General features: G+C 65.0%; 46 protein-coding genes (1 of these 46 only partly in view). 23 read left to right on the top strand and 23 right to left on the bottom strand.

Translation table 11 applies throughout. The features are described 5' to 3' along the window. The 4 genes in view from ACZ6YI_RS10785 to ACZ6YI_RS10770 are tightly spaced (at most 1 nt apart) and all read right to left on the bottom strand, a layout consistent with a single transcriptional unit that may run on beyond the window. Positions 1–1,241, bottom strand: partial view of a class I SAM-dependent methyltransferase gene (locus ACZ6YI_RS10785; RefSeq protein WP_465778637.1) — the 5' portion only. 37 nt of this gene lie to the left of the window's left edge; 1,241 of the gene's 1,278 nt are visible here — the first part of the coding sequence; it begins with the start codon at positions 1,239–1,241; the stop codon falls past the left edge of the window. Next, positions 1,238–2,044 carry a DUF1365 domain-containing protein gene (locus ACZ6YI_RS10780; RefSeq protein ID WP_465778636.1) on the bottom strand — a complete coding sequence of 269 codons (807 nt, stop codon included), beginning with the start codon at positions 2,042–2,044 and terminating at the stop codon, positions 1,238–1,240. The genes ACZ6YI_RS10785 and ACZ6YI_RS10780 overlap by 4 nt, the downstream gene beginning before the upstream one ends. Then, the gene (locus tag ACZ6YI_RS10775; protein WP_465778635.1) at positions 2,041–3,324 is read right to left on the bottom strand and encodes an NAD(P)/FAD-dependent oxidoreductase; all 1,284 of its coding nucleotides are present in this window, start codon (positions 3,322–3,324) and stop codon (positions 2,041–2,043) included. Before ACZ6YI_RS10775 ends, ACZ6YI_RS10780 begins: the two co-directional genes overlap by 4 nt. A 1-nt stretch (position 3,325) precedes the next feature. Next, a complete protein-coding gene (locus ACZ6YI_RS10770) occupies positions 3,326–4,282 on the bottom strand; it encodes an acyl-CoA desaturase (protein WP_465778634.1) in 957 nt (318 codons plus the stop codon). Positions 4,283–4,573: 291 nt separating this feature from the next. Between ACZ6YI_RS10770 and ACZ6YI_RS10765 the strand changes: the two genes are divergently transcribed. Further along, the gene (locus ACZ6YI_RS10765) at positions 4,574–5,668 is read left to right on the top strand and encodes a DUF6351 family protein (RefSeq protein WP_465778633.1); all 1,095 of its coding nucleotides are present in this window, start codon (positions 4,574–4,576) and stop codon (positions 5,666–5,668) included. Positions 5,669–5,922: 254 nt separating this feature from the next. Further along, entirely contained in the window at positions 5,923–6,141 is a 219-nt protein-coding gene (locus tag ACZ6YI_RS10760) for a hypothetical protein (protein ID WP_465778632.1), read from the top strand. Positions 6,142–6,233: 92 nt separating this feature from the next. Here the strand turns inward: ACZ6YI_RS10760 and ACZ6YI_RS10755 are convergent, their stop codons facing one another. Next, on the bottom strand, positions 6,234–9,050 hold the full coding sequence (locus ACZ6YI_RS10755; RefSeq protein WP_465778631.1) for a TonB-dependent receptor plug domain-containing protein: 2,817 nt from the start codon (positions 9,048–9,050) through the stop codon (positions 6,234–6,236). A 501-nt stretch (positions 9,051–9,551) separates the two neighbouring features. Here ACZ6YI_RS10755 and ACZ6YI_RS10750 point away from each other — a divergent pair. Continuing rightward, a complete protein-coding gene (locus tag ACZ6YI_RS10750) occupies positions 9,552–10,280 on the top strand; it encodes a response regulator transcription factor (protein WP_465778630.1) in 729 nt (242 codons plus the stop codon). Here ACZ6YI_RS10750 and ACZ6YI_RS10745 read toward each other — a convergent pair. Further along, positions 10,262–12,040 (bottom strand): sensor histidine kinase, encoded by a 1,779-nt coding sequence (locus tag ACZ6YI_RS10745; protein ID WP_465778629.1) that lies wholly within the window; start codon positions 12,038–12,040, stop codon positions 10,262–10,264. The genes ACZ6YI_RS10750 and ACZ6YI_RS10745 overlap by 19 nt on opposite strands. A gap of 287 nt (positions 12,041–12,327) precedes the next feature. Here ACZ6YI_RS10745 and ACZ6YI_RS10740 point away from each other — a divergent pair, with 287 nt between their 5' ends. The 4 genes from ACZ6YI_RS10740 (at position 12,328) to ACZ6YI_RS10725 (ending at position 18,611) form a co-directional block, all read left to right on the top strand. Continuing rightward, entirely contained in the window at positions 12,328–14,214 is a 1,887-nt protein-coding gene (locus ACZ6YI_RS10740) for a S8 family peptidase (protein ID WP_465778628.1), read from the top strand. A 20-nt stretch (positions 14,215–14,234) separates the two neighbouring features. Then, the gene (locus ACZ6YI_RS10735) at positions 14,235–16,559 is read left to right on the top strand and encodes a YadA family autotransporter adhesin (protein ID WP_465778627.1); all 2,325 of its coding nucleotides are present in this window, start codon (positions 14,235–14,237) and stop codon (positions 16,557–16,559) included. Between the two features lie 157 nt (positions 16,560–16,716). After that, positions 16,717–18,153, top strand: coding sequence for a S41 family peptidase (locus ACZ6YI_RS10730; protein WP_465778626.1), 1,437 nt, complete (start codon positions 16,717–16,719; stop codon positions 18,151–18,153). A gap of 296 nt (positions 18,154–18,449) precedes the next feature. Then, entirely contained in the window at positions 18,450–18,611 is a 162-nt protein-coding gene (locus tag ACZ6YI_RS10725; protein WP_440328603.1) for a hypothetical protein, read from the top strand. Between the two features lie 45 nt (positions 18,612–18,656). Here the strand turns inward: ACZ6YI_RS10725 and ACZ6YI_RS10720 are convergent, their stop codons facing one another. The 5 genes from ACZ6YI_RS10720 to pdxR form a co-directional block, all read right to left on the bottom strand. Then, a complete protein-coding gene (locus tag ACZ6YI_RS10720) occupies positions 18,657–19,625 on the bottom strand; it encodes an MASE1 domain-containing protein (RefSeq protein ID WP_465778625.1) in 969 nt (322 codons plus the stop codon). A gap of 103 nt (positions 19,626–19,728) precedes the next feature. Continuing rightward, positions 19,729–20,481: a hypothetical protein gene (locus ACZ6YI_RS10715; RefSeq protein ID WP_465778624.1), complete on the bottom strand. Its 753-nt coding sequence runs from the start codon at positions 20,479–20,481 to the stop codon at positions 19,729–19,731. A gap of 238 nt (positions 20,482–20,719) precedes the next feature. Next, complete coding sequence (locus ACZ6YI_RS10710; protein ID WP_465778623.1) at positions 20,720–23,875, bottom strand: efflux RND transporter permease subunit; 3,156 nt, start codon at positions 23,873–23,875, stop codon at positions 20,720–20,722. A 2-nt stretch (positions 23,876–23,877) separates the two neighbouring features. After that, complete coding sequence (locus ACZ6YI_RS10705; protein ID WP_465778622.1) at positions 23,878–25,002, bottom strand: efflux RND transporter periplasmic adaptor subunit; 1,125 nt, start codon at positions 25,000–25,002, stop codon at positions 23,878–23,880. 105 nt (positions 25,003–25,107) lie between these two features. Further along, on the bottom strand, positions 25,108–26,550 hold the full coding sequence (gene pdxR, locus ACZ6YI_RS10700; RefSeq protein ID WP_465778621.1) for a MocR-like pyridoxine biosynthesis transcription factor PdxR: 1,443 nt from the start codon (positions 26,548–26,550) through the stop codon (positions 25,108–25,110). A 73-nt stretch (positions 26,551–26,623) separates the two neighbouring features. Here pdxR and ACZ6YI_RS10695 point away from each other — a divergent pair, with 73 nt between their 5' ends. From ACZ6YI_RS10695 to ACZ6YI_RS10675, 5 genes are all read left to right on the top strand, one after another. Continuing rightward, a complete protein-coding gene (locus tag ACZ6YI_RS10695; protein ID WP_465778620.1) occupies positions 26,624–27,055 on the top strand; it encodes a GNAT family N-acetyltransferase in 432 nt (143 codons plus the stop codon). A 17-nt stretch (positions 27,056–27,072) separates the two neighbouring features. After that, positions 27,073–27,690 carry an FMN-dependent NADH-azoreductase gene (locus ACZ6YI_RS10690; protein WP_465778619.1) on the top strand — a complete coding sequence of 206 codons (618 nt, stop codon included), beginning with the start codon at positions 27,073–27,075 and terminating at the stop codon, positions 27,688–27,690. 84 nt (positions 27,691–27,774) lie between these two features. Further along, positions 27,775–28,347 carry a cytochrome b gene (locus tag ACZ6YI_RS10685; protein ID WP_465778618.1) on the top strand — a complete coding sequence of 191 codons (573 nt, stop codon included), beginning with the start codon at positions 27,775–27,777 and terminating at the stop codon, positions 28,345–28,347. A gap of 79 nt (positions 28,348–28,426) precedes the next feature. Beyond that, positions 28,427–28,954 (top strand): sigma-70 family RNA polymerase sigma factor, encoded by a 528-nt coding sequence (locus ACZ6YI_RS10680; RefSeq protein ID WP_465778617.1) that lies wholly within the window; start codon positions 28,427–28,429, stop codon positions 28,952–28,954. After that, on the top strand, positions 28,944–29,720 hold the full coding sequence (locus ACZ6YI_RS10675; protein ID WP_465778616.1) for an anti-sigma factor family protein: 777 nt from the start codon (positions 28,944–28,946) through the stop codon (positions 29,718–29,720). The genes ACZ6YI_RS10680 and ACZ6YI_RS10675 overlap by 11 nt, the downstream gene beginning before the upstream one ends. Positions 29,721–29,733: 13 nt before the next feature. On the opposite strand, the gene ACZ6YI_RS10670 is transcribed toward ACZ6YI_RS10675, so the two are convergent. Next, the gene (locus tag ACZ6YI_RS10670) at positions 29,734–29,976 is read right to left on the bottom strand and encodes a hypothetical protein (RefSeq protein WP_465778615.1); all 243 of its coding nucleotides are present in this window, start codon (positions 29,974–29,976) and stop codon (positions 29,734–29,736) included. A gap of 228 nt (positions 29,977–30,204) precedes the next feature. Between ACZ6YI_RS10670 and ACZ6YI_RS10665 the strand changes: the two genes are divergently transcribed. Then, positions 30,205–30,606: a PAS domain-containing protein gene (locus tag ACZ6YI_RS10665; protein ID WP_465778614.1), complete on the top strand. Its 402-nt coding sequence runs from the start codon at positions 30,205–30,207 to the stop codon at positions 30,604–30,606. 21 nt (positions 30,607–30,627) lie between these two features. Here ACZ6YI_RS10665 and ACZ6YI_RS10660 read toward each other — a convergent pair whose 3' ends face one another. Next, positions 30,628–31,545, bottom strand: a complete 918-nt coding sequence (locus tag ACZ6YI_RS10660) for a JmjC domain-containing protein (RefSeq protein WP_465778613.1) — start codon at positions 31,543–31,545, stop codon at positions 30,628–30,630. Positions 31,546–31,997: 452 nt separating this feature from the next. Then, positions 31,998–33,884: a glycoside hydrolase family 76 protein gene (locus ACZ6YI_RS10655; protein ID WP_465778612.1), complete on the bottom strand. Its 1,887-nt coding sequence runs from the start codon at positions 33,882–33,884 to the stop codon at positions 31,998–32,000. A gap of 499 nt (positions 33,885–34,383) precedes the next feature. Here ACZ6YI_RS10655 and ACZ6YI_RS10650 point away from each other — a divergent pair, with 499 nt between their 5' ends. From ACZ6YI_RS10650 to ACZ6YI_RS10640, 3 genes are all read left to right on the top strand, one after another. Continuing rightward, a complete protein-coding gene (locus ACZ6YI_RS10650; RefSeq protein WP_465778611.1) occupies positions 34,384–36,570 on the top strand; it encodes a TonB-dependent siderophore receptor in 2,187 nt (728 codons plus the stop codon). Between the two features lie 170 nt (positions 36,571–36,740). Beyond that, positions 36,741–37,769: a YihY/virulence factor BrkB family protein gene (locus ACZ6YI_RS10645; protein WP_465778610.1), complete on the top strand. Its 1,029-nt coding sequence runs from the start codon at positions 36,741–36,743 to the stop codon at positions 37,767–37,769. A gap of 98 nt (positions 37,770–37,867) precedes the next feature. Then, positions 37,868–39,949: a catalase gene (locus tag ACZ6YI_RS10640; protein WP_465778609.1), complete on the top strand. Its 2,082-nt coding sequence runs from the start codon at positions 37,868–37,870 to the stop codon at positions 39,947–39,949. A gap of 27 nt (positions 39,950–39,976) precedes the next feature. Here the strand turns inward: ACZ6YI_RS10640 and ACZ6YI_RS10635 are convergent, their stop codons facing one another. After that, entirely contained in the window at positions 39,977–40,567 is a 591-nt protein-coding gene (locus ACZ6YI_RS10635) for a TetR/AcrR family transcriptional regulator (RefSeq protein ID WP_440326856.1), read from the bottom strand. A gap of 197 nt (positions 40,568–40,764) precedes the next feature. Here ACZ6YI_RS10635 and ACZ6YI_RS10630 point away from each other — a divergent pair, with 197 nt between their 5' ends. Beyond that, positions 40,765–41,319, top strand: a complete 555-nt coding sequence (locus ACZ6YI_RS10630) for a hypothetical protein (protein WP_440326855.1) — start codon at positions 40,765–40,767, stop codon at positions 41,317–41,319. 7 nt (positions 41,320–41,326) lie between these two features. Here the strand turns inward: ACZ6YI_RS10630 and yidA are convergent, their stop codons facing one another. Beyond that, complete coding sequence (yidA, locus tag ACZ6YI_RS10625) at positions 41,327–42,157, bottom strand: sugar-phosphatase (protein WP_465778608.1); 831 nt, start codon at positions 42,155–42,157, stop codon at positions 41,327–41,329. A 102-nt stretch (positions 42,158–42,259) separates the two neighbouring features. Here yidA and ACZ6YI_RS10620 point away from each other — a divergent pair, with 102 nt between their 5' ends. Both ACZ6YI_RS10620 and ACZ6YI_RS10615 read left to right on the top strand, forming a co-directional pair. After that, positions 42,260–42,892 carry a nucleoside/nucleotide kinase family protein gene (locus ACZ6YI_RS10620; protein ID WP_465778607.1) on the top strand — a complete coding sequence of 211 codons (633 nt, stop codon included), beginning with the start codon at positions 42,260–42,262 and terminating at the stop codon, positions 42,890–42,892. Next, positions 42,889–44,313 (top strand): sugar porter family MFS transporter, encoded by a 1,425-nt coding sequence (locus ACZ6YI_RS10615; RefSeq protein WP_465778606.1) that lies wholly within the window; start codon positions 42,889–42,891, stop codon positions 44,311–44,313. Before ACZ6YI_RS10620 ends, ACZ6YI_RS10615 begins: the two co-directional genes overlap by 4 nt. 55 nt (positions 44,314–44,368) lie before the next feature. On the opposite strand, the gene ACZ6YI_RS10610 is transcribed toward ACZ6YI_RS10615, so the two are convergent. The 5 genes from ACZ6YI_RS10610 to ACZ6YI_RS10590 all read right to left on the bottom strand — a co-directional run bounded on the left by ACZ6YI_RS10610 (position 44,369) and on the right by ACZ6YI_RS10590 (position 50,922). After that, complete coding sequence (locus tag ACZ6YI_RS10610; protein ID WP_465778785.1) at positions 44,369–45,280, bottom strand: alpha/beta fold hydrolase; 912 nt, start codon at positions 45,278–45,280, stop codon at positions 44,369–44,371. 167 nt (positions 45,281–45,447) lie between these two features. Then, positions 45,448–46,692, bottom strand: coding sequence for a histidine-type phosphatase (locus ACZ6YI_RS10605; protein WP_465778605.1), 1,245 nt, complete (start codon positions 46,690–46,692; stop codon positions 45,448–45,450). A gap of 11 nt (positions 46,693–46,703) precedes the next feature. Continuing rightward, positions 46,704–49,193: a TonB-dependent receptor gene (locus tag ACZ6YI_RS10600; RefSeq protein ID WP_465778604.1), complete on the bottom strand. Its 2,490-nt coding sequence runs from the start codon at positions 49,191–49,193 to the stop codon at positions 46,704–46,706. Positions 49,194–49,292: 99 nt separating this feature from the next. Beyond that, entirely contained in the window at positions 49,293–50,423 is a 1,131-nt protein-coding gene (locus ACZ6YI_RS10595; RefSeq protein ID WP_465778603.1) for a FecR family protein, read from the bottom strand. After that, complete coding sequence (locus ACZ6YI_RS10590) at positions 50,416–50,922, bottom strand: RNA polymerase sigma factor (RefSeq protein WP_465778602.1); 507 nt, start codon at positions 50,920–50,922, stop codon at positions 50,416–50,418. The genes ACZ6YI_RS10595 and ACZ6YI_RS10590 overlap by 8 nt, the downstream gene beginning before the upstream one ends. A 500-nt stretch (positions 50,923–51,422) precedes the next feature. Between ACZ6YI_RS10590 and ACZ6YI_RS10585 the strand changes: the two genes are divergently transcribed. Next, a complete protein-coding gene (locus ACZ6YI_RS10585; protein ID WP_465778601.1) occupies positions 51,423–52,052 on the top strand; it encodes a hypothetical protein in 630 nt (209 codons plus the stop codon). Here the strand turns inward: ACZ6YI_RS10585 and ACZ6YI_RS10580 are convergent. Both ACZ6YI_RS10580 and ACZ6YI_RS10575 read right to left on the bottom strand, forming a co-directional pair. Then, positions 51,993–52,748 carry a class I SAM-dependent methyltransferase gene (locus ACZ6YI_RS10580; protein ID WP_465778600.1) on the bottom strand — a complete coding sequence of 252 codons (756 nt, stop codon included), beginning with the start codon at positions 52,746–52,748 and terminating at the stop codon, positions 51,993–51,995. The genes ACZ6YI_RS10585 and ACZ6YI_RS10580 overlap by 60 nt on opposite strands. Positions 52,749–52,794: 46 nt before the next feature. After that, positions 52,795–53,400 (bottom strand): phosphatase PAP2 family protein, encoded by a 606-nt coding sequence (locus ACZ6YI_RS10575; protein ID WP_465778599.1) that lies wholly within the window; start codon positions 53,398–53,400, stop codon positions 52,795–52,797. A gap of 487 nt (positions 53,401–53,887) precedes the next feature. Here ACZ6YI_RS10575 and ACZ6YI_RS10570 point away from each other — a divergent pair, with 487 nt between their 5' ends. Genes ACZ6YI_RS10570 through ACZ6YI_RS10560 form a run of 3 tightly spaced genes read left to right on the top strand, consistent with a single transcriptional unit; the run spans position 53,888 to position 57,515 of the window. Continuing rightward, positions 53,888–54,463 carry a YjbF family lipoprotein gene (locus ACZ6YI_RS10570; protein ID WP_465778598.1) on the top strand — a complete coding sequence of 192 codons (576 nt, stop codon included), beginning with the start codon at positions 53,888–53,890 and terminating at the stop codon, positions 54,461–54,463. Further along, positions 54,460–55,251, top strand: coding sequence for a capsule biosynthesis GfcC family protein (locus ACZ6YI_RS10565; RefSeq protein WP_465778597.1), 792 nt, complete (start codon positions 54,460–54,462; stop codon positions 55,249–55,251). Before ACZ6YI_RS10570 ends, ACZ6YI_RS10565 begins: the two co-directional genes overlap by 4 nt. Then, positions 55,248–57,515: a YjbH domain-containing protein gene (locus ACZ6YI_RS10560; protein ID WP_465778596.1), complete on the top strand. Its 2,268-nt coding sequence runs from the start codon at positions 55,248–55,250 to the stop codon at positions 57,513–57,515. The genes ACZ6YI_RS10565 and ACZ6YI_RS10560 overlap by 4 nt, the downstream gene beginning before the upstream one ends. Positions 57,516–57,671 lie beyond the last annotated feature (156 nt).

Here is a 57,671-nt window from a genome sequence, read left to right as displayed (position 1 = left end):
GGGCGCGCCAGGAGCAGGTGGGAGACGCCGATGGAGCGCTCGAGGAAGCCGCCCTCGCAGTAAGCGAGGTAGAACTCCCAAAGCCGGATGAAGCGGTCATCGAAGCCTTGGTGGCGGACCTCGTCGAGCCGGGCGATGAATCGCTGGCGCCACGCATGTAGCGTGCGCGCGTAAGACAGGCCGAAGTCTTCCTGATGTACCAGGGCGAGGTCGCTGGCCCGGGTCTTGGCGACGAGCATGGCGTGGACCGAAGGAATGAAGCTACCCGGGAAGACATGGCGCTTGATGAAATCCACCGAGGCGAGGGCTTGCTCGTAACGGTGGTCCTCGATCGTGATCGCCTGCACGAGGGCCATGCCCTGCGGCGTCAGGAGCTCGCCGATCTTCGCGAAGTAGGTCTCCATGTATTTCGCGCCGATGGCTTCGATCATCTCGATGGACACCACGCGATCGAAGGAGCCGCTGAGGTCGCGATAATCCCGCTGGAGCACGGTGACGAGGTCGCCGAGGCCGACCTGGGCCACGCGTTCCCGGGCCAGCCGGTATTGCTCCGCGGAGATCGTCGTCGTGGTGACGTGGCAGCCGTAGCGGGACGCGGCGTGGATCGCGAACCCACCCCAACCGCTGCCTATCTCTACGACGCGCATCCCGGGCTGCAAGCCGAGCTTCTGGCAGATGACGTCGAGTTTCCGCGTGGAGGCGGCATCGAGCGTGTCGTCTTCTCCCTGCCACATGGCGGACGAGTACATCAGGTCGTCCGAGAGGAACAGGCCGAAGAAGTCGTTCCCTAGGTCGTAGTGCGCGGCGATATTGCGGCGGCTTCCCGCGCGGGTGTTCTCGCGCAGCGCATGCCACGCGCGCATCGCCATGCCACCCCAGCGGGCCAGGCCGGTCTCCATGCCGTCGAGTAGGTCACGATTACGGACGAGCAGGCGAACGAGGCCGACGAGGTCACTGCACTGCCAGTGCCCTTCGATGAAGGCCTGGGCGGCGCCGACGCTGCCGTGGGTCGCCAGTAGCCGGTAGAAGCGCAGGTCCGAGATAGCGATGTGGATGGGCGGCAGGTCGTCACTCGCCGACGCTTTGCCCAGTTCCTCGGTGCCCAAGGCATCCCGGACCACGAGGCGGCCGTGTTCGAGCGCGCCGAGTGTGCCGAGCAATTGACGGCGCAGGAATCGATCGAGGCTGGATGCCCTCGATGTCTGGGTGTCGAGGCTGACGTTCTTGGCGAGTTCGTTCATGGCGCCTCTCCGGGCACGTGTGCGTGTTGGGCATCGACACGCGAGCGCTTGCCGGGATGGTCGTGCACGGGGTTTCGCTTGAGCCACAGGCGTAGCGCCTGCCAGTGAATGGCGGTCATGACCTGAGCGGTCATCAAGGGATAGCGCCACAGCACGCGGGCCAGGGAAGCCGCGCCCAGCGGATGGCGGACGAGTGCGAGCGTGGCGTCGAATTCGCACTCCTCGCCACGGTGCACCTTCATGTGCACGCGCAGGTCATCGTCGGGCGTGGTGAGGCGCCAGTCGTAGCGTCGCTCCATGCCCATGAAAGGAGAGACATGGAAGTCCTTGTCGAACGCCCACGCCATCGCGCGGCCATGATGCGTTGCGCTCGCAACCGGCAGTACGTACGCATGCCGCTCACGCCATGGCGTGTTGGTGATCTCCGCCAGGATGCTCTCGAGCGTGGTGCCGTCTTCCGCATAGCAGTAGTAGAACGTGACGGGGTTGAAGACGAATCCGGCATAGCGCAGGTGTGCGAGCATGCGGATGGGGCCGGTGGGGCGGTATCCCGTGTGCGACTGCACGCGATCACGGACCGCGTCCGACAACGGTGTATCGGGCGAACCGAGATAGTCGTTGCGTCGCCATTCGGCAAGGTTCCGGCGGTTTACCGACCAGAGCCAGCGGCCCTGGAACACCTGGTCGAGCTCGTCCAGATCCAGGTACAACTGGGCCATGCGGTAGGTGAACGCGTGGGGATGCGGCAGGTGGCGGCGGTGCGTGACGCTGCCTTCGTAGATGGCGCTGTTGAGCGTTGTCATGCGACCACGCTCCGGACAGTGGGGGCCGCCGACGCGCTCTCCGCAGTGTGTTGAAGTCCCGCGACGACTTCCACCGCACTTCGCATGCCGTCTTCGTGGAACCCCCAGCCCCAGTATGCCCCGGCGAACCATGTGCGCCGCTTGCCCTGGATCTCGGCCTTGCGCGACTGGGCGCGCACCGTCGCTTCCGTGTAGACCGGGTGCGCGTAGCTCATGCGGCGCAGGATATGCGCTGGGTCGATGCTGGCCGTCTGGTTGAGGCTGACGATGAAGGGACGCGGCGAGTCGATGCCCTGGAGCAGGTTCGTGCAGTAGCTGACCGTGCAGTGCTCGCCGGGAGTCGCGGGAAGGAGGGCATTCCACGCGGCCCATGCCTTCCGTTGTTTCGGCAGCACGCTCGCATCCGTGTGCAGCACCGTGTCGTTGACCTGGTACGGGATCGAGCCGAGGATGTCGCGCTCGGCGTCGTCTGCGTCGCCGAGCAGGGCAAGCGCCTGGTCGCTGTGGCAGGCAAGAATCACCTGGTCGAAGGTTTCCTCGCCGTGCAACGAGCGCACCCGTACGCCGTCGGCTTCGCGTGTGACGGCGTAGACCGGGCAGGAGAGACGCTCGGAGACGCGCCAGCGCTTCCGCATCGCTTCGATGTACGTCCGCGAGCCACCCTGGACCACCTGCCACTCAGGGCGGGCATCGACCTGCAGCATCTGGTGGTTGGCCATGAAGCGCACCAGGTACTGCACCGGGAACTTAAGGATGGCTTCGGCCGGTGACGACCACAGGGCCGAGGCCATGGGCACGAGATGCTCATCGCGGAACGCCGTGCCGTAGCGATGTTCCGCGAGGTACTCACCGAGGCTTGGGCCGGGCGAGGGGCCCGCAAGCACCGCCGGGGCTTCCTTGTAGAACCGCAGCAGGTCGCGCACCATGCCAAGGAAGCGGGGAGAGACGATGTTGCGGCGCTGGCAGAACAGCGTATCCAGCGTCGTGGCGTTGTACTCGAGCCCGGACGCGGCGTTCCGAACGGAGAAGCTCATCGTCGTCGGCTGGGAGGCGACACCCAGCTTGTCGAACAGCTCGTGCAACAGCGGGTAATGCGCGGGGTTGTGCACGATGAAGCCCGTATCCACCCGGTAACGGGTGTTGTCGAGTTCGATATCGTGGGTATGGGTGTGGCCGCCGAGATAATCCTGGGCTTCGAACAGGACAACCTCATGCGCCTGCCTGAGATACCAGGCGCAGGCCAGGCCGGAGATGCCGGAGCCGATGATGGCAATGCGCACGCTATTTCCTCGCCTTGGCGCGGACCCACGCGGGCACGGGTTTGAGGTCCCACACCAGGCCCATCGCCTGCATCAGCTTGAGCCCGTACCAGGTCAGGTCGACTTCCCACCACATGAAGCCCTGCCGGGCCGAGCCCGGGAAGAAATGATGGTTGTTGTGCCAGCCTTCGCCGAACGTCAGCAGCGCGAGCCAGGGATTGTTGCGGCTGTTGTCATGGGTCCGGAACCGCTGGGATCCGAACCGATGGGCGAGGGAGTTGATCGTCACCGTCGCGTGGAACAGCACGATGGTCGAGATGAAGAAGCCCCACACCAGCATCTGCGGGCCCGTGGTACCCCAGCCGGGCAGCCATGCCTCCAGCGCGGCGCCCAGGCCGTAGAGCGCCGCGGCGAGAGCCACCGGCACGGCGAGGTCGTAGCGGTCCAGCCAGCGCAGTTCCGGGTAGTTGCGGAAGTCGGGCAGCCGTTCGAGTCGGGTGGCGAACGCCGCGGGCGTCAGGAACCAGCCGGCGTGGCTCCACAGGAACCCATGCACGCTTGGCGAATGGGGATCCTCCGGGGTGTCGGCATGGATGTGGTGATGGCGATGGTGCGCAGCCCACCAGAGCGGACCGCGTTGCACGCACGCCGCCCCGACCATGGCAAAGAAGAACTGGACGGCGCGGGAGGTCCGGAAGGCGCGGTGGGAGAAGTAGCGGTGGTAGAAGCCCGTCAGCGCGAACATGCGGACCGCGTAGAGCAGGACGGCAACGGCGATCGCGACGCGCGACACGCCGACCCAGATCACTCCGAGGCAGGCGACGTGCATCGCCAGGAACGGCAGCGCACGCACCCAATCGATCCGGTGGTCATCATCCGCGATCGGCGTGGCCTGGCCATCGAACCACAGCCGCAGGCTGGCCAGGCGATGCGCGCGCGCAGGCACGTCGGCGGAAGACGGTGGTGCGATGGGGTTCATCGGGAGGTTCCATGCCAGTCCTTGAAACACTTACGTGGAATTCGGCCGATTGGATGCATGCCGCCGGATAACCGGGATACCGACGACGGCCGTGATGCGAAGCCATGGACATGCCCGGCGGGCCGGTCGCGGCGACTCTACCGGCACGCCGGCCCTCGCGCCTAACGCTGGCCGAATTTGAGTGGTCGCGGGCGGCACGTCGTGGGGGCCGTCCCCACTCGACGCTTGTGCGCTCTGCTGGCTAAGATCGCGAAACCCTGCGGCCCCGCGGGGCGCTTTGGAAGGCGACGCATGAAAAGAAAGGCACCGCGCATCACCGGATTATTCCTCGCTGTGGCCATGTGGAGCGCCACCGCTGCATTCGCTGCCGAAGCCGCGAAGCCCAGCGCTGGGGCCTATACCGGGACGCTGCAAAAGGCGCTTTATCGCATCGACATCCCCGCTGACTGGAACGGCGACCTGGTCATGCTGGTGCACGGCTACCAGCCGGTCGGAGCCCAGATTGCGACGCCCATGGCGCCCGCAGACTCGACGCCTGTATTCCTCAAGAAGGGATACGCCGTCGCCCAGAGCCAGTACGCATCGCAGGGCTTTGCGGTGAGCGATGCCATCGCCGACACCGAACGGCTTCGTCAACACTTCGTTCACACATACGGCCAGCCGGGCCACACCTACGTGTATGGGTTTTCGCTTGGCGGGATGGCTGTGGCCGCCAGCATTGAACGTTTCCCGCACGCCTATACCGGCGCGATGATCACGTGCGGGCTGACGATGTCCACTCCGGACTTCCTGTCCCGGGGCGTCGTGACACCGCTCGTCGCGTTCGATGCGCTGATTCCCGGCGTAATTCCTGACCTTGCCGCGACCGACGCTCCGCCGGCCATTTCGCCTGATGACCTGGCCAAGGCGCTGGAAGCCCATCCGAAAGAGGCCGCCGTGCTGGCGAAGCGCCTTGAGGAAAGGCCGGAAACACTGGCACCGGCATTAGGGCTGTATTACATGGCGTTCCGCGAGATCGAGAAGCGTGCAGGGGGCATGCCTGTCGATAACCGGAAGGAGGTTTACGCAGGTTTCGGTGATGACGCCGCGTTCAACCAGAAGGTCCACCGCTACAGCGCTTCGCCGACAGCCCTTGCATACGCCAGGCAGAACGTCACCCTGACTGGTCACATCGATGTGCCGCTGGTGATGCAATGGAACGCGTTCGACCCGACGATTCCCACGCGATTCCATGCCGCGTACCCGGACCAGATCAAGGCGGCGGGGAAGGAGAAATGGTTGACCGTGCTCGCGCCTGCCGGTGACGGCCACTGCGAGTTCACGGATGAGCAGACGGCTGCGGCGTTCGATACGCTGGTGGATAAGGCCGGCGCTGGCAAGCGGTAATTCGCTTCGGTTGCCCGAGCAATGGCCCGAATCGGCAGATTGCTTTCATTCCCGGTACTGGCTCACAAAACAGTGATCGCCACGCTGCCACCTTGTACTCGTCCCATGGCTCCTCACCCCAGCCATGGCGGCCGGCCGCCCCAGTATCCTCGGCTGGGGCGGCTACTCTTCCATCGTCAATGTGCGTTTGGGTCGTGTCCTTGCCATCAGGCCAGGCATGCTCCCGTCGCGTAATGAACCGCCGGAGAGATGCCATGCAGATGCTGGTCCATATCACCGATGAGCGCGGCCGCCGGCATCGCGCCAAGGTGAGCTACGACGCCTTCGACCACAAGGTGTCCTGGGTCGCCGAGATCGACGACGACTCGAGCGCCGTACCGCTATGCGGAACGGCTGCCGATGAAGATGGTGTCGGGCCGGCAGTGCAGGTCGCCGCGTTGCGGTGGGGGATTGGGACTTCCCGCAAAGATTAGGTGGCCGGAATCCCCGCAGCAGGGTGAAACTACCAGATGGTTGAGGGACATCCCTGTCCCTCCGATCCAGAACACGCTCTACTTCATGGAACTCAGAACTTGTAGTTCGCTTCCACGTACATCGTGCGGCCGTAGATGTTGTAGTTCAGCTCATTCCACGGGCTCGCTTCGGTGCCGAGGTAGGAGTGATCCTTGGGCGGCATCTTGTTGAACACGTTGTTCATGAGGAACGACAGCTCGAGGTTCTTGAAGCCCTTGTAGCTCACCGACGCGTTGTAGGTGACCCACGGCTTCAGCCTGCCAGCGCCTTCGGTCGTGTAATCCCCTGACTGCGTGGCCGCCCAGTTCGGGGTGGAACCGTAACGGTTGAAGTACACCGTGCCGCCCCACACGTCGTTCGGGCTGATCCACGAGATCGAGCCGTTGACCTTGGTCTTGAAGTCCGTCGACCAGTCCGGGGCACGCAGGTAATCGATGTATTCGTCACCCGGCAGCGGCTGGTACTCGTGCTTCAGCGTGTTGCTGTAGCTCGTGTCGAACATGAACGTACCGAAATGCGCGGTCGGCAGCATGTAGCTGAATTCGGCGTTGATCGCGTTTACCGTCTCGTTCGAGACGTTGACCTTCGGCGTGCTGATCGTATCGATCGTGCCCAGGAGGCCCGGGATCGTCGGCGGATTACGGGTGATCTTCGAGAAGGCGTTGAGGCAGGTCGGGCTGGTCGGATCGTAGTCACCGTTGTAGCAGTGGTACTCATCCCGCGACAGCTTGTCCGCGTCTTCCTGGGCGACTTCGTTGGAGATGTTCCAGTGCAGGTAGTCGACCGAGAGCTTCATGCGCGAGACCGGCGACCAGACCACGCCGTAGCTCCACACCTTGGCGGTGATGGGCTGCAGCGCCGGGTTGCCCGACTGCTTGCCGCTGAACTGGGCATCCTCGTAAGCGCGGTCGCACTTGTCCGCATGCGCCGGATCGAAGCCGAGGCGGGCGCAGTTCGCGTAGTCGGTTACGCCGCTGTAGTAGCCCGATTCACCCATGAACTGGTCGGAGATGTTCGGGGCCTTGAACGCCGTGCCGTACTTGCCGCGGAGCAGCAGGGTATCGATAGGGCGAATCTCGAAACCGAAGTTGTAGGTGCCGTGGGCGATGGTCTGCTCAGCCACCTTGTAGCCGTCGTAACGACCCGAGACATCGAGGGTCAGCCACGACGTGACCGGCGCGCGGAACTCCGAGGTCAGCGCGTAGCGGCTGCGGTGACCCGCACCCTGCACGTCGGAGGAGCCCCAGACCTTGCCGTTCAGCATGTTGTCCGACGGGACGTAGGCCCAACCCTGGTTACCACCCTCGGCGACCATGGCGATACCCGCATCGCCGCCCGGCAGTGCGAACAGTTCGCCGTTCGTCACCTGGAAGCGGAGCATGTTGTCCCAGGTCTTCGCCTTGGTGTGATCGCGGGTGGTGAAGCTGGCGAAATCGGCCTGCGTGATCGGGCGGTAGAACTGGTCGTAATCGACAGCGTACGACGGATAGTCCGGATCAAGGCCCAGCTCGGGACCCAGCGCCTTGTTGATGAAGAAGTTGTCCATCGGATCCGCGAGGCGGTTCACGGTCGACGTATTCAGGTGGTCTTCGCTGTGCGTGAAGCCGAGGTCCCAGTTCCACTTCTGGTCCCAGACGCCATTGGCGCCCAGGGTAGCCATCAGGCTGTTTTCCTTCTGCTTGTTCATGATGTTCTTGTAGCCACCGACTTCCTCGTCGGTGAAGCCACGTTGGAGCGCGATGTAATCGTCCAGGTTCGGGTCGTAAATCGGGCCGAGGTCGTTCTGCGAACCCCACCACATGTAGCTCGGACCCGAAGTCCACTGCTGTTCGCCGTGGTGGAACAGGAAATCGCCGTACAGCTGCGTGTCCGGCGTGGCGTCGAACGTCGCATGCGTGTAGAAGTCGGCGTTCTTCGACTTGTTCTGCATGGTGCGGAAGCCGGGGCTGTTGAACGAACCGCAGTACGGCTCGGCCTGGCTGGCACGCTGCTGCTTGCCTTCACCGCCATGCATCAGGCCAACCGTGTTGGCGCAGTCGTTGGGGTCGGCGAAGATGTAGCTGTTCTTGCTACGGGTCAGCGAGTTGACCAGGAAGTCACGGCCGGCGACCGCCGGGCTGTCCGGGTTGCCGGTGAAGTACTGCTTGGACAGGTTGCGCTGCGAAGCCCAGATCGGGTCGACCTTTTCGACCTGCGCGCCGACCAGCACATTCAGCTTGTCCCACTGGAAGCTATCGGCGAACGAGAGGCGATGCGACTGGCCACCGCCGTCCGACGTCCAGCCGTAGCGATAGTCGATGGTCGGGTGATCCACCTTCTTCTTGAGCACGATGTTGATGACGCCGGCGATGGCGTCCGAACCGTACAGCGACGACTGGCCGCCGGGCAGGATGTCGATGTGGTCGACGAGATCCGCCGGAATGCCGGAGATCGAGTTGAACGAGTCGCTGCCGTTGTAGAGGGCAGGGAAGTTGCCCATCGGGCGGCCGTCGATCAGGTACTTGGTGAAGCCGACCGGCAGGCCGAACATCGAAAGCGACTGCGCGCCGGGCGTAAAGCCCTGGGTGAACTGCGCACCCTGCACCGAGCCCGTCGCGAACGACGAGGACTGCAGCACTTCGGCGATCGTCGAGAAACCCTTCGCCTTGATCTGCTCCGCGGTGATCGTGATCGTCGGCGTCGCCGTTTCGATCTGCGAAATCGGAATGAGGGAGCCGGTGACGGTCACGGCTTCCAGCTTCTGCGCGCTCTTACCATCGGTATTGGCAGCGGTGGACGTGGTGTCCTGCGCGAACGCGCCGAAGCTTACGAGCGACGATGCGATGGCGACGCCCAGAACCGAGCGACGGAGATTCTTCGAGATATTCAACATGCTTTCCTTGTGCAGAAATTACTTTGTTCAGGACAAGGGAAGCCCCTCCAGGCTAGCTGGCGACTATGGATATACATGTCAGGTCCCCCCTGAATTTTTGAGCCTGCCCGGGGCTCCCTAAGCACCCGGACAGCATCGCGTCGGCGGAGCTTGTCGCGCCGAGCGGGGGACAGCATAACAACTTGCGTAATGAAAGATAAACAGGGTCGTAATCAGCATGACAAATTTGTCATGTTGGCCGACAATCTGGCCGTCGGCTGCTTAATTACGCATCTAGATCAGATGGTTATGTGATTGCTTTGAATCGGGCATAGGGCCGGGGAGCTGGTTGTCGGCGCTCGCAAGATCTCGGCTCCGGCACCGCGCGGCCTCATTTGCCTACGAATGGTTCGATGAATCGGGCCGTGACCGGACAAGCCGCTGTGAGAGACCATCGATGGCGAAATCGGCAAAAGCCTGATAAGAAATGCGAACTTTCTTACGTTGTGATGAGGCGCCATGGCGAATCGTCAGACGCCCTGGGGGCAGGGGGCTTCACCGGATACGTTGCTCGATCCCCATGTCGTGGTGGTCGAGGATGATGCGTTGTACCGCGACACGATCGTGGTGCCCGCGCTTAGCGACTTTGGCTTTCGCGTGACGGCGGTCGGTTCGGCCGAGCAGATGGAGCGCGTGCTTGACTCGGACACTCCCGACATCGTCGTACTCGATGTGGGCCTGCCGGATGGCGATGGTTTCGCGATCACGGAGCGTCTCTGCCAACGCTCGACGGTCGGCATCGTGATCCTCTCTGGCCGGGACACCCAGCATGATCGCTTGCGTGGCCTCACCAACGGCGCGGATGCTTACCTATCGAAGCCCGTGGTCATGCACGAGCTGGCGACCACGTTGCGCAACCTCATGCGCAGGCTGCGGCCCGGGCATGGCAGCCCGGTGCCGACCCCCAGTTGGCGCCTGGATAGCCAGGGCTGGTGCCTGTACGCGCCCAACGGTGCTTCGGTGGCGCTAAAGGCTTACGAGCGCAGCATCCTCCGCGCACTGTTCGAGGTGCCGGGCGAGCCGGTACCGCGGGAGAGCCTTATCACTGCGCTGGGCGGGGATGAATTGTTCGATCCCCACCGTATCGAAGTGCTGGTGTACCGGCTGCGCAGCAAGGTCGCGAAGGAGGCCGGGCTGGTCTTGCCACTCAACGCGGTGCGCGGCAGCGGCTACGTCTTCGCCATCTGACGGCGTGCCACCGCCGCTGGACCATCGAGCGCGCGCACGGCCTCGGCGACCAGCGCATCAGGCGAGCAGGGTTTGTGGAGGATGGCGACATCCCTCACCTCGCTCACTGCCCGGGGGAAGTGCGATGAAACGGCCAGGATGGGTACGTCGGGCAGGAGATCGCGAAGTTCGCCCACCCAGGTTGCCGGATCGTTATCACCCAGCCGCAGGTCGCTGATCACGAGGTTGAGCGAATGGCCCAGTTCGAGGGCCAGCTGGCGGGCCGTCGCGGCATGCCCGGCTTCGACCACCAGGAAGCCGTCGGCTTCCAGGCGCCTGCGCCACATCTCGCGCAAGACGTCTTCATCCTCGATGAGCAGGGTATGGATGATCGGCATGGCGCGTCCTTCGGCCCCACCGGCCGCCACTGCCGCCGGTAGTTCGAGGAGGATGGTCGTACCCGCGCCTTCGTCGCTCTCGATACGGACGACGCCGCCGGAAGCCTGGATCAGGTCGCCGACCACGGCCAGCCCGAGTCCGCTGCCCGCGTGCGCCGGCTTCGTGGTGAAGAAGGGCTCCAGCGCGGACTCGCGCACGGCTTCGCTCATGCCATGGCCGTTGTCGCGGAACGCAAGGCACACCATGCCTGACGCTGTGCGTGACACCCGTATGTCGAAGGTCCCGTGGGGCGGCATGGCGTCGCGCGCGTTCGCGGCGATATTGAGGATGATGAGCTCAAGCTGCTCGGGATCGAAGTGGATGAAGCGTGCTTCCTCCGCCACTTCGACTGCCAGGATGGTCGAGTGGCTGAAGAGCTGCCGGAGCACATGCTTCACGTCACGCAGGTGGCGCTTCAGGTCGATCACCTCGACCCTCGCCGTATCCTTGCGGCCAAAGCTGAGCAGCTTGCGGGTGACACCCGCCCCGCGGCGTGCGGCCGCGGCTACCCCGTACAGCGCGGAGCGCAGCGCCGCCGGATCGTCGGTGTCTTCCCGCGCCTCGGCGTACCCTTCGATGACGCTGAGGATGTTGTTGAAGTCGTGGGCCACGCCTCCCGCGAGCCGCCCGACGGCCTCGACCTTCTGGGCATGGATGAGTTGTTCGCGCGAGCGCTGGTGCGCCCTGATCTCCTCTTCCAGTGCCTGGTTGATCTGGGCCAGCCGCTGGCCGTGCTCCTCGGCATGCATGACACTGCCGCGCAGTGCCGAAACGCATTGATCGAGCACCAGGGTGATCGCGAGGTAGCTGAGGGCGAGCGGCAACACATTCACGGCGCCCATGATCGGGTGGGCAGCGCCACGCGCGGCCATACGCATTACATCGACGGCACCGCCGGCAGCGAACAGGGCGATCAGCGTGGCGTAAAGCCACCAAAGCGCGACGCGGCCAAGGATCAGCCCGCCCAAGACGATGGAAAGCACGACATAGGTCTGGTCGAGCATCGAGCTGATCAGCCCCCGCTCTATGTAGCCGGCGGCCAGCGAAAGCAGCATCGTGACCACGAACAGCCGGGTCGCGCGCTCGACATGGCCACGGCGGATCGACGCCACGCCTAGCCATGCGGAAAGTGTGACGAGGGTATCAGTCGCCAGGTCGATCCAGTCGGCCTGGTTCATCGGATTGGTGAGCGCCGCGATGCGGTAGGGCCAGATGAGCGGAAGGGTGATGCCCACCATCAACAGGACCAGCTGCACGCCCACCGCGTTGCCCTGCGTCGTGGCGTTGCCACCCGGGATGTTGCGCAGCCATGCGATCACGGGCCGGAAAAAGCGTGTTGTCACGAACCACTCCCTTTTGGACGTCTGGATGGCGGTTATAGAGAAGGTCGTGGGACAAATCACGCACGAAAACTGTCAGGGCGCGTGGTGAGCTTTCGACAGTTTTCGAGAGTGTCGGTGCGTGATCATGACATCGGATTGTCATACCGTCGACGCTCGCCTGCAGTGCAAGCCGCACTCGGGCGAAGACGCGCCGCAGGGCCGGTTGGGGGATCGGCCATGGGGACTACGGGCAGGTAGGACCGCGTCGGCGCACCGCCAACACATCCATTCGGGGAGCCCACTGGATCATGCATCGCACACGCCTGCGCCTGCTCGGCGCACTTGCCCTTGCCGCGAGTCTGCCCACTTTCGCCGCACACCCATCACTGCATCCGCTTCGCCTGGTCGGCGCATCGACCGCGGCGGAGCCTTCGTTCGATCGCTTCATCGTCACGTACCGCGATGGCGCCAGTGCGGGTGCCACCGCACAAGCCGCCGCCCAGGCTGCCAACGCCGCGCTCGGAAGGATGAGCTTCACGAGCGCGAGTGGCGCGCGTGCCGCGGCGCCGACGGCGTCGCACCTGCGCCGGTTAGCGGTGGGCGGCCGCGTGCTGAAACTCTCACGCAAGCTCAACGCCAGTGAAACCGCCGCATTCCTGGCGCGGATGGCGGCCGATCCCGCCGTCAAATCCATCGTCCCCGATCGCATGCGTCATGCGGTCGAAGACCTGCGTGCCGCTGACCCGGTCGTGCCGGATGACACCTGGTACCTCAAGGACCAGTGGCACCTGCGCGCGCCGGACGGTGCACCCGAGGGCGATGATGCCGTGCTGAACTTCGCCGGCGCGAACGTGCCGGGCGCGTGGTCGCTGGCCGACGGCACGGGCATCACGGTCGCCGTCGTGGATACGGGTATCACGCAACATCCCGATCTCGATACGTCGCTCGCCGATGCAGGCTACGACTTCATTTCCGATCACTTCATCTCCGGTCGCACCGATGATGGGCGTGCGCCGGGCGGCTGGGATACCGGTGACTGGACCACCGAGGAACCGTGGGCGGACGAGTGCCAGATGGAGCCCAGCTCATGGCATGGCACGCACGTGGCCGGCACGGTGGCCGAGCTGACCAACAACAACCTTGGCATGGCCGGCGTGGCGCATAACGCCAAGGTGCTCCCGGTCCGTGTACTCGGGCATTGCGGTGGCTATGACAGCGACATCGCCGACGGCATCGTCTGGGCCGCCGGCGGCCATGTGGATGGCGTCCCGGACAACACGCATCCCGCGCAGGTCATCAACATGAGCCTGGGCGGGTCGGGACAGTGCCTGCCCGATGATCCAATGGCGCAGGCCATCGCCGCTGCCAACTCGCGTGGGGCGGTGGTCGTCGTGGCGGCCGGCAACTCGGGTGACGATGCAGGCTACTACTCGCCCGCGAGTTGCCCAGGCGCCATCACTGTTGCCTCGGTGGGCATCAGCAGCCGCCTGGCCTTCTATTCGAACTTCGGTAAGGTGGTGACCCTCGCCGCGCCGGGTGGCGGTGTGTATGCCGGGGACGGAACCACGGGCGATCCTGTCCAGACGGGCTTCGTGTATTCGGCGATCAACGGCGGCGACACGGTACCGGCGGAGCCGACCTATGGCGGCTACGCCGGTACGTCCCAGGCGACGCCGCATGTCGCAGGCACCGTGGCGTTGATGCAGAGTGCGCGCCTTGCCCTTGGCCAGCCGCTCATGGCGCCGCAGCAGGTAGCAGCTGCGCTGAAGCAGACGGCGCACCGGCCGAAGGTACCGTTCCCGCTCATGACACCGGCGGGCGCTGGCATCGTGGATGCCACGGCTGCGGTACAACTTGCGATCCTGGGCGACAACTACACCCAGGCGCTGGGCAACGGGGAACTACTCACGGGCATGGTGAGTTATGCGGGGACCAGCAGTTTCTACCAGCTGGAAGTGCCGGCGGCTGCGCGCAGCCTGGTGATACGCACGTTTGGTGGATCAGGCGATGTGACGTTGCAGGTAAAGGTCGGCGCAAGGCCTTCCGATGCGGGTTACGACTATGTCTCGGCGCACGCGGGCAACGCGGAATCGATCGTGCTGGCCCGACCTGTGGCGGGTACGTACTTCATCCGCGTCCTCGGTGTGAAAGACGCCCAGAACCTGAGCATCCAGGCCAGCTTCATCGCCCCCTGACCCATTGATCGGAGCTTTCCATGAACCAGAATTCTGTATCGCGCCACCCGCGCGGCGCCAGCGTGCGCCGTTCACTCGCCACGGCCGTGGCGCTCGCGCTTGCCTGCGGCATGGCCCATGCGTCCGCACCACTCGCGACCGCACCCCGGATCGACGCCGCACATCGCGTGCTGAGCGCACAGGACATCACCTCGGGCGGGTACTTCGCGGCGAACGGTGCCAGCGATGGCAGTGACGACGCCTACGCGGACGGCTACCACAGCGTCGCAGTCGGTGCCGGCGCGCTCGCCAGCAGCGACAACGCCACCGCACTGGGTGCGGGTGCCGTCGCCTTCGACACCGGTTCGACGGCTATAGGCACCAGCGCTATCGCATTGGGCAGCGGTAGCCTCGCCATGGGCCAGCTCGCCAATACGGCGGGTGATTACGCGATGGCGGTGGGCTACGGTGCCGCAGCGTCGGGTACCAATGCGATGGCGATGGGTACGGGTGCAACCGCGGGTAACGCGGGCGCCATCGCGTTCGGCGGTACCGCGGTGGATAGCGGTGGCACGGCCTTGTCGGACCAGGTGACCACGGCCAGCGGCAGTCTCGCGATGGCAATCGGCGGCAGCGCACAAGCACAGGGCGAAGAAGCGATGGCCATCGGCTCGCTTGCCGCCGGTTACGGGGCAGGCACCGTGGCGATTGGCAATGAGGCGATGTCGACCGCGGATTACGCCACGAGCATCGGCACCGCGGCCAGCGCGAGTGGCGAGAGTTCGACCGCTATCGGCGGTGCCTCCCAGGTCTTCCCGGGTGTATACGACCTCACCACCGCGACCGGGTTTGAATCCACCGCCATCGGAGCCGCGGCCATGGCCTTGAACGACGGCGCCACTGCGATCGGTGGGCACGCGCGCGCCGAGGGGGCCTACAGCATCGCCCTCGGCAACAACGCGTATGCGCAGGAAGGTAACAATACGGCGATCGGTTACAACGCGGCGGCGACGGGCATCAATTCCATTGCGATCGGTGGTGACAACCGCTCTTCGACCTGGGCCTATGGCGAGAACAGCGTGGCGATCGGTGACCTTGCCTATGCCAAAGGCGATGAATCCGTGTCGCTCGGCCATTTTGCGTCGGTTGCCCCCGACGCAACGAACAGCGTTGCGCTGGGCCACAACTCGGCGACCGATGAAGCAAACGTGGTTTCGATCGGCAGCGACGGAACGTTGACCAATCGCTACGGTGAACACATTCCGGAGTTCCAGCGCCGGATCACGAACATGGCCGCTGGCGTGAACGCAACAGATGGCGTGAACGTGCAGCAGTTGCAGGCGGCGATCGGGCAGGTGAGCGTCGGGGACTCCGCGATCAACGCAGCATTTGCGGATGCCTTCGGTGGTGGCGCGTCGATGGGGCTTAGCGGCTTCGTTCCGCCGACCTATGCGATACAGGGTTCGGCTTACGGCAACGTCGGCGATGCGTTCTCCGCCGTAGACGGGGTGCTATCGAGTGCGCTCCAGGGAATCGCCGACCTGCGCAACCAGATCGGGAACCTGCCCGGCGGCACGCCAGGCGGTGGCACGAACGTCCCGATGGGTGATGGCAACGGCCTCGCGGTGGGCGGCGGCAGTGTGGCTAAGGATCCGCGCGATACGGCGGTGGGCGACCATGCGACCATTGCGGCTGATGGCAGCGTCGCCGTGGGTAGCAACGCCACCGTGGGTGCAGCGGCGACGAATGCCGTGGCGGTCGGTGCGGATACCTCGGTGACAGCGGCCTCGGCCACGGCCGTGGGGCAGGGTGCTTCCGCGACGGCGCAGAACAGCGTTGCCCTGGGTGCGGGCTCGGTGGCGGACCAGGCCAATACCGTATCCGTGGGTACGGCCGCGGCCCAGCGGCGCGTCGTGAACGTTGCGGCGGGCGTCGCCCCGACCGATGCCGCGAACGTCAGCCAGGTGGACCAGGCGCTGGCCACGGCGAAGTCATACGCCGACGACGGTGACCAGCAGACGCTGGCAAAAGCCAATGCCTACACCGACAGCAAGATGAACAACGGCGTCAGCCGTTCCGACTTCGACATGTTCCGCAGCCATGTCGACGACCAGTTCCACAAGGTCAACCAGCGCCTCGATCGGGTCGGTGCCATGGGCACGGCACTCTCCCAGATGAGTATGAATACGTCGGGCCTGTCAGGCGAAAATCGCGTGGGCGTTGGCGCGGGTAACTATGGCGGCCAGTCGGCGGTGGCAGTCGGCTACCAGCGTGCCTTCAGCCAGAACCGGGCAAGCGTCTCCATCGGCGCCTCTTCGTCCGGTTCGGAAAGCACGGTGGGCGTCGGCGCGGGTATCAGCTGGTGATGTAACCGATCCTGGGAAGTGACCGCATGAACAGCCCGCGGAGGGAGCCGCGGGCTCGGGTTACGTCCATCGATGGAAACAAGTGCACTGCCATCTGGCCCTTGACGGGCGGGTGCCCGACTTTCGAGGATGGCGCATCACCACCAAGGGAACTGGTATGAGGTACCTGCTCGCGGCATCGCTCCTTCTCAGCCTCCCTGTCGCTTCGGCGCAGGACTGGGCTGCCAGCCTGCGCATCGATGCGAAAGCGATGCATGACGATATCGCGCGTAATCATCCGGGGCCTGTCGATCCCGAGAACCCTGGCTTCGCCGCGAAGAACGACCACGGACTGGCACTGGCGCTCGAACGAGCCGGCCACACGACGAACTACGCCGGCTACTTCTACGGAATGGCCGCCTATGCCGCGAGCTTCAACGACGGACACCTCGGCGTGTTTCCGCCACAGGGCGCCAGGGTGCCGCATCTCGATGCTCGCTGGCCCGGATTCCTTACTTCGTTCAATGCAAAGGATGAGCAGACGGTGGTGGTGCGTAGTGACGATGCGCCCGTGCCGATCGGCGCTCGGCTCGTCTCATGTGATGGCAAGGACGCGCAGAGCCTCGCCGCTGCCAACGTCGGTTCCGTGAGCGGCCGGTGGACCCTGCACGCCTCACGGATCGTGCGTGGTCGCCGCTTGTTTACGGATTATGGTAATCCCTGGATCCGGCGGCCGGCGCGATGCATCTTCGACGTCGATGGCACGCAACGTGAAGTGGTCCTCGCGTGGAAGCTGATCGACCAGGATGAGCTCGCGCGGCGTCTCGACCAGGCGTACCGCCGCAAGGCCGAGCCGATCGGCCTTCGCACGTTACCCGATGGGACGGTCTGGATTGCCCTCAGCGACTTCGATGGCAACCTTGACCACGTACCGGCGAAGGCGCTTGAGCCGCTGATCAGGGAGGTGGAAGCGAAGCGCGGCGACATTCTCTCGGCACCACGCGTCGTACTGGACCTGCGTGGCAACAACGGGGGTGACTCACGCTGGGGGAGTGAACTGGCCGCCGCGCTCTGGGGGAAGAAGGCAGCCGACTCGGTGAACCTGGAGCCGAAGAGCGTCGACTGGCGCGCCTCGCGGGACAACATCGCAAAGATCGCGGAGTATCGCGATATGTGGAAGGCTCACGCCGGGGAGTCCGGGAACGTCGCTTGGGCGGAAAAAACGATGGCAGGCATGCAAGGTGCCATGCAGGCAGGGCAGGCGTTTTATGTCGAATCTCCCGAACCCCAGCCACCCTCGCCGACGCCGCCGGTCACCAGGGCACGTATCTACATGGTGACGGACAGTGGATGTGCGTCGGCATGCCTGGACGCGGCCGATCTGTTCCTCGCCCTTGGAGCGATCCACGTGGGCGAGGAGACGAGCGCGGACACCGCATACATGGACGTCCGGCAGACGACACTCCCCAGTGGATATACAGCGCTGGCTATCGCCATGAAGGTCTATCGAGGACGGCCGCGGGGAAGCAACGTGCCCTTGGTGCCTCGCTATGCCTACTCCGGCGACCTGGCCGACACGGCGGCGCTGGAGCGCTGGATCAAGTCGCTGCACTGATAGAACGGCCGCCCGAGCGGGCAATAAAAAGCCCGCGGAGGGGGCCGCGGGCTCGGGGTACGTCCATCGATGCAGGGGCAGCAGGGGAACTGCCCGGATTGCGTGGGACCGGTGCCTCTCGGCTACCTTGGGAATAACTATACCGCCGGGTACATGAATGGACTGTTAAGCGCCCCGGTCGAGCCCGGCTTAGCCCGAAACTGCACATCTCCGGCCAATTCCCCGCTTGTCAAGGTCATGTGTCTCAGGCCTCGGCTACGCTGTCGACTCCTATCACACCAAGCAAGGAGTTCGTCATGCGCACGATCTATCAGACCGTCCTCGTTGGTTTCCTGTTCGCCGTCGCTTGTGGTTCGGCTGTGGCGGCGTCCGCGCCGGTGGCCGGCTCGGCCCAGCCGAAGACCCAGCCGCAGAGCCTTGATCTGCCCTGCAACCCGCTGGTTTGCTCGGTCAAGTAAGCCGAAGTCGCTTTCGGGGGTGGCCTTGCGCCACCCCCGGGAGCATCAGATTCGCCTGGCGGAAGCGGCAACGGGTGCCCGGGCCCGGGCATGGCTTATGAGCAGGCTCCCGGAGATGACCAGGGCGAGCACGGCCTCGACGCGTAGGGTCCCGGCCTCGGCGAGCAGCCCGGGCGAAACCACCGAGGCCACGATGGCGAGCGCGATGCTGGCCGCCATGCCGCCGATAGCCGTCCCGTGCCACCCGTGCCGCCAGCCCATGCCGAGCACCGGCAGGACAAGCGCGAAGCTGGCCGTCTCATGGAGCGGACTAGCTGCCGGTGCGGTGGCGGCCACCCAGGCGAGCAGCGACAGCGTCGGAACCAGCCAGGCCATGGCATCCCGGAACAACGGGCTTTGCCACACCGCATCAAGGCTAAGCGAATGGCCAGGGAGACGGCGGAAGCGCTCGCGCAGGGCAAGGATCGTCGGGGTGAGTGTCAGCGCGCCAAGATAGGCACCCAACATGTATGCGAGGAAGTAGCCCGCTGGACCCGTATCCGGATCCGGCCAGGCGCCGGTCGGTGACTGCAGGATCGCCGATAGCGCCGTAAGCAGGGTGGCGACCGAGGTCACGACGGCAGTCCCCAGGGCCGCCGCAAGAATCAGCGGCATCCGCAGGTCGCCCCGCTCGTCATAAAGCGACCAGCGCGCCCGCAGGGGCTTCAGGACCGCCAGCCAGAGCGCCGCCATCGGGACCGAAGCCGACATGGCCCAGGGAATGCCCAGGTCGGCGACGTTGAGCGCCGCGGTTTCCAGCAGGGGCAGGCCTTCGCCCAGGACGAGGGCAGGCCAGTAGCGGGTGGGAAGGAGAAGCAGGGCGGCAAGGCGAAGCCCGGAGGTCAGCATCCACTGGGGGAAGGAGAGGTGGTGGGCGATTTCGTAGCACGCGCCGTAGGCAGCCGCGATCGCGAGGTGCTGCCCCCATCGCCATGGCGTGTTCCGAGTACGCCCGCCCCCCGCGCGCCGCTCCACCGATGCCAACTCCTAACGCCGTAGTCGTGGTCCGTCTGGGGGTGATGATGCCACGTTTTTTGGCCGCCGGCGGGCGAGGGAAGCCCCCGCCCCCCTGTACCCCCTACGACCCACCCAGGGCATGTACGACATCGGCAGTCTCACTATGGCCCTTAGCGCGCAACACGACCTCGAGCACGCCGAAACCCGCCAACAACACCGTTCCAAGGAATGCTGCGAGTAGCGCCGTCAACTTCGCCGTCGTGGGTATTGTTTTGACGGTGTCGCCCAAAGCGACCAGTTTCACGTCGAAGGCATCGAACCTTCCGTTCAGCACCTCCACCTTGGCATCAATGGTGATCTTTAGGGCCTCGATCTTCCCATCGACGCTGGCGCTTAGTGCCTCGATCTTCCCATCGACGCTGGTGCTTAGTGCCTCGATCTTCCCATCGACGCTGGCGCTTAGGGCCTGCATCTTCCCATCGACGCTGGCGCTCAGGGCCTCGATCTTCCCATCGACGCTGGCGCTTAGTGCCTCGATCTTCCCATCGACGCTGGCGCTTAGTGCCTCGATCTTCCCATCGACGCTGGCGCTTAGTGCCTGGATCTTCCCATCGACACTGGCGCTCAGGGCCTCGATCTTCCCATCGAAGCCTTCACGGAGCCCATCCAGCTTCCCGTCGATCGCTACATTCTGCCCTTCGAGCTTGCCGTCAACTGCGGCCAGGATGCCGTCCAGCTTTCCATCGATCCTGGCGACCGTGCATTCGAGCCGGACGACGCTGCCTTTGATTTCGTGTACATCTTCATGGAGGTCGTCCACGCGGCGCCGCAGGTCGACAACATTCTCTTCTAGTTTACTGACTCGGTTTTCCATGCGCGCATCTTTAGAGGGAGCGCGCGCTGGTGCAACTTCCGCGCTCCCCGAGTCATGCGGTGTCAGGTAATTCGCCTCCTGATATGCGGCTGCCATTTGTCCTCCGAACGCTACCTTCGACGTGTGATGTCGATGGTACGCGGGCCCTGACGAGGAGGTGCCCGCGTCGTTCTGTAGTCTTTCTCTTACACAGCCCGCCGAACGGCTTGTGCAAGACAATTCGTAGACAAACATCGCATCAGTGCTGTTCCAATTCTCCCCAGATCGCGGGTTTCGCGCCGAACGCTTTTCGTAGCGCGACATAAAACACCGGCGTCAGGAACAAGCCAAACAGTGTGACGCCCAGCATGCCGGCGAAAACCGTGACACCCGTTGCCGAACGCACTTCGCTACCCGCGCCATGGCCCAGCAGCAGTGGCACGGAGCCGGCGATGAACGCGATCGAGGTCATGACGATCGGGCGCAGGCGCAACTTGCACGCCTCGAGCGCCGCATCGACCGTGCTGGCGCCGTGGATCTCCAGTTCGCGGGCGAACTCAACGATCAGGATGGCGTTCTTGCATGCCAGGCCCATGAGCACGACCAGACCGACCTGGACGAACACGTTGTTGTCCCCACCAGTCAGCCAGACGCCGAACAAGGCGGCGCACAGGCACACGGGGACGATAAGGATTACCGCCAGCGGTAGCGTCCAGCTCTCGTAAAGCGACGCGAGTACAAGGAACACCAGCAGGATCGATACGGGGAAGACGACGGCCGCGGCATGGCCCTGGGTCACCTGCTGGTAACTGAGGTCCGTCCATTCGAGGGTAATCCCACGGGGCAGGACCTTCGCCGCAATCTGCTGCAACTTCGCGATGGCCTGGCCCGAGGACAACACGCGCGGATCGGTGTCGCCGATGATGTCGGCGGCCGGATAGCCGTTGTAGCGGATGACCGGGTCGGGACCGTAAGCCGGCGTGACCGTGACCATGGAGCTCACCGGCACCATGCCGCCATCGCGATTGCGCGTGTACAGGTTGCCGATGTCGGCGGTCTGCTGGCGGAACCCCGCATCGGCCTGGGCCATCACGCGGTAAACGCGGCCGTATAGGTTGAAGTCGTTGATGTAGACGGAACCCAGGTAGACCTGCAGCGTGCTGAACAGGTCGGTCAACGCGACGCCCTGGGCCTTTGCCTTCTGCCGGTCGACCTTCACTTCGAGCTGGGGAATGTTGGCCTGGTAGCTCGTGACCGGGAAGGTCATGCCCGGTGTCTTCGCGACTTCGGCCTGGAAGGCGTTCACGGCATCCTGCAGCGCGCCGTAACCCAGGCCACCGCGGTCTTCGAGGTAAAGCGAGTAGCCGGATCCGTTGCCGAGGCCCTGGATCGGCGGTGGCTGCAAGGCGTAAGCGAACCCGTCCTTGATCGCCGCGAGCTTGCCGGCGAGCTCGGCGGAGATCGCCGCGGCAGATCGGCTGCGCTCATCGAACGGTTTGAGGATCACGTACGACGCCGTCTGGTTGGGCGTGTTCGTCGACTGCAGCGCGTTGAGCCCGGCGTAGCCGTTGGTCAGCTCCACGCCATCGACCGTACTGGCCACCTTCGCGATGGTCTCGGTGACATCCGAGGTCCGTGCCAGCGACGCGCCTTCCGGAAGCTTTGCGCCGGCGAAGAGGTAGAGCTTGTCCTGGGTGGGGATGAAGCCACCGGGTACGACGTTGAACAACAGGGCAGCGGCGACCAGCAGTGCCGCATATACCCCGAAGATCACGCCGCGCCGGCCGAGCGTACGCCCGACGACCGAGTGATACCCATCCGACGATCGTGCGAAGAACCGGTTGAAGCCACGGAAGAACCAGCCGAAGGCGCGATCCATGCCACGGGTCAGCGCGTCTTTGGGTGCATCGTGGCCGCGCAGGAGCTTCGCCGCGAGGGCGGGCGAGAGCGTCAGGGAGTTGATCGCCGAGATGACCGTCGAGATGGCGATGGTGACCGCGAACTGCTTGTAGAACTCACCGGTCACGCCCGACAGGAAGGCCATGGGTACGAACACGGCGCACAGCACCAGCGCAATGGCGATGATGGGGCCGGAGACCTCGCGCATGGCCTGGTGCGCGGCGTCCCGCGCGGACAGCCCCTGCTCGATATAGCGCTCGACGTTCTCCACCACGACGATCGCATCGTCGACCACGATGCCGATCGCCAGGACCAGCCCGAACAGGGTCAGGGTGTTGATGGAATAGCCCAGGAGCAGCAGCCACGCGAACGTGCCGACAATCGATACCGGCACCGCCACCAGCGGAATGATCGAAGCGCGCCAGCTCTGGAGGAAAAGGATCACGACCAGCACGACGAGCAGGACGGCCTCGAGCAGCGTATGGCCCACGGCGCTGATGGACTCGCGGACGAACACCGTGGGGTCCCAGACCGGCTTCCACGTGACCCCGGGTGGGAAGGATTTGGAGAGTTCGTCGAACTTCGCGTAGACCGCGCTGGCGACTTCCAGCGAGTTCGCCCCGGGCGTGAGGAAGATGCCGACGCTCGTGCTCTCATGGCCGTCGACGGAGGTGCGCGTGGTGTAATCGCTGGAACCGAGTTCGACGCGCGCCACGTCGCTGACACGCACCACGCGGCCCTGCTCGTCGTTCTTCAGGACGATGTCGCCGAATTCCTCGGGGCTGCGCAGGCGGCCGCGCACGTTGATCGAGACCAGGAAGTCGCTCTTCTTCGGCGAGGGCTCGGCGCCGAGCTGGCCCGCCGACACCTGGACATTCTGCTCGCGGACGGCGTCGACGACTTCGTTGGCGGTCAGGCCGCGGGCGGCCAGCTTGTGCGGATCGAGCCACAGGCGCATCGCGTAGTCGCCGGCACCATACAGGGCTACGTCGCCGATGCCGGGCAAGCGGGAAAGCTCGTCCTTGACGTGCAGCGTGAGGTAGTTGCGCAGGTACAGGCGGTCGAAGCGGTGGTCGCTGGATTCGACGCTGACGTACATCAGCGGCGTCGGCGATTGCTTCTGCGTCGTCACACCGAACAGACGCACGTCGTCGGGCAGGCGGCTTTGCGCCTGGGAGACACGGTTCTGCACGCGGACCGCCGCCGTGTCGCCATCGACGCCGGGGGTGAAAGTCACGGTCAGCTGCAGGCTGCCATCCGAACCGGCGACCGACTTCATGTACATGATGCCTTCGACGCCGTTGATGGCTTCTTCCAGCGGGACCGCCACGGAGTCCGCGATTTCCTTGGGATTTGCGCCGGGGTAGGTGGCGCGGACCACGACACTGGTGGGCACGACCTCGGGGTACTCACCGACGGGCAGCAGGGGAATGGCGATAAGACCGGCGGCGAAAATGATCACCGAGAGCACGATCGCGAAGATCGGCCGGTCGATGAAGAACTTCGAGAAGTCCATGCTCAGTGGCCCCCGATCGCGGCGACGGCGTTGGTCGCGACGGGCGTGGCTGGCACGGCACGCACCGGCATGCCGGAGAAGTAGATCTTCTGCGCGCCGCTGACCACGACCTTGTCGGTCGCTTCCAGGCCGGTTAGCACGACCCGCATGCCACCGATATCCCGGCCGAGCGTGACGTCCTTGCGCACCGCATTGCCCTTGCTATCGACGATGTAGACATAGCGCCGGTCCTGGTCGGTGAGGATGGCTTTTTCATCGATGAGCCGCGTCTCGACAAGTGCGCCGCTTTCGAAACGCACGCGTGCGAACAGGCCGGGTGTGAGCTTGTGATCCGGGTTCGGGACGACGGCGCGGGCGCGTAGCGTGCCGGTCGCCGGGTCGAGGCGGTTATCGAGGAAGTCGACCTTCGCCTCGCGCGGGAAGCCGTCTTCATCCGCTAGTGCCACGCGCGCGGTCGCGGTGTGGTCGGCACCGTTGCCGTAGCGCAGGTAGCTGTGTTCATCGCAATCGAAGTACACGTACATCTCATCCTGCGAGACGACCGTGGTGAGCAGGCTGTCATCGATGCTGGCCAGGTTGCCGAGCGTGAGCAGGGCCCGCCCCGCACGACCGGCCACCGGTGCGCGGACCTGGGTAAAGGCCAGGTTGAGCGAGGCGGTGGCCACGGCCGCCTCCGCGGCGTGCACGTCGGCGCCGGTCTGGTCGACACCCGCCTTGCTGGTATCGAAGTCTTCCTTCGAGATGTAGTGGGTCTCGACCAGTTTGCTGGCGCGAGCGAACCGGCTCTGTGCCAGCTTCGACGCCGCGCGTGCACTCTCCAGCTGCGCCTGTGCGGTATTCAGCGCATCGCGGTAGGGCCGCGGGTCGATGACGAACAGCAGGTCGCCGGCCTTGACCTCGGCCCCTTCGGTATACGCGATGCGATCGATGTAGCCGCTGACGCGGGGCCGGATATCGACCGACTGGATCGCTTCGACCCGGCCGTTGAATTCATCGACGGAACGAATGGGCTTGCTGACCAGCGCGGCGACGCCGACTTCGGGCGGCGGTGCCGCTGCGGCTTCGGGAGTGGATTTGTGGCACGCCGTGAGCAGCAGCAGGGCTGCGAGGGATACATGCTTGACCATGGGGTGAGGCCAGGAGGAGGGAGTCAAGCAGGATGGGCACGGCGCTTGCGCGAAAAAAGCACCAAAAACGTGTGTTCTGGCTGTACCAAGTTGCCGCGTGGTGTATCAGCCGCCGCGCCAGGTCGCGTCCAGCCGCTGTACCGCAGCCATTGCATCCGCTTCGCTCGTGAAGTTGGCGAAGCCGAGCAACAGGCCGCCGTGCGATGCCTTGCGCAGGCGCCAGTCGCTCAATGCGTGGATCGCCAGGCCGTTGGCGCTCGCAGCCGATGCCAGCGCGCGGTCGTTACGGCGCGCCTTGAGGTGGGCGAGGATGTGGATGCCACCGGCCTGGGGCTGGACGAAGAGGCGATCGCCCAACATATCGTTCAGCGCATCGACGACGTAACCGCGGCGCGCCGCATAGAGCGGGCGCATCTTGCGCAGGTGCCGGGCGAACAGCCCCTGGCCCATGAAGTCGGCGATCATGGCCTGCGGCACGATCGAGCCGGGGCCGGGCAGGTGCGCCACTTCGTCGCGGAACGTGCCGACCAGTGAGGCGGGGACCACGAGGTAGGCGAGGCGCAGGCCGGGCACCAGCACCTTGCTGAACGTGCCGGTGTAGAGCACGCGATCATCGTGGTCGAGGCTCTTCAGGGCGGGCAGGGGGCGGCCGTGGTAGCGGAACTCGCTGTCGTAGTCGTCTTCGATGATCCATGCCTTGCGGCTGCTGGCCCAGTCGAGCAGTTCCAGGCGGCGCGGCAGGGAAAGCGCCATGCCCATGGGGCTCTGGTGGGTAGGCGTGACCACGGCGAAGCGGGCGTTGCGGGCGTGCTTCTTGCCTTCGCTGACGCAGAGCCCTTCGTCATCCACGCTCACCGGGTGCAGGCGAAGGCCCGCGCGTTCCAGGAAGATGCGCGCGAGGAGATAACCGGGATCCTCATACCAGCCGATGTCGCCTGGCTTGAGCAGCGTATGCCGTATGAGATCGAGCGCCCCGCGGTACCCCGTGGTGATGAAGACCTGCTCATGCGAACACGAGATGCCCCGCGAAATCCCCAGGTAGGTCGCGACGGCGCGACGCAGCGGCTCATGGCCCGCGGGGTCGGGGTAGGTCATGGCGGAGGTGTGCAGCGTGCGCTGGTGGCGTCCGCACAGGCGCGCCCAGGTCTTGCGTGGGAACGCATCGAGTGCGGGCAGGCCAAGCTGGAAGGGCGCGGCGCCCGTTTCGCTCATGCTGGGTACCGCGGCCGTACCGTTTGAAGGCGCCGGGGCTGCGTGACGCGCGGGTTCGTTGTGGGACCCCAGCCGCGGCGAGACCACGGTGCCAGCGGCGCCGCGCGTGACGAGATAGCCCTCGCTGACCAGGACCTGGAACGCCATTTCGACGGTGCCACGGGCCAGGCTCAACTCGCTTGCCAGCGTCCGCACCGAAGGCACGCGGTCGCCGGCGCCCAGCCGGCCATCGGCGATCGCCTCGCGGAAGTGGTTGTAGAGCTGCAGATAGATGGGCGCGTCGCGGTCGCGCGCCGCATTCAGGCGTTTCAGCTCGTCGGTGAATGTCCCAGTCATAAAGGCAGATCTTGCACCTGTGCCATGGGCCATCAGTTTCCTACAGTGCTGCCCTGACGACAAGGAAACACCCGTGGACACCTATCAGATTGGCCCGGTCGAAACCGACCAGGACTACGAGGCCTGCTTCGACACGATGCGCCTGCTGCGCCCGCACCTGACCGATGCCGCGGCCATCGCCGCCCGCGCCCGGCGGCAGGGTGCGCAGGGATACCGCCTGCTGGCGGCGTGGCATCGCGACCATGCGATTGCGCTGGCTGGCTATCGCATCACCGAGAACCTGCTCTACGGCCGCTTCCTTTACATCGATGACCTGGTGGCGAGCGAAGACGCGCGTGGCCGGGGCATCGGTGGTGACCTCATCGCCGAGTTGCGCGAGGAAGGGCGCCGGCAGGGTTGCAGCCACATCGTGCTCGATACCGCGCTCGCCAATGCCCTGGGCCAGCGGTTCTATTTCCGGCAGGGCCTGCTCGCACGCGGCATGCATTTCAGCCAGCCGCTCTAACCATCGGAGATACCCCCGTGAAGATCCTGCACATCGATTGCAGCCCCCGCATCGAGTCCTACAGCCGCGCGCTTTCCGCCGGCATCGTCGATCGCTTGCTGGATACGACGCCTGATGCCGAGGTGCTACGGCGCGACCTGGGCTGGCATCCGATCCCGCACGCCACCGAGGACTACGCCCGCGCGCTTTCCTCGCCCGCGGCACTTGCCATGGGAGCGGAGGGTGACGAGATGGGACTTTCCGAGGAGCTGATCGTCGAACTGGAGCGGGCGGATGTCGTGGTGATCGGGACGCCCATGAATAACTTCACGGTGCCGTCCGTGCTGAAGGCATGGATCGACCAGATCCTTCGCTATGAGCGCACGCTGACCTCGGTGGGGGCAGGCAAGAAGGTGGGCCTGTTGCAGGATCGGCCCGTGTATGTCGCCATCGCGTCGGGCGGTGTGTTCGCCGGCGAACGCGCGAACCAGCCGGATTTCCTGCGGCCGTACCTGAGTGCCGCGCTGGGTTGCATCGGGTTGCACAGCCTGCATTTCTTCCCGCTGCAGGCCACGGCGTTCCTGGCGCCCGAAGCGCTGGACGAGGCATTCGACGCGGTGCTGGCGAGTTTCGACGGGGCCTTCGCGGCCGCCTGAGCAGGGCCGGGAATAAAACCGTCGCGGCGATGATCTTGGCATGCGTGGGCGCCGCTCCGGCGCCACCAGCCCGAGGTCCCCGCCATGTCCATGCCAGCCCAAGCCCTCCACGCCAGCGCGTCCATCCGCTCCCGGTCCTACACGAAAGTCGCCATCGCGATGCACTGGAGCATCGCCTTCCTGATCTTCCTGAATGTCTGCCTGGGTTTCCTCATGGAAACCTTCCCCAAGAGCGCGCCGGGGCATGACCAGGTCCTGTTCTACCATGCCTCGTTCGGCAGCCTGATCTTCGGCCTGGCCGTGTTCCGCCTGTTCTGGCGATCGACGCACAAACCACCGGCGTTGCCTTCGCACATCCCCGCGTGGCAGCAGAACGTGGCCCATGTGCTGCACTGGATCCTCTACACGCTGATGCTGGCGGTGCCGCTCACCGGTTACCTGCATCGCATGGCGGGCGGCCACCTGGTCAGCTTCTTCGGCATCGGCTACCTCCCGGTGCTCATCGGCAAGAACGAGCCCCTGCGCCTGCTGACCGATACCTTGCACGTCGCGCTGGTCTGGACCCTGTGTATCCTTGTGGTGGGGCACATCGGCGCCGCGTTGAAACACCGGTTCATCGACCGCGACAGCGTCATCCAGCGCATGCTCGGCGTATAACGCCCATGGTGGGCAACTCACGGAGTGCGTTCGGCATGGGTCCGCAGCACACATGATGTCGGCAGGTAACCGGGCGGTCGTGGACGAGCTGGCGCTGCGTCACCTCGATGCTGCCTATAACCTGGGCCGTTGGTTGCTGGGCAGCGAGCAGGACGCCGCGGATGCCGTGCACGACGCCTACCTGCGCGCTGCCCGCGCCGCCGATACCTATGCAGGTGGCAACGCGCGGGCGTGGTGGCTGGCGATCGTACGCAACTGCTGCCTCGCGCGGCTGGCGGTGCGCAACAAGGAAAAGAAAAATGTCGCCATCGACGATAACCCCGTCGCTGCCGAGCGCTGGATGCCACGGGCCGAGGCGGACGAGGTGGAGGAGCGGGTTGATAGCTCGCGCCGCCGCGAACTCATCGCCGTGCACCTGGGCAACCTGCCCGAGATCTTCCGCGAAGTGCTGATCCTGCGTGAGATGGAGGAACTGTCTTACCGGGAGATCGCCGACGTGCTCGAAACGCCCATTGGTACGGTGATGTCCCGGCTCGCCCGCGGGCGCGCTTTGCTGCAAAAAGCCCTGACTGACGACGGCGCGATGGAGGCCCCGCATGGACTGTAAGACCGCCAGCGAGCTGTTGCCGTTGTACTTCGATGGTGAACTCGATCGCGCGACCAGCCGCGAGTTCGAGGCGCACCTGGATGAATGCGCGACGTGCCAGGCCGCGCTGATCCAGCTGGATGCGTTGCGTCGCTCGTTGCGTAACGATGTGCCGCGTTACAGCGCGCCCGAATCATTGCGGGCGCGGATCGGGAAGAGTGCGGCCGGCGACGCATCGATGGCGCGTCCGCGGCAGCGTGTGTCGCGCCCGTGGCTGGCCCTTGCGGCCTCCTGGATCCTGGCGTTCGTCGCGGGCGGTGTGACGCTATCCGCCTGGAACCAGGGCTCGGCACCGGCGCAGGAGGCGTCGCAGCTGCACCGCGATCTCTTCGCCAGCCACTGGCGTGCGCTCGCCGCAGCCTCGCCGATCGACGTGGTCTCCACCGATCAGCACACCGTAAAGCCGTGGTTCGCCGGGAAGGTGGCCATCTCGCCGGTGGTGCAGGACTTCGCCGACCAGGGCTACGCGCTCATCGGCGGGCGTATTGATTACGCCGGCCGCGAACGCGTCCCGGTGCTCGTCTACCGGCACGGGAAGCACCTGATCGACGTGTTCGTGCTGCCGTGGAAGGCGGGTGCTGAAAGCCGTGATGCGGTGGAGGCCGAGGGCTACGTGCTCGAGACCGCGAGCCTCGGCGGCCAGGCGGTGGCGATCGTCTCGGACATGGATCGCGGCGAGCTGACGCGGTTCCGGGATCTACTGAACGCGGCGGGACCCAGCCGCTAGCCGTCGCGACCGGTCAGGCCAGTTCGCCATGCGACGTGCGGTCGAGCCAGCGGAACGGCCGTTGCATGGCCCATTCGATCTCACGGGCCAGGGCGTCGGGGATGGGAGCGCCCGTGCGTATGTCATCAAGCACCGCGGGGTCGACGCCCAGTGACTGGGCCAGGGCTCTCCATTGTGAAATGCCATCCGCCCGGAGTTCGGCGATCAATCGCCTGAGGTTGTTCCGCCGGATGGTCTGGAGTGGATCGCCCTGCATGTATCGGTTCCCTTGCCCGCTTCGCAAGATAAATGGCTCATCGACCGGGGGTTGGGATGCGCAAATTCGGCGCCTCAACCTGCGAATTGGGCAGGTTGTGCGCCTCGTTTATTGAGTGGAAAGCGTCCGGGGCGGCACAGGGTAAAAGCGGCAGGCCTCACGCGGTGCTAACACCCGGCCCGGTTTCATGGTCCGGTGCAGGGCGTCTTTAGGTAGGGACGAATGGGCTTGGGTGATACAACGAATCCCGATACGGGTGTCGATGAACTGGTCCGGCTAGCCGGGCCATGCGCCGACGACGAAGGCGTCGTCATTGCCAACGCCTCCGGCGAACTCGTTTTTGCCAGTGAGCGGGCGGCGGATATCCTTGGCATCGTCCGCCTCGGCGCGGGGGTGGACGACTACAGCGCGTTGCATGGCGTGTTCACCGAAGATGGGCGCCCCTATCCCTCGTCCGATCTTCCCCTTGCGCGTGCCATCCTCCTCAGGAAGACGACGCGCGGTGAACGCCTGCTGATACGTCGGCCGGATGGACTCATCCAGCTCATCGAAGTTTCCGCCCGGCCGCTCATCGACGCCGCGAAGCGCCACGTCGGTGCCGTGGCCGTTCTCCGCGTACTGGCCCGGTAACCCTCGCGCGTTTCACATGGGCTAATCCGCCACCGCGTAGGCGTAGGTATGCCGCAACGAGGGACACGCTGGCGGGTGCCCGCCTGGGCCGCCGCAGGCGACGAGGGCGGACGAGGCCATCCATGCCATCGTGTCGAATGCCTTGTGTGATCCTACGGGCGGCGCCTTGAGCCCCGCGCGCCTCAACGCATCGCGCAACACGTGGATGCGCCCCATGCGCCGCGTCGCGGCCGTGTTGTACGTGAAGCTGACGGTTCGCGATGCTTCCTGGCTGGTCTCGACCATGTGCGGGCTGGTGAGCGGCATATAGACACCCGTGCCCGGCCTGAGGTGGAACACGTGGGCGCGCGCGCGGAATTCTTCCTGCCATTTCGCGTGGCTCAGGTCGTGTCGTGCGTGGAAGTCATCGCGTACCAGGTCGCCTAGCGTGGCGCGATCGGTGGGGTCCCAGACGTAGACGGTCTTCGTGCCCGACAGTTGAAGGAGCAGCACGTGGCTGCGGTCGATGTGGAATGGTGTGCATGTGTCCGGCGAGGCGGAGAAGATCCAGCCGGCGCGGTAATAAACGCCCGGATCGACGCGCTCGATCTTGTCGATGATCGGCGCGAAAGCCTCGTCGACCAGCGTCCGGTAAGTGGGATCGGCCTGGATGTGGCGGAGCAGAACCCAGGACTTCGCGTTCTCGATGGCGCTCAGCGATGCGACCGCTGATTGGCCGGAAGGGTAGAGCGCGGCTGCCGTGTCGAAGTCGGTGCCGGGCTGCACGCCGCTGGCGAAGCTATACCAGCGGTTCGTGCCACGACAGCGCTTGCCAAGTTCGACCAGGGCATCGCGTTGCAGGAGCGGGTGATCGGAGAACGTGTGCGTCAGCGGCGTAACGCGCATGGGTTCGAACTCATCCCACGCGAGTGTGATCAGCGGAGCGTTGGCGTTTGTCATGGGCGGTCACCGTTAGGGGCCACGCATCGTGTGCGTGTGCACTACCTGCCGAGGACGTTTATACGCTCGCGTTTTGCGGGCACTGCTCTGCCATCCGGCTTAGGCCGACCGGTTTAAACCGTTGGTGCGAGCCGCTTCATGGCGGTGATCGCAAGTTCTTTCGAAATAGGCCGACCGGTACGAAATGTTTTCGCATGGTCCTTCGCACGCACACGTCCAAGCGGCCGGAAGTATTCCGGGAAGCGTGTTGATTTGTCTCGTCTTGCGCGGCTTGCGCGGCGGGGGTGACCAAATCGATCGCATCAAATAATGGATGGACGGCCAAACGGAATCTACGGTGAAGCCTCGACGGGATAGGCCGTAAGAGCAGCCCTGGCTACACCGGAAAACCCCTGAAATGGGGTGGCGAAACTCCCGCCCACGCACGGCGTGGACGGGAGTGTGCAGCGTAACTACTGCGAAATATTCGCCGTCACATGGTAGACGCGCCCACCCCAGCCATCATTGGGGAAGGAGTCCGACACCTTCAGGTAGACCGGCTTCGAACCATCCGCCGCGGCTTTCAGGAAGGGCGTCAGATCCACCGTACGGTCGTCCTTGTTCGAGCCATCCGTGATCGGCCGTGTCTCTTCAAGCACCGTCGTCCAGGTCTGGTTGTCCGAGCTTGCCTGGACCACGAATTCCGCATCGATCGTCAACGTGACCGTCGCCGACTTCGTGTCACCCGGGAACGGGAAGCGGTAGGTGAAGTGCGCATTGCCATCGGCGAAGCGGTTCTGCACGCCGTTGCTCTGCGAACCATCCGGATCGAACAGCCACGGATTCTCGTCGACCGTACCCGTGTCGAAGTTGATGGCATGCGCGATGAGCACATCGGCCTCGGCGGTGTAGCGCAGGCCGGCCGCGGTCAGGTTCACGGTGACCATGTGGTGGCCATCGCTGGCGGCACTGGGCACGGTGACCTTGAGCGGAAGGGTCTTGCTCACCGGGTTGGCATTGCCACGTGGCTGCAACGGCAGCAACGAGGCGCGGGGCGTGGCGGACCAGCCGGCAGGAACGTTCACCGACGTCAGCGTGAGCAGCGGGATGTAGCCCGTCGCCGAGGCGCTGAGCGTGACGGGGATCGTCGTCGTGCCGTTGGCGGAAGGCATGACAACGGGCTGCGCCGGCGAGAGGGTGCCGGCCAGCGAGGTGATCGGCGTGAACGTCGGCACGTCGCCGATCAGCGCGCTGAGCGCGCTGGCCTGCGTACGCCAGTCGAAGACGTTCGGATGCTCGTCCGCTGTAGCACCGGACCAACGCGTGCCGAGGCGTCCCGCCGCATCGCGATCGTTGTTCCAGATGCCTTCCGCCTGTTGCGAGAGGAAGTCCGCGTAGCGCCTGTCGTGCGTGGTATCGACCAGGTCGGTCCAGTAGCGCATGAAGATGCCCTTGAACTGCTTGGCATTGTCATCGCAGGTCTGGTCCGTGGCATCGCAGGTTTCCGTCAGCGTGCCGTTGGTGACCAGGGCGTTCGGACCGATGGCGGCGTCAGCCAGGCGCTTCACCGCGGCCAGGATCTTCGGGTCGCGGGTGGCGCGGAAGAGCTCGAGGCCGCCACCGATGGCGAGGCCCTGGTTGTAGCTCCACACGTTCTGGCCGTTGTTGGTGCAGGCGTTGGTGAGGCCATCGTTGACCAGGCCATTGGCGTTGATCATGCCGCTGCCCTGGAACCAGTTCCACGCGGTGCGCGAGCGGCCCAGCCACAGCGTGTCGCCATGGATGCGGTTATGCAGCTCGGCGGTCAGCCGGATCCACAGGCCGTTGGTGATGGCGTTCTTGTACGTGCGCTCGCCATCCCACCACACACCGCCGCCACAGGTGCTGGTATCCCAGTAGCCGTTGACGTAGTTGGCGATGGTCACCGCCATGTCCAGGTACTTCGGGTTACCGGTCAGGTCGTAGGCCTGGATCCAGGTGAGACCCCACCACTCGGAATCGTCAATCGCGCGGCTGGTGAAGTTGCCGAGCAGCGGATCGCCGGAGAGCACGCCGGGCGGGAACACGCCCTTGTCCTTCTCGAAGGTGTTGTCGAGCTGGGCGAGGTAGCGGCGGTCGCCGGTGCGTTCCATATAGTCGCCGATGGTCTGCAGCGCCACGGCGGAGTTCCACCAGCTCGAGGGGAACCATGCCTTGTTCGGTTCGTACGAGCTCATCAGGACGTCCGCGGCCACGCGGGCGCGGGCCATGGCCACGGGGCCATCGGTGAAAGGGTTGGAAGACGGGGTCTGCTGGGCCGCGGCGGCGGGGAAGGTGGCCGCCAGGGCCGTCAGGCTGGCGATGGCCAGCAGCGTTTTCACGCGTATGCGTAATGCACCGAGCTTCATATGCGAAGCGCTCCTCTGGGATACCCACGATAGGGCTGGAGGCACCGCCTCCTCCCCGCCACTCCCCGGCCGAACCGCGGGCGTAGATCCGGCCTGGCACAGCGTGCGCACGGACGCATTTAAACGTCTAAATCCCCATTTAGATCGTGCGAATTGACCGAGTGTCGCAGAGCCGGGGCGGGCAAATGTGAGAACCACGTCAACGGCCAGACGGACCCTTGTGGGAGCGCGCTTGCGCGCGATGGGTGCTTGAGGGACAGCCGATCGCGCGCAAGCGCGCTCCCACAAGTACAGGTCTGCGGATTGGCGGTCCGGTTTCGGCGAGAACTACTGCGCTGCACAAGAAAGTTCTCAATCGGTTAAGATTGGCTTACGAAACGATGAGCCAGCCCCAGGGCAAGCCCCAGTCGTGACACAGACATGGGCTCCCGAACGGGCGCCCAGGGCTTTTCCAACCTTGGGGTTTACCAGCATGACTCATCGTATGCACGGGCGTCCGCGCCTATCGCTTCTCTGCCTGGCGCTTGCCGCCGCCTTGCCGGCCATGGCGCATGCCCAGTCGGGCCCGGCGGCCGACGATGGCGATAACGACACCAAACCGAAGAAGGCCACGACACTCGATGCGGTGAACGTGCAGGGGCAGGCTGTCTCGGACTACACGACCGACCAGTCGGCGGCCACGACGCGCCTTCCGCTGACCCTACAGGACACGCCGCAGTCGATCAGCGTGTTTACCGAGCAGCGGATCAAGGACCAGAACCTGACCAACCTGCGCGCGGTGCTGGATAACACCACCGGCGTCTTCTCCACGGCATACGACTCCGAGCGCGTGGTGTTCTGGTCGCGCGGTTTCCAGGTCGAGAACATGTCGTACGACGGCGTGCCGATCGCGTCGAGCCTGAACATCAGCTCCGCCGACTCGTCGCTCGACCCCTCCATTTTCGAACGTATCGAGATCATCCGCGGTGCCACGGGCCTGCTCAGCGGCGCGGGCAGCCCGTCGGCCAACATCAACTTCGTGCGCAAGCACGCGGATAGCCGCACCCCGGAAGCCGATGTCTCGGTGAGCTACGGCTCGTGGAACACCCAGCGCGAGACGGTGGATGCGTCGACGCCGCTGAACGCCTCGGGCAGCATCCGCGGCCGTTTCGTCGCCGCGCATGAGGAGGGCGATTCGTACATCGACCGCTACCACAACCAGAAGAACGTGGCTTATGGCGTCATCGACGCCGACCTCGACGACAACACCACGCTGAGCGTGGGCTACGACTGGCAGAAGACGCGTCCGACCGGCGTGACGTGGGGCTCGTATCCGGTGCTGTTCCAGGATGGCGGCTTCATCCAGTGGCCCCGTGGATTCTCGTCGGCCGCCGACTGGACCCATTGGAACAACACCACGCAGACGGCGTTCGCTGACCTGAAGCACAGCTTCGACAACGGCTGGCAGATCCACGCGCTGGCGAGCCACCGCAAGACCGATGCCGACTCGTCGCTGTTCTACGTGTTCGGCGCGCCCGACCGCGAAACGGGCGAGGGCATGATCCCGTACGCGTACAAGAGCTTCCAGCGCGGCAGCCAGAACAACGTCGACCTGTTCGCGTCCGGCCCGTTCCAGGCCTGGGGCCGCGAGCACGAGCTTGTCGTGGGCGTGAGCGATTCCCACTACCGCACCGACTACTTCGAGTACCCGCACGGCGATTTCCTGCCGGACATCGGGAACTTCCTCGATTGGAATGGCAGCTACCCGTATCCCGACTTCTCGTCGACCGCAAATCGCGTCTCGATCTCGCGGACGGAGCAGAGCGGCGCCTATGCCGCGGCGCGCCTGCAGCTCGCCGACCCGCTGAAGCTCGTGGTCGGTGCCCGCTATTCGCGCTGGAAGAACGACACCAACGACAGTACCGCCGGCATCTACCACGAGACGGCCAGCAAGACGATTCCGTATGCAGGCCTGATCTACGACATCACGCCGAACTACTCGGCCTTCGCAAGCTACACGCAGATCTTCGATCCGCAGAACAACCGCAAGCAGGACGGTAGCTTCCTCGAGCCCGTGCTGGGCACGAGCCGCGAAGTCGGTATCAAGGGCCGCCATTTCGATGGCGCGCTGAATACGTCGCTGGTGTTCTTCGAAACGAAGCAGGACCACGTGGCCGACGCGCTGCCGGGCGTCTACCTGCCGGACGGCATCACCCAGGCCTATCGTTCGGTGGATGGCACGAAGTCGCGTGGTTATGAATTCGAGGCATCCGGCTCGCTCTCGAGCAACTGGAACGGTACGTTCGGCTGGTCGCACTTCAACGTGAAGGCGCCTGAGGGCGGCGCGCTGCGGCCGTCTCTGCCGCGCACGCTGGTGCGCGTGTTCACCACCTATACGCTGCCGGGTGAGTGGAGCGGCCTGACCGTCGGTGGCGGCGTGAACTGGCAGGGGCCCTCGAAGGCGGATATCGACGACGGCTACGGCGTGGTGCGCTTGTACCAGTCCTCGCAGACGCTCGTGAACGCCATGGCCCGCTATGCGTTCAACGACCACGCATCGGTCCAGCTCAACGGCGAGAACCTGCTCAACCGCAAGTACTTCGTGCTGGATGACTTCAGCAACCTGTACTACGCACCGGGCGCGACCTGGACGGCATCGTTCAACTACAAGTTCTTCTAACGCCGTTGTGGGAGCGCGCTTGCGCGCGATGGGCCTTGCGGCGAGCACCCATCGCGCGCAAGCGCGCTCCCACAAAATCCGTTTGTCGCGCTAAACTGACAAACACATCACGAGGCCTCCGCGTTCCCTTGATCGCATGGCGGCGATGCTCCGTGCGTGGAGGGGTCGTGATGCCTGAGCGAAAGCCATTCTTCAAGCCGCTGATGCACTCGACCGTCGATGGTTTCAGCGATGACGAGCTGATGACCCGCGCGGCGGCGCTCGCGTTCTATGCCGCGTTGTCCATCGCGCCCATGCTCCTTCTGTTGGTGTGGACGCTGTCGCTATTGAACCCCGACCTGGAAGCGCAGCTCACCGATGCGCTGCAGACGGTGCTGGGCCAGAAGGCGGCCGGCGCCCTGGCTTCCGTGATCGAGAGTGCGCACGAGCATCCGCGGCTGGGCCATGTTGCCGGGATCATCGGCATTGGCGTGACCTTGTTCAGTGCTTCCGCGGTGTTCGCACAGCTGCAGGGCACGTTGAACCGCGTGTGGCGGGTGAAGCCGAAACCCGGGGAGGCCGTCGGAGCCTGGTTGCGGGCGAGGGGACGTGCGTTCGCCCTGCTGGGAGGTATCGCCTTTCTGCTCATCGTGTCCTTCGTGGTCAGTGCGCTGATCCAGGGGCTGTTCCCCAAGGACAGCGCGGTCTGGACGGGCGTGAAGTACGTCGTCTCGGTCTTCGTGTTCGCCGTGGCCTTCGCCCTGATGTTCCGCGTACTTCCCGATGCGATGATCGACTGGAGTGATGCCGTGCTGGGCGCCGTGCTCACCACCGCGCTCTTCCTTGCCGGTGAGTTCGTCATCGGGATCTACGTGACGCACAGCGACGTCGGTGGTGCTTATGGGCCGGCGGGTGCGTTCGTGGTGTTGCTGACGTGGACCTACTACTCATCGATCATCGTCCTGCTCGGTGCCGAGCTGACGCGTGGCATGGCCGACGCGCGCGGGAAGCCGATCCGCCCGAATGCGCATGCCGTGGAGATCGCATCGGCACCGGCCGAGGTGGGGCAACCGGGTGAGGTGGGGCGGCCTCCGGCGCAGCGCAGCCGGGACGGAAGGAGGCGCGCGCCGGGGCTCGCGGCGGGTGCAGCGTTTGCCGCCGCCGGCATCCTGCTGGGTGTTGTGGCGGGCCGTAGCGCGGCAAGGCGGCGAAGCCGTTAGTCCGGACGCAACGACATCATCGGGCCATGACCTCATGACGACCCGCCGTATACGCCCCGGCGCGCACGGTCAGGCGCTAACCAAAGCCGGGGTCAGCCATGGTCAGCAAAGCGAAGCCAGTAACGGGGGCGGCACGTGACAGCCGCGGGAACGGTGATGAGCTCCACCAGGACGCAGGCGGAACGCATCCCGCCCTGACGACGAACCAGGGCGTCACGGTCAGCGATAACCAGAACTCGCTGAAGATCGCCGAACGCGGTCCCACGCTGCTTGAGGATTTCATCCTCCGCGAGAAGATCACCCATTTCGACCACGAGCGGATTCCCGAGCGCATCGTGCATGCCCGCGGCACGGCGGCACATGGCTTCTTCGAGCTGACCGCGTCCCTTTCGAAGTACACGACGGCGCGTGTGTTGACGGAAGTCGGCGAGCGCACGCCGGTCTTCACGCGCTTCTCGACGGTGGCAGGTGGCGCCGGATCGGTCGATACCCCGCGCGATGTCCGCGGCTTCGCGGTGAAGCTGTATACGAAGGAGGGCAACTGGGATCTGGTCGGCAACAACATCCCGGTGTTCTTCATCCAGGATGCGCTTAAATTCCCGGATCTCGTGCATGCGGTGAAAATGGAGCCCGACCGCGGCTTCCCCCAGGCTGCGAGCGCGCACGATACGTTCTGGGACTTCATCTCGCTGACGCCCGAGTCACTCCACATGATCATGTGGGCGATGTCGGACCGGGCCATCCCGCGTTCGCTACGCATGATCGAAGGCTTCGGCGTTCACTCGTTCCGCCTGATCAACGCCAAGGGCCAGAGCACATTCGTGAAATTCCACTGGCGGCCGAAGCTGGGCCTGCAATCCACCGTGTGGGATGAGGCGGTCAAGCTCGCCGGTGCCGATCCGGACTTCCACCGGCGGGATTTCTTCGAGGCGATCCAGGCCGGCAACTTCCCGGAGTGGGAGCTGGGCGTCCAGCTCTTCACGGAAGAGCAGGCCGCCGCGTTCCCGTTCGATCACCTCGATGCCACCAAGCTGATCCCGGAAGAGATGGTGCCGTTGAAGATCATCGGGCGCATGGTGCTGGACCGTTGGCCGGATAACTTCTTCGCTGAGACGGAGCAGGTCGCGTTCTGCCCCTCGCACCTCGTTCCCGGCCTGGACTTCAGCAACGATCCGCTGTTGCAGGGGCGGCTGTTCTCATACCTCGATACGCAGTTGTCCCGCCTGGGTTCGCCGAATTTCCACCAGTTGCCGATCAACGCGCCCAAGTGTCCGTTCGCCAACCAGCAGCGCGACGGCCACATGCAGCAGCAGGTGCCCAAGGGCCGGGTGGCTTACGAGCCGAGCTCGTTGCAGGCGGATTCGCCCCGTGAGGATGCGAAGCGCGGCTTCCGTTCCGCCGCGGTGGAGGAGCAGGGCGTTCGCGGTCGGGTGAGGGCGGAAACCTTCGCCGACCACTACAGCCAGGCCCGGCTGTTCTATATCAGCCAGACGCCGTACGAGCAGGCGCACATGGCTTCCGCGCTCGTGTTCGAGCTCTCCAAGGTCGAGACCTTGCACGTGCGCGAAGCGATCGTCGGCCACCTGCGCCATATCGATGAGGGTCTGGCGAAGCGCGTGGCGACGGGGTTGGCCCTGGACAAGCTGCCGCCCGCGCCGAAGGCAAAGGCGCCGGTCGTGGAGATGAAGCCGTCGCCCGCCTTGCAGATCATCGGCAAGATGAAGCGGACGCTTGAAGGCCGGGTAGTCGGCATCCTGGTCAATGATGGATCCGATGCGAAGGCGCTTGCCGCGCTAAAGACCGCGGTAACCGCCGCGGGTGCGACGGTGAAGATCGTTGCCCCGAAGGTGGGCGGTGCCAAGCTCTCGGACGGGAAGAAGCTGGCTGCGGACGGTCAGCTCGCCGGTACGCCATCCATCAACTTCGATGCCGTGGCCGTCGTGCTCAGTGCGGCCGGCGCGGATCAGTTGAAGAAGGAAGCCGCGGCGGTGGATTTCGTCCGTGATGCGTTCGGCCACCTGAAGGCGATCGCGGTGGATGACGGCGGCCGGGCGCTGTTTGAAGCGGCCGGGCTCGCTGCCGATGAGGGCGTGGTAGCCGCCAGCGATGCCCGTGGGTTTGTGGAAGGCGCCAAAGGCCGCTTCTTCGATCGCGAGCCGAACGTCCGGATCCTCGCCTGAAGGATCCGTGGTGTCGATGCGCCCGATCTATTTCGGGCGCTTCGACGTCGTGGGGGCGAGCAGGCGCTGCAAGCCCCCTTCGGCGACCTCGGCGAACTTCGTCGGGTCGCCGAACGCGCGGGCGGTGAGCATCGCGCCATAGACGATCGACAGGAAAGCTTCCGCTTCGACGCTGGCGGCCGACCGTAATGTGAGCACCCCCAGTTGCGCGCCGCGGGTCAGGATCGTCTCCAGCCAGCGTGACAGGTCACGGAAGTGCAGGCGGACAGCTGCGGCCAGGTTTTCCGGCAGCGAGGGCAGCTCCGCGGCAAGCATGCCGGCGACGCAGAACGGTGCCGTGGCGTCGGTGATGCACTTTTCCCAGTAGCCCACGTAGAACTTCAGCATCTGCACCGGATCGAAGTCGCCGGCGGCCAGCAGCTGGGCCTGGGCCAGGATGCCGGCGCGCGATTCTTCGACGACCGCGAGGGCCAGGTCGGCCTTGGCGGGGAAGTGGTGGTGGATGCTGGCCTTGCGTACCTGGACCTCTTCGGCGACGTCGGCGTAGCTGAAGCCGTTGTAGCCGCGGGTCTGGATCAGGTAGCGGGCTGAGTCGATTAGTTTTTGCTGGGTGGTCATGGGGGTTAGCCTACTACTTGGTAGGGATGGGGGCAACTTGGGCTTAGGGGGGGTGAGGGTTTCAGGGGGACGTTCTGCGTCATCGCGCGCAAGCGCGCTCCCACGGGGGGCTTGTTGATCGCCGTCGACCGGCGCCGGTCATTGACGAGTCACCTACCTACTAGTAGGCTGATCTCCCCTTTGATGGAAATCTGCCAATGCAAACGCTTCGTCAGTTCTATTTTCTTCGTGCGGGTGTCGCTTTCGCCTGGGTCGCGCTCGTGGTGATCCTGTCGCGGCTTGGGTTGCCGGCGGCGGTGGGGTATGGGCTGCTGGTGCTGTATCCGCTGTGGGATGCGCTGGCCAACGTGATCGATGTCCGGCATAGCGGCGGGCTGCGGGCTAACCCGGGGCAGCAGTTCAACGCAGCAGTGAGTCTCGCGACGGCAGTGGCGCTGGTGGTGGCGCTGGTGCTCGCGGGGAACAAGGGCGCCTTGTTCGTGTTCGGGATCTGGGCCCTGCTGTCGGGTGTGCTGCAGCTGGCGGTGGGTATCCAGCGCCGCAAGATCGGCGGGCAGGCTTTCATGATGATCAGCGGCGCGCAGTCGGCGCTGGCGGGCGTCCTCATGGGGATCCGCGCGTTCGGCGAGCCGCGCAGCATCGCCGAACTTGCCCCGTATGCCGCGTTTGGCGGCCTGTACTTCCTGCTCTCCGCGCTGCGGCTCACCTTCCGCAAGCCGGCGGTGGAGCCGTACGGGCGGGCGGCTCAGTAAGCGGCGCTTACTGCAGGACGAACATCTCGATAGCGCGCGCGACGCCGTCTTCCGCGTTGGTGGCTGTTTCGTAACGGGCGGTCGCTTTCACTGCGGGGATGGCGTTGCCCATCGCCACGCTGGTGCCGGCGAATTCGAGCATGGCGATGTCGTTCTCGTGATCGCCCAGGGCCATGACGCTGTCCCGGTGGATGCCCAGCTGGTTCGCCAGCTTCTGCAGGCTGGGGCCCTTGCCGGCGCGCTTGTCGAAGATGTCGAGGAAGGTGGCGGAGCTCTTTAGCGTCGCGAAGCGCGCGGTCATTTCCGTGGGCAGGCGTGCGATCGCCGCATCGAGCACGTCGGCCTGGTCGATCATCATGAGCTTGGGGAAGCGCAGGCCCTGCGGCATCTCCCTCACCGGGCGGTAGCTGATCGGCGTATGGGTCAGATGCGAATCGGCGACGGTGTAGACGCTGATATCGCGATCCGGCGTATACATCCGTTCGCCATCCAGGCCCTGGAAGTGCACGCCGAGCTCGCGCGCCACATCGGCGCAAAAGAGGTAGTCGTCCAGGTCAAGCGTGAACTCGACGACGCGCTCACCCGTGCCGATGTTCTGGACGACCGCGCCGTTGAAGGCGATGCAGTAGTCGTCTTTCCCGTGGATACCCAGCTCGGTCAGGTAGGGGACGAGGCCGGAGACCGGCCGGCCACTGGCCAGCACCACGCGGACGCCACGGTCGCGGGCCCGGCTTATCGCCTCTTTCACCCGCGGTGAGATCGTGTGGTTGGGGCTGAGGAGCGTGCCGTCCATATCAATGGCGATCAGCTCGATAGGGCGGCGTCGTGCGGTATCCATCGGTGTACGTTGACCTGGTTTACATGAGCGCTCCAATTGTACGACATTATGTAACTGTCACGTTCATGAAACCCTTACAAGCCGGCGGCTACCCTTCGACCGATGATCGACACCAACCTACGCGCGCGGCTCGATGCACTCATGGCGGCGGGTGGCCGACGCATCCTGGGCATCGCGGGCCTGCCTGGCTCGGGCAAGTCGACCCTGGCCGCCCAGGTCCTCGCAGCCTATGGCGATACCGCGGTGAACGTACCGATGGATGGTTTCCACCTGGCCAATGCGGAGCTGCAGAGGCTTGGCCGCGCCGTGCGAAAGGGCGCGCCGGATACGTTCGACGCCAGCGGCTATGTCGCCTTGCTACGCCGCCTTCGCGAGCCCATGGCCGGCGAGACGGTGTATGCGCCGGCGTTCCACCGCGAGATCGAAGAGCCCATCGCGGGTGAAATCGCCGTGCCGGCGGAGACGCGCCTGGTGATCACCGAGGGAAACTATCTCCTGATGGAAGAGGGGGCGTGGCGCGACGTCCGCCCGCTCCTGGATGAGGTGTGGTTCGTCGATGTGGATGACGAGCAACGCCTGAAGCAACTGCTGGAACGGCACATGCGCTTCGGTCGGTCGCGCGCGGATGCCTTGCACTGGATCGAAACCACCGACGAACCCAACGCCAGGCGCATCGCCGCCACGGCGCACCGCGCGGATGTCCGCGCGCGAACCCTTCCGATGGAGTCAGCATGAGTGTCGTGACCTCTTCTTCCACCGCCGTGGCCGGGGAGGCCGCGCCCAAGACCGCCCTGGTGGTGGGCATCGCCGTCATCGCGGCGCTCGGCGGGCTCCTGTTCGGTTATGACACGGGCGTGATCGGTGTCGCCCTGCTTGGCCTTGGTCGGCAATTCGCGCTCGATGACACCACCAAGCAGCTGGTGACGGGCGCCATCATTTTTGGCGCGCTGTTTGGCTGCCTCGCGACCGGCCCGTTCTCGGACCGGTTGGGCCGCCGCCGCATGGTGATCTTCGTCGGCGTGCTTTTCGCCGTGGGCTCCATCGCATCCGCGTTCGCCCCGTCGGTGGGCTGGCTCATCGCCGCACGCTTCGTGCTCGGGCTTTCCGCCGGCAGCTCCACCCAGATCATCCCCGTGTATATCGCCGAGGTCTCGCCATCGAAGCATCGCGGCAAGATGGTGACGCTGTTCCAGTTCATGGTGGTGTTCGGTATCACTGTTGCGTATTTCACCGGCTTCGTCCTCGGTGAGCACTGGCGCTGGATGTTCGGCCTGGGCGTCGTGCCCGCGATCGTGCTGCTGGGCGGCATGGCCTACCTGCCGGAGAGCCCACGCTGGCTCGTCGCGGAAAAGCGCATCGACGAGGCGATGAAAGTGCTTGAGCGCGTGCGTGGCAGCGCCGCTGCGGCGCGCGCGGAGATCGCTGAAATCGAGACCGTGGCCGAGCAGGAGCCCACCAGCAGTTGGCGGGATATCGCCAAGCCGTGGATCCGCCCCGCCGTCATCGTCGGCGCTGGTATCTCCATGTTCTCGCAGATCACCGGCAACAACGCGCTGATCTACTACGCGCCCACGATCCTCACCAAGGCCGGATTCTCCGATGAGGCCGCTGTGCTCGGCACCGGTGCCAGCACGGTGCTCGTCGTGGTCATGACCGTGATCGGCAGCTTCCTGGTCGACAAGATCGGCCGTCGCACGTACCTGCTGTGGATGATCCCGGGCTCGATCGTGGCCCTGATCGTCATGGGCTTCATGTTCCAGGGTGCCGGCCCGCAGAACGACTTCAGCCGCTGGCTGGCCGTGGGCTGCCTGGCCGCTTACATGATGTTGAACTGCGGCAGCTTCGGCATCTGCATCTGGCTGATCAACTCCGAGGTCTACCCGCTGTTCGTGCGCGGCAAGGGCGCGAGCATCGGCGCCTTCAGCCACTGGACCTTCGACCTGCTCGTGACCCTGACCACGCTGTCGCTGGTCACCTGGCTCGGGGCCACGCATACATTCTGGCTGTATGCGGTGATCTCGGTGTTCGCCCTGGCTTTCGTCTACTACCTGGTGCCCGAAACCGCCGGCAAGAGCCTGGAAGAGATCGAACACGAACTGCGCGAGCACCGTTTCTATCCGTTCCAGAAGAAGCGGCTGGAACACCAGCGCTCCTAAGGACTGTCGTTCCCCGGAACGGCCACCAGCGCCCGTGCGCTGGTGGCCGTTTTGTTTAGCTCTTGATGAACTCGAGGATGTCCTTGTTGAGTTCGTCGGCGTGCACGGTGAGCATGCCGTGCGGGTAGCCCTTGTAGATCTTGAGCTTGGCGCCGGGGACCAGCTTGGCCGACAGCACGCCCGCATCCTGGTAGGGCACGATCTGGTCGTCATCGCCATGCAGGACGAGAGTCGGCACCTTGATCTTCTTCAGGTCTTCGGTGAAGTCGGTTTCCGAGAAGGCCTTGATGCAGTCGTAGTGGGCCTGGATGCCGCCGTTCATGCCTTGGCGCCACCAGTTGTCGACCACGCCTTCGATGGTCTTCACGCCGGGGCGGTTGAAGCCGTAGAAGGGCAGCGGCACTTCGCGATAGAACTGCGCGCGGTTCGCGGCGAGCTGCTTTCGCAGGCCATCGAACACCGAGATATCCAGGCCGCCGGGGTTCGAGGCGGACTTGACCATCACCGGCGGCACGGCGCTCACGAGGATCATCTTGGCGACGCGGCCTTCGCCGTGCTGCGCCACGTAGCGGGCGACTTCGCCACCGCCGGTGGAATGGCCGATGTGGACGGCGTTCTTCAGGTTGAGGTGCTGGACCAGCTCGGCGACATCGGACGCATAGGTGTCCATCTCGTTGCCGGTCGAGGTCTGGGTCGAGCGGCCATGGCCACGGCGATCGTGGGCGATGACGCGGTAGCCCTGCGACAGGAAGAACCACAGCTGGGCATCCCAGTCGTCGGCGGACAGGGGCCAGCCGTGATGGAACATGATCGGCTGGCCGGTGCCCCAATCCTTGTAGTAGATCTGCACGCCTTCTTTCGTGGTGAAGATGGCCGATTCGGCGTTCTTCTTGCCGGCACCGCCCTTGGCGGGCGCCGCGGCAGCCGCGTTGGCGGACTCGGCCGTCAGCGCGCCGGCCGCGACCATGGCCCCGGCGGCCAGGCCAGCGGTGGCGACGAACTTGCGGCGGGGGGCGTCATGCGACGCGGTCTTGTCGTCCGGGTGTTTCATGGGTCATCTCCCTGGTAGGTGACGCCAATATCCGCGACGACGCTGGTTTCGAATTGAAAGGAACTGCGGGGATCGTGTGGATTTCACACTTTTTTTGGAACCTTGGGCTCATCGCCGGCCTGGGGCTTCCATGCATCGCCGGCCGCGTCGGTGGCGAGGCCCATGAACCGGTCGATGGCGCAGGTCGGCGTGCCGCCACAGGCGGCAAGGGGTAGCACCTTGTGCGCGATGGCGGTTCCGGCCGAGAGGTCGCCCGCCCGGAGTGCGGCCAGGGTCGGCATGGCGACGGAGAGGCGGACGGCCTTTCCGCGGGGTGTCTGCACGAGGTCGTAAATGAGCGCGCCGCCGGGCGGGAAGTCATCGCCGCGCGTCGCGTCGTGCCAGTCGAGGCCCAGGAGGCCGGCCTGCGCGGCGAGGTCGGTGTCGTGACCGATGAGGACGAGTACGCGCGTCGTTGCCGGTGCGAGCGGGTCGGCGGCAGGGGTCTTGCCAGCCGCCGTCGCCAGCGTCGCCGCGATGTGCTCGAGCATGTTCCCGCCGCGTCCACGCGACGCACCCGGCGTGGCGTGTGCGAGATGGAACGAATCGTTGTGCAGGGTGATGATCCGGGCGACGCCGGCCGCATCGAGCCGCCCCCAGCCGTAGTCGCTGGCGGGCATGCCCTGGACGTAGGCAAGCATGATGTTCTCGGCGAGCGACCCGGCGGTCTTCAGTGCTTTCGCCATGTCGCCGCCAAGCAGGACCTGCTTGCTGTCCGTCCTCGCCTTCGCGAGGCAAGCCTCGTCGTGGCAACCGAGCAGGACCTGCTGGAGCTCGGCCAGCGTGCGCCGCGTGTTCTCACTGATCGCCGCAGCGTCGATCCCCGCTTTCTCGTCGTCATCCCCGTCACCTGTGCCGCGGAACAACGGATCGTCCTGGCCGGCGGGAAAGGCTTTGTACGTCGCGGCACATTGCGGTGAAAGGCCCTGCAGCAACGCTTCGGCACTCGCCCGGTTGCGCGGCGTGCTGTCGGCGATGACCTGGAGCGCGCCGCCACACGCGTCGCCGGGAAGGCCGGCGGCGGCCAGGTCCTTGCCCATGCGCCGCCCGAGCGAATGCAACGTGTCGATGCCATGCGGAGTGAGCAGCCCGGGTGCCACAGGCCATGCGGGCCAGGGATCCGCGGCGTATTTCGCGAGGTCCGCCGGCGCCTTGGTCGGCGAGCGGATGGCATGCCGGATCAGGATCACCCGCTGCAGTACCTGCTCATGCCCCGCGGTCTCGCCAGCGACGACCGGCGTCGCCACCAGCACGAGGAGAGCACACAGCCGTGCCATGCGTGTTTTCATGCCGGCATCCCTCAGAGCTTCAGCGAAAGGTCGAGGAACACGCCGCGCCCGGGGAGGCCCCAGTATAGCGCATCGCCACTCACGCTCTGCGTGCCGGCGTAGCCGATCAGCTTGTGCACGTTGAATACGTTGTTGACGTCCATGCTGACCGACCAGCCCTTCCCGGTGGGTCCGCCGTCGGCGCTGCGGTAGCCGAAGGCCGCATCCGTGGAAACGTAACCGCCGAGGCGGTTGTCGTTGAGGAACACGGTGTTGCCGGCATCGTCCGTGGCGTTGTCGCTGCCGTACTGCTTGCCGATGAACTTGGTCATCAACGAGCCGTAGTAACCGAGCGGGCTGCTGTAGAGCAGGCCCAGCGCGGCCGTGACCTTGGGCGTGCCGGCGATCTGCGTGCTGCTGTTCTTGTACGTAGCCTTGTTGTACGTCGCGTTGCCATAGAGGCTGAGCGCCGGGGTCATGGCCCAGGTGCCTTCGACTTCCGCACCCTTGTAGATCGCACCGCCGGTGTTGAGGTAGGTGGACTCCTGGCCCTCCGGCGTATTCACCAGCGTGCTGGCGAGGTAGTTCTTGAAGTCGATGTAGTACACATCGGCGCCGAACGTGAGCTGGCGATCGGCATACGCCGTTCCGACCTGGTAGTTCATCGTCGTCTCGGGGTCCAGCTTCTTCGATCCCACGAGTTCAATCACGTCGATCGGCGGCGCGAGGAAGCCCTTGGCCACCTGCGCATAGCCGGTCCACTGGTCGCTGAAGCTGTCTTGCAGGCTCAGCGAGAGCAGGGCGGCGTTGTAGTTCGCGGAGTTGTACTGCGAAACCTGCGCGTTCTCCTTGCTGATCGGCGCATTCATCTGGCGGGTGACGGTGCTGTAGCGCACGCCGGGGCTCAGGGTCAGTGCATCGGTCAACGCCCAGTCGTACTGCACGTAGGGCTGGAACGTATCGGTACGGTCGCGCAGGATGTAGTTGTATTGCGAACCGTACTTCGTGCCGGTCTTCGTGCCCGTCGTCAGGTCCAGCGGATACTGGTATCGCGCATCCTGGTTGCGCTCCAGCCACGCACCCGTCTGTAGCTCGCCGGGGCCAAGCTCGCGCTCGAAGCGCAGCACGTCACCGAACGAATGGAAACCTGAGCTGGCGAGCTTGCCCGGCACATCGTTCTTCAGCGTCGAAACCTTCTTGCCTGCGGCGTTGTACAGCGTGACGCCGTTGTCGGCCGGGTTGTTGTCCGACGCATCGGCCGTCTTGCGGGCCCAGTGGTCGAAGCTGTTGTAGTAAGCCTTGTTGTCGACGCTCCACTCGCCGAGGCGGGTGCTCAGGCCCACGTAGGTGAAGCTCGAATAGTAGGCCGCGTTGTTATAGCCCTTGTAGCTCTGCAGGGCAGGATCGTTGCCCAGGCCATAGCGCCAGCCGAACTCATCGATTTCCTGCTTCGTTGCACCTTGCACCGTGTTCTGGTGCTCGCGGTTATAGCTGCTGACGAAGGTCAGCGTCGTATCCGGCGAGAGTGTCGTGATGGTCTTGATGAAGGCGTGCTCGCGCTTGTCGTCGGTACCCTTCAGGTAGGTGTCGCTCTTTTCCTTCGACAGATCGGCGAAGACGCGGGTGTTACCGAGCGTCTCATCCGCGCTCACGCCGCCGGCGAACGTGTTCCAGCTGCCCAGCGTGGTGTAGAGCGTCACGCCATCGACGCTGGCAGGGTCGCGGGAGCGCAGGCCTACCGTGCCGCCAAACGTCGCGTTACCGACCGTGGAACCACCGCCTGGTCCACGGTCGATCTCCGCCTGGCCAAGCACGTGGTTGTTGAAGTACGCAGACGTCGTGTGGTGCAGGTCGCTGGCATCGCCGAACGGGATGCCGTCGAACGTGATGTTGAACTGGCCATCCTGGAAGCCGCGGATGCTGATGCCTTCGTTCTTGCCCATGCCCGGGCCTTCCGGCGAGGTCACCGTGACGCTGGGCGCGTACTTGATGATGTCGTCGAAGTTCGAGTTGAAGCGCAGGCCATCACGGATGAAGCGCTCATCGATCACCGATGTGGGCTGGGTTGCCTCGAGCGGCGGCGCGCTTGGTGCCAGCGTGTCGACGGTGTTGGCCTGCACGCTTACCGGGGCGAGGTCGCGCGGGGCACCGTCATTTTCGAGGATGGGCGGGAGCTTGCCTTCCGCGCGGCTGGATGCCGCGGTGCTTTTGTCAGCGTTGCTGGCCGGCACCAGGGTCACCGTGCTTGCGGTGACGAACCGGTAGTCGAGCCCGGTGCCCTCGAGCAGCGTGTGCAACTGGCCTTTCGGTTCCAGTCCGCCGGGCACGGCCTTGCTGCGCAGCGCATGCACGGCCTCCGGGGTGTACACCACCTGCAGGCCGGTCTGGCGCGCAAAGGTATCGAGCGCCTGGTCCAGCGGCATCGCGGCAATCGGTGCCTCGTTGGCCGCCTGGGCAGCGATAGCGGAGAGCGGAAGGGTGCCGAGCAGCAGGGCGAGGTGGAACGCGAGCTTGTTGCGCATGGAAGGGACTCGTGAAGGGAGATGGGCGCATCGGTTGCGCATGACATCTACGAGTCGGCGGTACCGCGGTCGGGTACCGCTATTTTCGTGAATCTTTTCTTACAGCCGGGTGGGGTGCGTGGATGCGGGCTTGCGCGTCACGTGCAAGCCATCGCTTTCGCGGCGCACCTGCACGCCGGGGAGCGTCTGCAGGTAGGCGACGAAACCCGCCGGATCGTGCCCGTGGAAGCGGCCGCTGATACGCGTGCCGGCGATCGCTTCGTCCTCGATCACGAACGGCGCCTGGCCGTAGGCGTTGAAGCGCCGGGCGACGTCCGCGATCGGTGCGTCGTGGAAATCGATTTCCGCAGGAAGCCAGGCGAGATCCTTCGACACATCGATGCCCGGCGCAAGCTCCGTCAGGCCACCATGCTCGTCCAGCGTCGCGCGCTGGCCGCCTTTCAGCTGGGTGACCATGCGCTGCGGCGCGGCTTCGGTCTGCCAGGGCCACGATGCGTCCTGGGCCATCACATCGACCTGGCCACTGAGCACGGTGACGTCACCACCATCGTCCTTCGAGCTGACCTGGAATACCGTGCCGATGTCGCGCAACACGGTCCGACCCAGGGTGACGCTCAGGGGTGCCGCGTTGGCATGGCCGACGTCGATCAGCATGGTACCGGCGACCACCGCGATGTCGCGCTTCCCTGCACTGAAGTTGACCCGGATGGCGCTGCCCCGATCAAGCTGGACGCGGCTCCCATCCTCGAGCTCGAGACTACGCGTGGCGCCAGTTGGTGCGGCATACACGATGCCAGCGGGTGGCGCCTCGTTGCGCGGCCATACGACCGCACCGGCCAGCAGGATCACAGCCATTGCGCCCGCAGACCAGAGCCACCGCCGCTTGCTGCGCCGAACGCCCTCACGCCCCCCTGTGGGAGCGCGCTTGCGCGCGATACGCTCCCGCGCGACACCCGCCGAACGCGCAGGAAACGGAACCACCGCAGGCTCATCCCCAGCAAGCGCGACCAGCGCCTCGGCATCCAGCGTTTCACGCCCGGCCGCCTCACGCACTTCCTGGTCCCACTGCATGATCGCCATGTACTCACCGACATGCGCCGGCGAATGCCGCAGCCACGCCATGAACGCCACGCGCGACGGCTCATCCAACCCTTCGCGATTGGCGATCATCCACTGCGCCGCTTCCTCGGTGATACGCCGTGCCGCGGCGTTACGGATCTCGTCATGCATAACGACCCATCCCTTGCCGGCAGGCAGCCAGTCCCTTGACGATGTACTTCTTCACCATGTGAACCGAGATTTCCAGCTGGTCGGCGATGTCCCGGTAGCTCAGGTCATCGCGGTAATGCAGCACCAGGACCGCGCGGCATTTCGGCGAAAGGCGCGCCATGATTTCGTGCAGCCGCTTGCTGCGCACCTCGTGGTCGACGCCAGCGGCGGCCTGGCACGGCGTGGCCAGCTTCTCGATGACTTCTTCCAGCCCACCGTCCTCGCGCCCACCGGCTTGCCGGCCGCCTGCGCGCTGGCGGAGCAGGTTTGTCGCCACGGTGAACAGGTAGGCCTCGGGATTGCGAATCGAATCCGGATCCGCCGAAAGCAGCCGGAGATACGTTTCCTGCACCAGGTCCTGCGCGTCCCACGCATGCCCCGCACGCCGGTGGATATAGCGCTGCAGGGGGCCATCCTGCTCGAGCAGGACATGGGCTAAGCCAGCAGAGGGATCAGACATCGGGGTCCCTTGGGGCAGCCGCGAGGGCGGCAGGGCCGAAAAGGGCGGATGCTAGAAGCCGTTTATGACGTTGGCGTTACGTGGTTCGGCATGCGCATTTTCGTAGGGGGCGGGGATGCGGCGATAGGAACCGACGCGCCTACATGCCGATCGGTCATTCCCTACGTAGAGCCGGGCTGTGCGACTGATTCGATATTACGAACCAGTCGTTAGTATTAGCCATGCTAGTCGGTCGCCACACGGCGGTCGTTTCAATACTCGATGGAGAACTTGCATGGTGAACTACGTCAGGACACGCTCGAGAGACTCATTGCGAATTTCCGATCCCGAGATGAAGGACGTTCTCGATCGGATTGTGCACAACATTGTGAACGACCGCGAAGCCGCGACGGCATTTCTGCGCCGAGTAGGCGTTCTACCACCAATTGGGCCGCTGGAAGAACGATACTCATGACGGGACGCGCGCCGATATGTGGGAGGTATATCAACGCCGTCCAGGCATGCTGCTCGGATTTCACGGATGCGATCGGGACGTCGGTGAGGCCGTTCTCGCCGGTGACGCGACGCTGAACTTAAGCAACAACGATTACGACTGGCTTGGTCCGGGAATCTATTTCTGGGAGGGAAATCCGTTAAGGGCCATGGAGTTCGCGCGGAGGGCGGCCTCCGTCGACAGGCGTACGTCTTGCGGAGCGATACACGTCCCGTTCGTGGTCGGAGCCTTAATTGACCCGGGGCGCTGCTTCGACCTCCAAAACGGGGATGCTTTGGCCGAGTTGCTGTGCGCCTACGAGGTGGCGTCGGCCAGTGCGACCCGCAAGGGCGCACCATTACCAGAAAACAGCATTGGCATCGATCGCCGCTCGCGCAAGCTTGACTGTGCTGTGATTCGAACGATGCATGATCTGCGTGCGGCCGCGGGGTTACCAGGGTATAGCGTTGTCCGGGGCGCCTTCTGGGAAGGCGGCGAGCTTTATCCCGGAGCGGGCATATCATCGCAACAGCACGTTCAGATCGCAGTGGTCGACCCTAATTCCATTCTTGGTTACTTCCGACCTCTCTGTTCCGCTTCACAATGTGCCGATACGCATGTTGATGGGCCATCGGAACTCGCGGCGCTGCTCGGTTGAACCCCACGCGGCCGCGAAGTCGTCGGCGAACCGGTTGAGCAGGTCCTCGTTTCCAGCCTCGCGCGCCTTGCGTACGGCGGACCAGGTCGAGACGTAGCCCAGGGCCTCGGCGAAGGTCCAGTGGCGTTCGATGTAGAGCTGCGGCTTGTCGATTGGGCGGAACGGAAAGTCGATGGTGGCGTAACCACTGTCGACCAGTCCGCGTTCGGGCGGCCAATAGGGGCCGATCTGTTCGCTGTAGAACCGCTGATAGCAGACGTCGATCTCTGCGTCGAGTACGGGAACCCCGTAGCTGATGAGGGCGACGACGGCTCCCGGCACGCCGACACGTCGTGCTTCCGCATAGAACCCCGGCAGGTCGAACCAGTGGGCCGCCTGTGCCGCGGTGATGAGCGAAACGCTATGGTCGTCCAGCGGCAGCGCTTCAGCCGGTGCCGTCCTGTAGGTGACGTTCGGATGCGCTGCCGCGCTGGCGACCTGATCGTCGCTGGGGTCCAGGCCCATGACCCGGTCAAAATACGCCGCCAGTTGCGTGGTCAATTGCCCCGTGCCGCAACCGGCATCGACGGCAAGTATCCGTGAGGGCGATGCCTCAGCGAGGAAATGGGCCAGCGCCTCGGGGTAGTCGGGGCGATACAGCGCGTAAGCGTGGCCACCCTGGTTGAACCAGTTCCGGCGCGAATCACCGTTTGCCATGGTCCTGCCCCTCGTCGTCAGGCCGATGCCCGATTATGCGCGAAAGTCAGGGAGCGTGCGGGCGACGGGTGAATACGTGGGAGTGACCGCTCACCCACATGGCGATGTCCTTGAGCAAGTGCTGGGAAGGGAAGACGCGCCCGTAGAACACGAGCCACAGGGCAATGACGCCCATGCCGAGAAGCAGCGCATGCCAGGTTGGCAAGGCATCCGTGCGATTCAATCCGTGGATAAACCAGGTCGCGACGATCGCGCCGAGCAGCGCACCCATGATGACTTCGGAGACGCTGTGGACTTCAAGGGCGAGGCGTGACAACCCGACCAGCAGGCCAAGGCAGGCACCCGCCGCTATCGCAATCCACGCGAGCGGCCCGCGCACCTTCCGCACGAGGAGCGCTGCAAGGCTCGGCCACGTAAGCACGGAAAGCGCCGTGTGTCCGCTGATGCCGGTGTAGTCGAGCCCGGGCGGTCCGATGCCCCAGGCCATGAAGATCAGTTTGGAGAAGGCGACCGTGCCGCCGCAGGCGACTGCTGCGACGATCCATCGGATGGCATCGCGACGATGTGGCGCGATGGCGAGCACCAGGGTCAGCCACGCGATGAGCGGCAACAACAAGGCACTGTCGCCAAAACTGGTAATGGCGTGCCACATCACAAGGTACCGGTGATCGTGGCTATCATGGTGGCGCTACGCATCGTGCCTCGTTTTCTGTTTTTGGGAGTGTCGTGCCACACTCCTGCGCACGGGCCAGGATATTCCGGATCCGTTCCGACAAAGCCGGCCCGCTTTTGAGCATGTCTCTACGCTTATCGACAACAGCGTAAACAGCTGGCTCAAGTATCTCTAGTCGTAAGACGCGACGCCAGTCAGTTTTCAGTCCGGTTCGCTCGTGTACTGTCACCGGGACGTGCCGAGTGTGAAGGATGGTCATCACCCTTCAGTCAGTGCAGTCCAATGCGGGCCTTCCGTTTCAGTACGTTGACAGGCCCACCATTTCAACTTGCCGGACCGACCGCTGATTTTGCCTTGGCCTGATGCCCGACAACGCGCGCTGGGCGCGCTACGCCTCATTGCCCCTGCTGGCCTCGTTCTGGCGCTTTTCGCGCTAGCCGCGTGTTCGGCGGTTTCGAGCGGCAGCGTGGAGGCCATCCGTCTCGCCGTTCACGGAGAAACCGTGCATCCCACGGCGGAATCCGTCGCTGCTTCCCCGTATTTCCAGCTCCAGGCCAACGGCCCCGACGGCCAGGCGATCCTCATTCTCGGCAAGGTAGAGGACGGGAAGCTGGGTTGGTACGGGCAGGGCAATGACGCGATCTTCACGCGTGATGGCTTGCTGGTGAAGACCGTTGGCCTTCCTGAAAACCTCGACGCGACCGCCTTTAGCGGGACACCCGATCCGTTTGCGGCGGGCTTGCAGCACATCAGCGCGCCGCTCGCCTACACCCGCCGCATGGACTGGTCGCCGGGTTATCGCTACGGCGTGTCCATGCAGGCAACGCTGACGCCTGGGAACACGGATGACATCGATATCCTCGGCACCGTGCACCACCTCCGGCGTTATGACGAACACCTGAGCGGTCCCGCGGGTAGCTTCACGAACCGTTACTGGGCGGATCCTTCCGATGGATTCATCTGGAAGAGCCGCCAGTACGTGGCCCCCGGGTTCGCACTCGAACTGATCCAGTTGCGCCCGTACACGGGGAAAGCACCATGATGTGGCGCGCGCTCGTGGCCGCGTGGGTCGTCATGCTGGTAGCGCTCCCGGCCATGGCCCAGCAGCCATCGATGTCGGCGAGTGCGTCCGGTGAGGTGCGACAGGCGGGTTCGGCCGTCTATCCGTCCGGTGCACGGCTTTCGGACCTGGCGCTCGCAGCGCGGGTCAACCCGGATGCCTATATGGCCGGCGCGGCCTGGCTTCGCCCCTCGCTGAAGGAAGAGCAGGTGCGGCTGAAGGCCGGCGTGGTCTTTGAGCTCGGCGTGATCCGGATGGGCGCGCTTACCGATGGCAAGGAGGCCGTGGGTATTGCCGCGGCCGCCTTCCAGTCGTGGATCACGACGCTCCCGGTAACCGGCCGTCGCACCAGCGTGGTGCTCGATCCTGACGCTCTGGAGGTCTCGCCTGCCCATAACTGGCCGATCAAGGACGGTGATGCGCTGTTTTACCCGCGCCGGCCAGCCGGTATCCGCATCGTCGGCGCCGTCGACCGGCCCTGCAGCGTGCCGCAGGTCGCCCTGCAGGATGCGCGGCGGTATCTCGCGCAATGCACGGTCTCTGCTGCCGCGGACCGAGACATGCTCTTCATCATCCAGCCCGACGGCACCGTGTTCCCGCAGAACATCGCGGCATGGAACCGCGACCCGCCACGGATCCTCGCCCCCGGGGCGTGGATCTACGTGCCCTTCGACCGAAAGGCCATTGCCGCGTCGACTGACGGGCGCTTCAACGAAGATGTCGCTGCCTTCCTCTCGACCCAGCTGCTCGATACGGAGGGTGCACCTTGAGGCGCCGCCGGCTGGGCTGGAAGCGCCCGAACCTGCGTCGCGCGGCACTGCGCGGCTGCTGCACGGGCGTGGTCCTCTGGGCGGGTGGCGTCGCGAGCGTGCATGCCCAGGAGTACTACACGCAAAGCGATTTTGGCGGCGTGGGCCTGATGCAGACGCCGACGGCGCGCATGGCCCAGGAAGGCGAGTTCAGCTTCGTGCTGAGCCGGACCACGCCGTACACGAACTACAACGTCTCCATGCAGCCCATCCCCTGGCTGGAGGGCAGCTTCCGCTATACCAACGTGAGCAACCGCCTCTATGGCCCACGTTCGCTGAGCGGTAGCCAGACCTACAAGGACAAATCGATCGATGTGAAGGCGCGCATCTGGCAGGAGTCGCGCTGGCTCCCGGCGGTGGCCTTCGGCGTGCGCGACGTGGGCGGTACGGGCCTGTTCTCCAGCGAATACCTCGTCGCGAGCAAGCGGGCGGGGCGCTTCGATTTCAGCCTGGGCATGGCCTGGGGTTACATCGGCAACCGAGGCGACATCTCGAACCCGCTCAGCATCATCAGCGACCGCTTCAATGCGCGTCCGGCCAGTGGCACGGGCGCGACCGGTGCCCTCAGCATCAACAAGTTCCTGCGTGGCCGGCCGGGTATCTTCGGCGGCGTGGAATACCACTCGCCGTGGGACTGGCTGGTGCTCAAGGCGGAACTGGACGGCAACGACTACAAGCACCAGCCGCAGAACAACAACCAGCCGCAGCGCTGGCCGGTGAACCTGGGCGCGGTGTTCCGGGTGAACAAGAATGTCGACCTGACCCTGGGCTACGAGCGCGGGAACGTGGCGACCGCCGCGCTGAACCTGCACGCCAACCTGGCGACGCACGTGGGCCCCGAGAAGTCGTTCGATCCTCCGCCCGAACCCGTATCGTTCACGAGCACACCGGTCACGACCGTGCCGACCGGGCCGACACAGGGTACGGGCAAGGCGCCCGATGACCTGGCGTCCATGAGCCCACAGGCCATGGCTTCTGCGGGCGCGGGTGAAGGAGGCACAGACCGCCAGGCGCCCGCGCAGGTGGATTGGGCCCAGGTAGCGAAGACCCTGCGCACCAACGCAGGCATCAACGTCAGCAGCATCCGCCAGCGCGGCTCCGAACTGGTGATCCAGGGCGAGCAGGAGCGCTTCTTCTACACGGCGGAAGCCGCCGGCCGCGCTACCCGCGTCGTCGATAACCGCGTGGATGGCAGCATCGACTGGGTCACCGTGACCAGCCAGCGCAATGGTATGGACATCGTCGATACCAGCGTGCACCGGCCGCGTTTCATCGAACTGCTGAACCACGAGATCGACCTGCCCACGTTCCGCCGAAGCGTCGAGCAGGATCCGCCGACTGCACGCGAGGAAGAGGTGCTCTACCGGGCGCCGCTCAAGCGTTTCACGGGTGGCACCTCGATCGGCTACCAGCAGAATGTGGGTGGGCCTGACGCGTTCATCCTGTACCAGGTGTATGGCGCGGGCTATGCCACGTTCAACTTCAACCGCCACCTCTGGCTGGACGGCGTGCTGGCCGTCAACATCGCGAATAACTACGACAAGTTCCGCTACGACGCACCCAGTAACCTGCCGCGCGTCCGCACCGATGTGCGCAAGTACATTACCAGTTCGGACATCACCATGCCGAACTTCCAGCTCACCGGCACGAAGAAGCTGGGGCAGGATCTGTATGGCATGGCATACGCCGGCGCGTTGGAAAGCATGTATGCCGGCGCGGGCGGCGAGGTGCTGTATCGCCCGTTCGGCGAGAAGTGGGCGATTGGCGGCGACATCAACTGGGTGAAGCAGCGTGGGTTCGACCAGGACTTCTCGCTGCGCCGGTACCACGTGATCACCGGACAGGCGACGGGCTACCTCGACACCGGCTTCCACAATGTCACGCTGGCGGTCAGCGTGGGCCGGTACCTTGCGGGTGACTGGGGCAGCACGGTAGATGTCTCGCGTCAGTTCGCGAATGGCACGCGCATGGGGGCGTACTTCACGGTGACCAACAAGTCGGGCAATTCGGGTTATGGCGAAGGCAGCTTCGACAAGGGTATCTACGTATCCATCCCGTTCGATGCCTTGCTCCCGAACTCCTCGCGTAACCGCGCGACGCTGATGTGGCAGCCGCTGGTACGTGACGGCGGTGCACGCCTGAACAAGCGTTACACCCTGTATACGCTGACCAACGATCTCGATACCGATCTGTTCGACAAGAACCTGGGCAAGATCTCGCAGTAACCGACCGGCTCTGTTGTGGGAGCGGGGGGGGGGGGGCGGGGGGGGGGGGGGGGGCCCCACCCCCGCCCCCCCCCCCCCCCCCCAAAAAAATAATAAAATGGGGGGGTGAGTTAAACCGCCCCACGAATAAAAACGAGGTGCGGAAGGCGGCGCGGG

This window comes from Luteibacter sp. NPDC104163, assembly GCF_055584245.1.
The sequence above is the reverse complement of the archived record's forward strand: the minus strand, read 5'-3'. Positions and strand labels throughout refer to the sequence as shown.

Coding starts and splice junctions, on each gene's coding strand:
- ACZ6YI_RS10780 (WP_465778636.1), bottom strand. CDS start 2,044: ATGACAACGCTCAACAGCGCCATCTACGAAGGCAGCGTCACGCACCGC.
- ACZ6YI_RS10770 (WP_465778634.1), bottom strand. CDS start 4,282: ATGAACCCCATCGCACCACCGTCTTCCGCCGACGTGCCTGCGCGCGCG.
- ACZ6YI_RS10765 (WP_465778633.1), top strand. CDS start 4,574: ATGAAAAGAAAGGCACCGCGCATCACCGGATTATTCCTCGCTGTGGCC.
- ACZ6YI_RS10760 (WP_465778632.1), top strand. CDS start 5,923: ATGCAGATGCTGGTCCATATCACCGATGAGCGCGGCCGCCGGCATCGC.
- ACZ6YI_RS10750 (WP_465778630.1), top strand. CDS start 9,552: ATGGCGAATCGTCAGACGCCCTGGGGGCAGGGGGCTTCACCGGATACG.
- ACZ6YI_RS10740 (WP_465778628.1), top strand. CDS start 12,328: ATGCATCGCACACGCCTGCGCCTGCTCGGCGCACTTGCCCTTGCCGCG.
- ACZ6YI_RS10735 (WP_465778627.1), top strand. CDS start 14,235: ATGAACCAGAATTCTGTATCGCGCCACCCGCGCGGCGCCAGCGTGCGC.
- ACZ6YI_RS10730 (WP_465778626.1), top strand. CDS start 16,717: ATGAGGTACCTGCTCGCGGCATCGCTCCTTCTCAGCCTCCCTGTCGCT.
- ACZ6YI_RS10725 (WP_440328603.1), top strand. CDS start 18,450: ATGCGCACGATCTATCAGACCGTCCTCGTTGGTTTCCTGTTCGCCGTC.
- ACZ6YI_RS10715 (WP_465778624.1), bottom strand. CDS start 20,481: ATGGAAAACCGAGTCAGTAAACTAGAAGAGAATGTTGTCGACCTGCGG.
- ACZ6YI_RS10710 (WP_465778623.1), bottom strand. CDS start 23,875: ATGGACTTCTCGAAGTTCTTCATCGACCGGCCGATCTTCGCGATCGTG.
- ACZ6YI_RS10705 (WP_465778622.1), bottom strand. CDS start 25,002: ATGGTCAAGCATGTATCCCTCGCAGCCCTGCTGCTGCTCACGGCGTGC.
- pdxR (WP_465778621.1), bottom strand. CDS start 26,550: ATGACTGGGACATTCACCGACGAGCTGAAACGCCTGAATGCGGCGCGC.
- ACZ6YI_RS10685 (WP_465778618.1), top strand. CDS start 27,775: ATGTCCATGCCAGCCCAAGCCCTCCACGCCAGCGCGTCCATCCGCTCC.
- ACZ6YI_RS10675 (WP_465778616.1), top strand. CDS start 28,944: ATGGACTGTAAGACCGCCAGCGAGCTGTTGCCGTTGTACTTCGATGGT.
- ACZ6YI_RS10670 (WP_465778615.1), bottom strand. CDS start 29,976: ATGCAGGGCGATCCACTCCAGACCATCCGGCGGAACAACCTCAGGCGA.
- ACZ6YI_RS10660 (WP_465778613.1), bottom strand. CDS start 31,545: ATGACAAACGCCAACGCTCCGCTGATCACACTCGCGTGGGATGAGTTC.
- ACZ6YI_RS10650 (WP_465778611.1), top strand. CDS start 34,384: ATGACTCATCGTATGCACGGGCGTCCGCGCCTATCGCTTCTCTGCCTG.
- ACZ6YI_RS10645 (WP_465778610.1), top strand. CDS start 36,741: ATGCCTGAGCGAAAGCCATTCTTCAAGCCGCTGATGCACTCGACCGTC.
- ACZ6YI_RS10640 (WP_465778609.1), top strand. CDS start 37,868: ATGGTCAGCAAAGCGAAGCCAGTAACGGGGGCGGCACGTGACAGCCGC.
- ACZ6YI_RS10635 (WP_440326856.1), bottom strand. CDS start 40,567: ATGACCACCCAGCAAAAACTAATCGACTCAGCCCGCTACCTGATCCAG.
- ACZ6YI_RS10630 (WP_440326855.1), top strand. CDS start 40,765: ATGCAAACGCTTCGTCAGTTCTATTTTCTTCGTGCGGGTGTCGCTTTC.
- yidA (WP_465778608.1), bottom strand. CDS start 42,157: ATGGATACCGCACGACGCCGCCCTATCGAGCTGATCGCCATTGATATG.
- ACZ6YI_RS10620 (WP_465778607.1), top strand. CDS start 42,260: ATGATCGACACCAACCTACGCGCGCGGCTCGATGCACTCATGGCGGCG.
- ACZ6YI_RS10615 (WP_465778606.1), top strand. CDS start 42,889: ATGAGTGTCGTGACCTCTTCTTCCACCGCCGTGGCCGGGGAGGCCGCG.
- ACZ6YI_RS10610 (WP_465778785.1), bottom strand. CDS start 45,280: ATGGTCGCGGCCGGCGCGCTGACGGCCGAGTCCGCCAACGCGGCTGCC.
- ACZ6YI_RS10605 (WP_465778605.1), bottom strand. CDS start 46,692: ATGAAAACACGCATGGCACGGCTGTGTGCTCTCCTCGTGCTGGTGGCG.
- ACZ6YI_RS10600 (WP_465778604.1), bottom strand. CDS start 49,193: ATGCGCAACAAGCTCGCGTTCCACCTCGCCCTGCTGCTCGGCACCCTT.
- ACZ6YI_RS10595 (WP_465778603.1), bottom strand. CDS start 50,423: ATGCATGACGAGATCCGTAACGCCGCGGCACGGCGTATCACCGAGGAA.
- ACZ6YI_RS10590 (WP_465778602.1), bottom strand. CDS start 50,922: ATGTCTGATCCCTCTGCTGGCTTAGCCCATGTCCTGCTCGAGCAGGAT.
- ACZ6YI_RS10585 (WP_465778601.1), top strand. CDS start 51,423: ATGCTGCTCGGATTTCACGGATGCGATCGGGACGTCGGTGAGGCCGTT.
- ACZ6YI_RS10580 (WP_465778600.1), bottom strand. CDS start 52,748: ATGGCAAACGGTGATTCGCGCCGGAACTGGTTCAACCAGGGTGGCCAC.
- ACZ6YI_RS10575 (WP_465778599.1), bottom strand. CDS start 53,400: ATGTGGCACGCCATTACCAGTTTTGGCGACAGTGCCTTGTTGTTGCCG.
- ACZ6YI_RS10565 (WP_465778597.1), top strand. CDS start 54,460: ATGATGTGGCGCGCGCTCGTGGCCGCGTGGGTCGTCATGCTGGTAGCG.